The following is a 56,164-nucleotide window of genomic DNA, read 5'->3' as shown; positions in this document are numbered from 1 at the left end:
GCCGAGGCGGTCGCCACCGCGCTCGACGCCGACCAGCAGAGCCTCTATGACGAGGCCCTGGAGCGTCGCGAGGCGCTGACCGCCGACGTCTCTACCGTGGCCGAGGCGATCGAGGTCGGCCAGACCGGCGTCGCCAGGATCCCGTGGGAGGCCTGCGGCCTCGACGGCGAGGCCGAGGCCGCCGAATCGGGCGTCACCGTCCGGGTCCTGCAGCGACCCGACGGCACCGTCCCGGACGGCCTGGATGAGGCCGGTCTCATCGCCTACCTGTCGCGGGCGTACTGATCGGCCAGGTGCGCTACACTTCGACGCTGTACATGAGCTTTGGGACGGGTGCCCTCTCAACAACCGTGACGCAAAGCCAGGTCCTAGTGCCGCCGCGATCCAGCACATCTCCACTCTGGCAAGCGGCTGCGCTGACGTGATCCTTACTACAGGAGTTACAGGAACGTGGCAGTAAAGATTCGCCTCACGCGACTGGGGAAGATCAGAAGTCCTCAGTACCGCATCGTCGTGGCCGATTCCCGCACCAAGCGGGACGGCAAGGTTATCGAGAACCTCGGTATCTATCACCCGAAGGAGAGCCCGTCCCGCATCAACATCGATTCGGAGCGGGTCCAGTACTGGCTCGGGGTGGGCGCCCAGCCGTCGGAGCCGGTCAAGAAGCTGTTGTGCAAGACCGGCGACTGGCAGCATTTCAAGGGCCTGCCGGCCCCGGCCCCGCTCGAGGAGGCGGAGCCGAAGCCCGACAAGGACGCGCTCTACGCCGCCGCCCTCAAGGAGGTCGGCATCGACCCGGCCAAGGCGGCCGAGGCCGCCGAGGCGGAGAAGGCCAAGAAGTCCGCGAAGAAGTCGACTTCGAAGTCCAAGAAGAGCGCCGAGAAGCAGGACGAGTCGGCCAAGTCCGAGCCGAAGGCGAAGACCGACGAGAAGTCCGAGACCAAGTCCGAGCCGAAGGCGAAGGCCGAGGCCGAGTCCGAGGGCGAAGCCGAGACTGAGGCCAATGCCGAGTCCAAGTCGGCCGCGCCCGCTGAAGACAAAGGGGAGTAATCGTGTTGCGGCCAGCGCTTGAACACCTCGTCAAAGGCATCGTCGACCACCCCGACGATGTCAGGGTCCGTCTGGTCGACTCCCGTCGCGGCAAACGCCTCGAGGTCCGGGTCAACCCGGACGACCTCGGGACCGTCATCGGCCGGGGTGGTCGGACCGTCAACGCCTTGCGTCAGGTCATCGGCTCGATCGGAGGCCGCGGCATCCGAGTCGAGGTCGTAGATTCCTACTGAGTCTCGCCGCACGGCCCCGGAGTCCGCCTCCGGGGCCGTGTTCGTGTTGGGAGAGGTTGCACCGTTGACACAGGTCGTGGTGGGCAGGATCGTCCGCCCGCACGGGGTGCGCGGCGAGGTCGTCGTCGAGGTCCGCACCGATGAGCCCGAACGCCGCTTCCGGCCCGGCGCCGAGTTCCGGACCGGCTCCGGGACGCTGCGGGCCGAGAGCGTGCGCTGGCATCAGGGGCGCCCGATGCTGGTGCTCGAGGGCGTCCGCGGCCGCGACGCCGCCGAGGCCCTGCGCGGCACGGAGTTGAGCGTCGAGATCGATCCCGCCGAGGAGATCGAGGACGACGAACTGCACGACGTCCAGCTCATCGGTCTCACCGTCGTCGAGGCCGACGGAACCGAGATCGGGACGGTCTCCAGGGTCGACCACGGCCCGGCCCACGACACGCTGGTGGTAAGGCGCCGCGGCGAGCGTCCGGCGCTCATCCCGTTCGTCGAGGAGATGATCCGCGAGATCGACCTCGACGCCGAGACCGTCGCCGTGGACCTGCCTCCCGGCCTGCTGGAGCTGTGATGCGAGTCGACGTGGTCTCGGTCTTCCCCGAATACCTCGCACCGCTGGAGCTGTCGCTCATCGGCCGCGCCCGCGAGCGGGGCCTGCTCGATCTGAACGTCCACGACCTCCGGCGCTGGACCCACGATGTCCACCACTCGGTGGACGGCCCGCCCGCCGGCGGCGGCGCGGGCATGGTGATGAAGCCGCAGCCGTGGGGCGAGTGCTTCGACGAGCTGATCCCGGGGGAGGAGCGGCCGCATCTGCTGGTGACGAGCCCGGCCGGGCGGCCGTTCACCCAGGCGATGGCGCGCGAGCTCGCGGGCGAGCCCTGGCTGATGTTCGCCTGTGGACGGTACGAGGGCATCGACCAGCGGGTGGTCGACCACGCCGCCGAGCGCATGACCGTCACCGAGGTGTCGATAGGGGACTACGTCCTGTTCGGCGGCGAGGTCGCCGTCCTGGCCATCGTCGAGGCCGTGGCCCGGCTGCTGCCGGGCGTGCTCGGCAACGCCGCGTCCCTGGCCGACGAGTCCCACAACGACGGTCTGCTGGAGGCGCCCGCCTACACCCGCCCGGCCTCGTGGCGGGGCCACGACGTTCCGCCGGTGCTGCTGTCGGGCGACCACGGCAGGGTGGAGCGGTGGCGCCGCGACCGGGCGCTGCTGCGCACCGCCGCCGCCCGCCCCGACTTGCTCGCCGGTCCGGCCCGCGCTAGCCTCGACGAACGTGACCGGCGCCTACTCCGAGGGGCCGGCTTCGATCTGCCCGACGACTATGTGGCAGAGTAGTGAAGTTGCCGTGATGTGCGGATCGTTCAGGCCGGACCACTCGCGGCGAATGACTGAGCATCTTTTCTGAATCAACGAGGGTTGAGATCAATGAACGTTCTGGATGAGCTGAACGCTGCTTCCATGCGGGCCGACCTGCCGGACTTCCGTCCCGGTGACACCGTCCGAGTGCACGTCCGAGTGCAGGAGGGTGCGCGGTCCCGTGTCCAGGTGTTCCAGGGCGTCGTCATCCGCCGCCACGGCGCCGGCATCGGTGAGACCTTCACCGTCCGCAAGCTGAGCTACGGCATCGGCGTCGAGCGCACCTTCCCGGTCCACGGACCGATGATCGACAAGATCGAGATCGCCCAGCGGGGCAAGGTCCGCCGCGCCAAGCTCTACTACCTGCGCGGACGCAAGGGCAAGGCGGCGACCAAGATCAAGGAGAAGCGCGAAGCCTAGCCCGCGCCATACGCTTTCGGCCCCGGACCCGAGCGTCCGGGGTTTTCTCTTTGTCGGCGTTTTCCGTTAGGCTCGTCCGCATGAGACCCGGCCCCCCCGACGACGGCGCGCCCCCGGAGCGTCCGCGCCGCCGCATCGACTGGGGCCGGCTACCCGGACCCGGCGACCCGTCCGCGGGCGCCCCGCCTCCGCCTCCACCCGGCCGGCGTCCCGTGCGGCGCGGCGCCCCACCGCCCGGACGCGGACCCGCCGGGCCCCGGGCGGGCTCCCCCTCCGAGCGCGCCCCGCGCGTCGGCGACGGACGCACCGGCTCCCGGCCGCAGGTCACGGGATCCTACGACCGCGTCACCGGAACCCACCGGCAGTTCGCGGGCCGCCGACCGGCCCCGGCGGGCGGAGAACCGCCGAAGAAGGGGCCCGAGAGCCGCCTGTCGCAGCCTCACAAGCGCCATTACCTGTCGCTGTGGGTCGAGCTGCCGCTGCTGCTGGTGGTGGCGTTCTCGGCGGCGGTGCTGCTGCGGACGTTCGCCGTCCAGCCGTTCTACATCCCCTCCGGTTCCATGGAGCAGACCCTCCAGGAGGGCGACAAGGTCCTGGTCCTCAAGCTCACCTCCGTGCTGCGCTCCCCGCAGCGCGGCGAGGTCGTGGTCTTCCGCGGCACCGACCGGTGGGACCCGGAGTACCGGCCCACCGGTGGCGGCAGCCTCGTCTCCGACTTCACCACCGCCGTGCTCGACCTGGTCGGTCTGGCCGAGCCCGACGAGAAGGACTTCATCAAGCGGGTGATCGCGGTCGGCGGCGATTCGGTCGCCTGCTGCGACGACGACGGCAACGTGGTGGTCAACGGGATCTCGCTCCACGAGGACGAGTACGTCTACGACAACGCCCCAATGGACGTCGAGCCGGGCTCGTGCCACGCGCGACGGTTCGAGGAGGTGGCCGTGCCCGAGGGGCACGTGTGGGTCATGGGCGACCACCGCGGCAACTCCCAGGACTCGCGCTGCCAGGGCCCGGTGCCGGTCGAGAACATCATCGGCAGGGCCATCAGCCTGGTGTGGCCGACCGACCGCGCCCGGAACCTGGAGATCCCCGACTCCTTCGACGTCCTGGAGGACCCCGCGGACGGGAGGACCGAGGCGCTCCCCGCTCCGGGGAGCCATGCCCCGTTCCACGGCCAACTTCCGCCCGCCTTGCCCGCCACGGTGATGGGCGCCCCAGCGGTCGCGGCGCGACCGCGTAGACTCGCACCGTGATCGAAGAAGGGCAGACGCCGGGCGCCGACGGCGGTGGCGGCGCCGAGGAATCCTCCGATAAGCAACCCCGGAAGAAGAAGGGGTCGTTCTGGAAGGAACTGCCCATCCTGCTCGGGGTGGCCATCCTCGTAGCCGTGCTGGTGCGCTCGTTCGTCATCCAGACCTATTACATCCCTTCCGGTTCGATGGAGACGACGCTCGAGCTCAACGACCGGGTGCTGGTCAACAAGCTCGTCTACGACTTCTCCGAGCCCGAGCGGGGCGACATCGTCGTGTTCACCGCCCCCGAGTCGTGGCGGTCGAACTTCGACGAGGACGAGTTCATCAAGCGGGTGATCGCCGTCGGCGGCGACCACGTGGTGTGCTGCGACGACGACGGACGGATCACCGTCAACGGGCATCCGCTCGAGGAGGGCGACTACCTGTACGCCGACCCGCTGACCGGCGAGCGGGACGCGCCGAGCCCCGACGCCTTCGACGTCGTGGTCCCCGACGGCCGGGTGTGGGTGATGGGCGACCACCGAGAGGCCTCGGGCGACTCGCGCGAGCGCTACGTCCGCACCGGCGGCGACGTGGTCTCCTCGACAGTCGACGCCGACGACGTCATCGGCAAGGCGTTCGTGCTGTTCTGGCCCTTCGACAACGCGACCTGGTTCTCCGCCCCGGAGACGTTCGAGGGCGTCCCCGAACCGTCCTGACCGTGCTGCGTCCAGTTCAGTCCCGGATGCGCCGCGAGGGCGACCTGTACGCGTTGGAGGCGGCACTGCAGCGGCGGGGCCTCGGCCCGGTGGCCGGGGTCGACGAGGCCGGCCGGGGCGCCTGCGCCGGGCCGCTGGTGGTGGCGGCCGTGATCCTGCCGCCGCGCGCCCGCCTCGACGAGCTCGACGATTCCAAGCTGATGACGGCCGCCTCCCGCGAGCGCGTCTTCGAGCGGCTCGGGCGCGGCCGGGCCCACCTGGCGGTGGCCGCCTACGAGCCGGCCGAGATCGACGAGCGCGGGCTCGGGGCGTGCAACCTGGAGGGCATGCGGCTGGCGGTGGCGCGCCTGGCGGTGCGCCCCGGCTACGTCCTCACCGACGGCTTCCGGGTGCCGGGGATGCCGGTCCCCTCCTTGGGCGTGGTCAAGGGCGACCGGACCGCGGCGTGCGTGGCCGCCGCCGGCGTGGTCGCCAAGGTCACCCGCGACAGGCTGATGGAGGAGCTGGACGGCCGCCACCCCCGCTACGGCTTCTCCGGTCACAAGGGGTACGGGACGCGCGCCCACTCGGCGGCGCTGGAGCGGTGGGGTCCGTGCGAGGCGCACCGGCTGTCGTACGCGAATGTGGCCGTCCACCTGGACCGCGGCGCCGGCGGGCCAGCCGCGGGGCGCGCGGGGTCGGCGCGCACTATCGTGGGAACGGCCGTTGAGAAGGAGGAGCGTTGAGCGCCGAGGACCTCGAAAAGTACGAGACCGACATGGAGCTGCGGCTGTACCGGGAGTACCGGGACATCGTGCAGCAGTTCACCTACGTCGTCGAGACCGAGCGGCGGTTCTACCTGGCCAACGCGGTGGAGGTCCACGTGCGCGGCGCCGACGCCGAGACCTACTTCGAGGTCGAGATGCACGACGCCTGGGTGTGGGACATGTACCGGCCGGCCCGCTTCGTCAAGCACGTCCGGGTCCTGAGCTTCAAGGACGTCAACGTCGAAGAGCTGGACAAACCAGATATGACGCTGCCTTAGCCGGGAATCGGGACCGCGGCGGCGGGCGGGTTCGCCGCTAGGATGGTCGCGTGTCAACACTGCGCGACGTGATCAGCTCCCACACCTCCCTGTCGTCGAACTCCGCCGCCCATCTGCAGCGGCTGGTCGCCGAGTGGCAGCTCCTGGCCGACCTGTCCTTCGCCGACTTCCTGCTGTGGGGCGTGGTCGAGGACCGCCCGGGCCGGTTCGTCTGCCTCGCCCAGGTCCGGCCCACCACCGGGCCGACGGCCTACGAGGAGGACCAGGTGGGGCGCATCGTCGACGGCGAGGACGCCCGTCACCTGGGCATCGCCTTCGCCGAGGGCCGGATCCACCGCGAGGGCGACCCGGTCTGGCGCGGCGACGTCGCCGCCCGCCACGAGGCCATCCCGGTCCGGCGCCGCGACCGGAGCCAGGTGATCGCCGTAGCCGCCCGCGACACCAACCTCTCCGACACCCGCAGCCCCTCCCACCTGGAGCTCAACTACCTCAAGACCGCCGACTACCTGGTCCAGATGCTCACCGACGGCGGATTCCCGCCGCCGCTGCTGCCCGGCGAGCCGACCACCGCCCCGCGGATCGGCGACGGCCTGGTCCGGATCGGCGCCGACGGTCTGGTCCGCTACTCCTCGCCCAACGCCCTGTCGGCCTACCGGCGCATGGGCGTGACCGGGCACCTGCGCGACCGCGACCTGGCCGAGCTGACCCGCAGCCTGCCCGGCGACGGCCAGGCCGGCGCCGACATCGCCCGCCGCATCACCGAGGCGCTGGCCGGCGGCACCCCCCGCCGCAAGGAGATCGAGGCGCGCGGCGCCACGGTCCTGATGAGGGCGCTGCCGCTGCGGCCCGGCGGCAAGGCGGCCGGCGCCCTGGTGCTGGTCCGCGATGTCACCGAGGTGCGGCGCCTCGACCGGGAGCTGGTCACCAAGGACGCCACGATCCGGGAGATCCACCACCGCGTCAAGAACAACCTCCAGACCGTGGCCGCGCTGCTGCGGCTCCAGGCCCGCCGCGTCGGCTCCCCGCAGGCGCGAGTCTCGCTGGAGGAGTCGGTGACGCGGGTGGCCTCGATCGCGCTGGTCCACGAGACGCTGGCGCAGTCGTCGGACGAGTCGGTCGGCTTCGACCACATCGTCGACCGCGTGGCCTCGATGGCCGTGGAGGTCTCGGTGGCCGAATCGAAGGTGAAGCTCCGCCGCGAGGGCACTTTCGGGGTGCTGCCCAGCGAGTACGCGACCCCGCTGGTGATGGTCGTCAACGAGCTGATCCAGAACGCGGTCGAACACGCCTACCCGCCCGGACAGGAGGGCGAGGTCGTCATCGGCGTCGAGCGGGACGGCGACCGGTTCCGCGTCACGGTCAGCGACCAGGGCAAGGGCCTGCCGGAGGGCTTCCGGATCGCCGCCTCCAACCGGCTCGGACTGCAGATCGTCCACACGCTCGTCACCGGGGAGCTGCGCGGCACCATCGACATGCGGCCCCTCGGCGACGGCGGCACCGAGGCCGTGGTCGACTTCACCCTGCAATGACCGCCCGGTTCCAGGTACCGGGACGAGACTGTCGTTTCCCCGCCAGGTATGGCATGCTTGCTGGCATGTCTTCTGCGCACGGACTCCGACTCGTGGCACGCCGCCACGTGGATTTCTGCCGTGTGTCCAGCGCCGCTTGTCTGATGCGCGCTTAATCTCCGGCTCGCCGAGCCGTCGAATCGTGCCACACCCGTGTCTGCATCCAGGAGAACTGTGCCAACGCCAACGCGCAAACCCAGCCGCCCGAAGGGCCAAGGCCAATGGGCCCTGGGCCACCGGGAGCCGCTGAACAAGAACGAGCAGTCCAAAAAGGACGACAATCCGCTCAATGTGCGGCAGCGCATCGAGAACGTCTACGCGCACGCCGGCTTCGACTCGATCGACCCGGCCGACCTGCGCGGCCGCTTCCGCTGGTGGGGCCTGTACACGCAGCGCCGGCCCGGCATCGAGGGCGGTCGGACCGCCGTCCTGGAGGACGAGGACCTCGACGACCGCTACTTCATGATGCGCGTCCGCATGGACGGCGGCCAGCTCAGCCGCGAGCAGCTCCGCACCGTCGCCGGCATCTCCAAGGAGTTCGCCCGCGACACCGCCGACGTCACCGACCGCGAGAACGTCCAGTACCACTGGATCGAGATCGAGGACGTCCCCGAGATCTGGCGCCGCCTCGAGGCGGTCGGCCTCGACAGCCAGGAGGCCTGCGGCGACTGCCCGCGGGTCATCCTCGGCTCGCCGGTCGCCGGGGTCGCCGACGAGGAGGCCATCGACCCCACACCGCAGATCCGGGAGATCAACGACCGGTTCATCGGTGACCGGAGCCTGTCGAACCTGCCGCGCAAGTACAAGACCTCCATCGGCTGGCTCCCCGACACCCCGTACGACGCCAACGACTTCTCCCTGATCGGCGCCCACCACCCCGTGCACGGGCCCGGCTTCGACCTGTGGGTCGGCGGCGGCCTGTCCACCAACCCGATGTTCGCCAAGCGGCTCGGCGTGTGGGTGGCCCAGGAGGACCTGGTCGACGTCTGGCTCGGGGTCACGCGGATCTTCCGCGACTGGGGCTACCGGCGCCTGCGCACCCGCGCCCGCCTGAAGTTCCTGATCAAGGACTGGGGCCCCGAGAAGTTCCGGGAGGTCCTGGAGTCCGACGCCTACCTGGGCCGGAAGCTCCCCGACCTCGAGGCGCCGCCCGCGGCCGAGAAGCTCATCGACCACGTCGGCGTCCACCGGCAGCGCGACGGCAACTACTACATCGGCGTCGCGCCGGTCGCCGGCCGCGTCTCCGGCACACTGCTCGACCAGCTCGCCGACGTCGCCGAGAAGTACGGCTCGGACCGCATCCGCACCACGCCGCTGCAGAAGCTGCTGGTGCTCGACGTCCCCGGCGACCGCGTCGAGGCGGCCAAGGCCGACCTCGAGGCGATCGGCCTCACCGCCGAACCCTCGCCGTGGCGCCGCTCCACCATGGCCTGCACCGGCATCGAGTTCTGCAAGCTCGCCATCGTCGACACCAAGGACCGCGCCCGCGACCTCATCGCCGAGCTCGAGAAGCGCGTCCCCGAACTCGACGTGCCGATCTCGGTCCACGTCAACGGCTGCCCCAACGCCTGCGCCCGCACCCAGACCGCCGACATCGGCCTCAAAGGCCAGCTCATGATGGTCGACGGGGAGCAGGTCGAGGGCTTCCAGGTCCACCTCGGCGGCGGCCACGCCGGCGCGGCGAGCCTGGGCCGCAAGGCCCGCGGACTCAAGGTCGCCTCCGCCGACCTCGGCGACTACGTCGAGCGCATCACCCGGCGCTACCTCGACGGCAGGTCCGACGCCGGGGAGTCGTTCGCCCAGTGGGTCCACCGCGCCGACGAAGAGGACCTGAAGTGAGCGGCCGCGTCGTCCCCTACCACTGCCCGTACTGCGGGGAGGAGGACCTGCGCCCCTACGAGCCCGACAGCGACAACGACGTCGAGACACGAGGCGGATGGCACTGCAGCGACTGCACCCGGGTGTTCACCTTGAAATACCACGGGATGGCGACCCCCGCCGTCATCGCGCCCCCCGACACCGCGGGCGCCGCGCGCCCGAAGCTTTCAGGCGGACTGACTCCGCCGGACCCCGAATCGGAGTAATCGCATGAGCACCACGACGAACCGGGACCCCTTCGAACTCCGGGACCTCGCCGTCGAAGCGGGAGAGCGGCTCGAAGACGCCACGGCCACCGAGATCATCGAGTGGGCCGTCGGCGAGTTCGGCGAGCGCTTCTGCGTGACCTCCTCGATGGCCGACGCCGCCGTGATCCACCTCGCCGCCCAGGTCGCCCCCGGCCTCGACGTGGTCTTCCTCGACACCGGTCTCCACTTCCCCGAGACCCTCGAGGTCCGCGACTTCGTGGCCTCCACCATGGATGTCAACGTCCGATCCATCCAGCCCGACCAGTCGGTGCTGGAGCAGGACGCCGAGTTCGGCCCCCGGCTGTTCGACCGCGCGCCCGACGAGTGCTGCGCCCTGCGCAAGGTCCTGCCGCTGAACCGGGCGCTGGCCGACTACGACGCCTGGGCCACCGGCCTGCGGCGCGACGAGAGCGCCACCCGCGCGAACACCCGCGTGGCCGACTTCGACGTCAGCCGCAGGAAGGTCAAGATCTCCCCGATCGCGAAGTGGACCGAGGCCGACCAGCTCTCCTACATCGAGCGCCACAACATCCCGGTCAACCCGCTGCTGAGCGACGGCTTCCGGTCCATCGGCTGCTGGCCGTGCACCCGCCGCACCGAGCCGGGGGAGGACCCGCGCGCCGGCCGCTGGGCGGCCTTCGACAAGTCCGAGTGCGGTCTGCACGTCTGACCATGCGCGCCGCCCCGACTCCGGTCGTGCTCGTCGCGCACGGCAGCCCCGACCCGAGGTCGCCGGCGGTCGTGCGCGCCATCGCCGCGGAAGCCGGCGCGAAGGCCGGGTTCCTGGAGTTCAACGAGCCCGACCCGGTGGACGTGCTGTGCGCGCTGGCCGACGAGGGCGCCGAGCGCGCCGTGGCGGTTCCGCTGCTGCTGACCGACGCCTACCACTCCCGGACCGACCTGCCGCGGGTGGCGCGGCGGGCCGAGGAGGAGCGCACCGGCCTGACGGTGACCGCCACCGACCCGGTCGGGGATGCCTCCCTCGCCGCGGCCCTGGTCCGGGGTCTGCCCGAGGACGCCGACGGACTGGCGGTGCTCGCCGCAGGCACCCGCGTCGACGCCGGGCGGGCCCACGTCGGGGCCGTCGCCGCCGCGGCCGGCCGGAGGCTCGGGGTCCCGGCCGCGGCCGGGTTCGCCTCGGGCCCGGGGCCCGACGGTGCCGGAGCGGTGGAGCAACTGCGGGTGCAGGGGTGCGAACGGATCGCCGCGGTCTGCTACTTCATCGCCCCCGGCAAGCTCTGCGACACGGCCGTGGCCTCGGCCCGCTCGGCGGGGGCGTTCTGGGCCGGCGAGCCGCTCGGGCCGGCCCCGGAGCTGCTGGCGCTCATCGCCGCCCGGGCGGCGATGAACTTAGTCGTCCGCGGCGAACGGCGGGCGGCCGTCGCCGAATCCGACCGCCCGGCGCGTCGGAGGCGCCAACAGGAGTGCGGCCATCGCCGCCGCCAGGCCCCACGCGGCGAGGCCGTAGCCGTCCTGCGCGGCCTCGCGGAGGTAGTAGCCCACCGGCAGCCACAGCAGGGCCTGGAACAGCCCCTGAGCGATGATGTCGCGCGCCTGCATCAGCCGCCGGCCGATGAACCAGTAGTAGGCCGCCAGCAGCCAGGCGAGCACCGAGACTCCCGCGGCCCCGCCGACCGAATCGACCTCGCCGGCGATGATCCGAGTGACGCCCCACACGCCGGAGGCGGCCAGTCCGGCCGCGACGAGCCGGAACATGCCCGCAGCCACGATCACGGTCCAAGGGCGGCCCGCGTCACCGGGCGATTCGGTGACGGCGCCCATGTCGGCGTCGGTTTCGTTCACACCGCCACCGTATCCCGGGCTACGCTGCGCTTATGCACGCCCTGCAAGCAGCGCCTCGGCGCGGTCTGCTCATCGCCAATCCGAGAGCGTCGTCCACCTCCCGGCGCCGCCTCCGGCGCGTGGTCAAGAGGCTGGAGGAGGTGCTCGACCTGAACGTCGTGCACACCCGGCACCGCGGCCACGCCGAGCAGCTCGCCAGGCGCGGCGCCGAGAAGCGCTTCGACGTGGTCCTCAGCCTCGGCGGCGACGGCACGGTCAACGAGGTCGTCAACGGCATCCTCGCCGACGGCCGCACCGCCGGCGAGGCCCCGGTGTTCGCCCCCATCCCCGGCGGGTCCACCAATGTGTTCGCGCGGGCCCTCGGGCTGCCCTGGGACCGCCGCAAGGCGGTGGGAGCGATCGCCGAGGCCCTGGCGGAGGGTCGGACCCGCACGGTCAGCCTCGGCCGGGCCGTCGACGAGAAGGAGGACCGCCTGTTCACCTTCTGCGCCGGACTCGGCTGGGACGCGTCGGTCATCCGGCGTGTCGAGACCTATCGGCGCAACGGCCGCAACTTCGGGGCCCATTACGCGCGTGCGGTCATGGCGGAGCTGAACGAGCACGGGGTCGAGGGCGAATCGGTGGAGATCGGGCTGCCGTCGGGGGAGACCGACTCCTCGACCGGGATGGTGGTGGTCCAGAACTGCGCGCCCTGGACCTACTTGGGCACCCTTCCGGTGAATCTCAACGCGCGGGCGTCGTTTAATGCTGGACTTGACGTGTTGATTCTGCGTAAACTTGGGCTGACGGCTGCAGCCCGCACCGCAGCCTCGCTCTTGGTGGGTCGCGAGGGCCCTGACGGTAAGCATGCGGTCACGCATCACGACCTGTCCGGGATTGTGTTGCGTGCGTCGCTTCCGCAGGCCTTCCAGCTCGACGGGGACTATCTCGGAGAGCGCACGGAACTGGAACTCACTTCGGTTCCCGGGGCATTGCGGGTGGCCCGCTAACAACTTGGGAAAACCTGAGCGTGGGTGTTGACAAGTCGAACGGGAGCGGGCAAGGTTGATTTCGCCGCCTTGCTGGGCCAATTCAAGGCCCGCGGACGTCGCCGAGGAAGCCAATTCTTGGCTTGCAAGGCTACGCCTCGTAGGGCGGCGTTGAGACTTCACAAACGAATATCGTATTTTCGGTGCGTTTTGACCGGGCATTTGGAAGAGCATTGTGCCGCGTACTCAGTCTTGGCGACGCTTGCGGAGCCTTAACTTAGTCCAGTCTGAGTACCAGTGTGTCAAACCGGTTCGACTCGCTGTCAGCGCCCCCTCCGGGGGCCGTGTGGGAGCCGCCTCCGTGGGCCCGCGGTAGGGGTCCCGGCGGCGTCCGGAAGGCAGGCCCGTGAGTCTTTGTCGAGGTAGCGCGGTGAGTTCACTCACTTCATGCTGATTTCCGGGTCGAACCTCTTGACAAATGCAGTCCTTGTGAAAGTATTCACAAGGTGGTCGGGTCCAGGTGCGGGCCGTCGCAAGTCGAACGGCCGACCCGCGGCGAAGGCGGATGCTCTCGCTTGTGCCCAGGCGTTCAGCAATGACGCTGATGCGGTGGCGAGTGTCCCTCGTGCTCACGCCGACGACGGTTTCCGCGGTCGGAGACCGCTCACGGATCGTGAGCGCCCCGGGGCATCCCCGCATCTCGGCAACCGTCCTCAAAGCACTACTGGACGTGATTGCGCGACTAAGGAACCGAACCGCGAAACGCCCGAACCGCAAGCTAGTCACAACACCGTGTCAGCGAACTTCTGAAATTAAGCAAGGAGATGTTTGATGGATTGGCGCCACGAGGCCATTTGCCGTGACGAGGACCCCGAGCTGTTCTTCCCCATCGGGGACACCGGCCCGGCCTTGACGCAGATTGAGCAGGCCAAGAGCGTCTGCAGGCGCTGCCCTGTCACCGAGGAGTGCCTGCGGTGGGCTCTCGAGACCGGCCAGGACGCCGGCGTATGGGGTGGCATGAGCGAAATGGAGCGCCGCGAGCTCAAGCGTCGTTCCGGTGCCCTGCGCCCGCTGGCCGCGCAGGCCGGTTGAGCGCCGACGCTCGTTGGCAGTCCCCTTGAAGCCCCATCCCTAACATTTGAGACAGACGCTTGGACGGCCCGGCCCAGTGCCGGGCCTTCAAGCTGTCCGGGCCCGGAAACGCTCAGATCCGGTGCGCCTGCGTGTCGGCGTCGGCCTCGGTCGACGGCCGCTGCTGCCGGATGGTGATCGTGGACGCCGAGCCCTCCCGCTCGGAGGCGACCTCGTCGGTCAGCGCCCGCAGCACCTGCCACTGATAGGTGTTCGAGTCCGGCAGGTCCTCGCCGCCGAGGCGGCTCAGCACGATCCGCAGGTCCTCGGCCCCCACCTCCAGCCGGCAGCTCAACGGGTCCTCGGCGCCGCCGCGCCGCCGGAACGGCCGCGGACGGCCCGACTCGGGCGGGATCAGCAGCGTCACCGCCGCGTTCACCGCCGCCCGCAGGTCCTCGATCTCGTCCAGCGAGAAGCCCAGCCTCGTCGCCACCGCGGCGGTCGCCGTCGGAAGCACGGACAGGTAGTCGCCTGCCGTGGGAACGTCGAGCAGCAGCACGTCGTCGCGTTCGTCGCTCACCGGCATCGCCGCTCCTTGTACCGTTGTGTCCAGCTCCCGGACAAAGAATAGTGGGAGGCTCCCATGAAGGGGGACCGCCCCATAGGGTGAATCCCGATTCAACACGAAGCGCCCGGCGGCACCCCGCGGTTCCGGGGGCCGGCCGAGCGCCTCGCGGTGGTCGTCGCGCGCCGAACCCTATTTCTTGGTCTCCCAGAAGATCTCCGCGATCTGGTCGATCTTCGCCAGCAGCTCGTCGGCGACCTGCGGGTCGGCCGAGCCCTTGGAGCCGGTCGCGCCGGCGAGCTTCGTCGCCTCGTTGACCAGCACGTGAAGCTGCGGGTACTTCTCGAAGTGCGGCGGCTTGAAGTAGTCGGTCCACAGCACCCACAGGTGCTCCTTGACCAACTGCGACCGCTGCTCCTTGATCATCAGAGCACGAGTGCGGAACTCGGGGTCCTCGTTGGCCTGGTACTTCTCGCAGATCCCTTTGACCGACTCCGCTTCGATGCGGGCCTGCGCCGGGTCGTAGACCCCGCACGGCAGGTCGCAGTGAGCCGAAGCCGAGATCTGCGGCAGCAGCCGCCTGAACAGAGGCTTGAACATTGCCCCTCCAGCTTCTTTCCAGTGGGTGTGATTCCAACGCCGACCCTACCTCTCGCAGGGCCGATTCGGTGGGTACCCCTACAGTTAGAGACGCAACACCGGACCTCGGAAAGAACTCATTGGACAGTATGTTCTCCGCCGGGCCGGTTGCCCGCCTCGAAGACTCGCCCGACCGGAGGTCGATCACCGATGCTAGCCGCCTACGCCCGCAACGTGAACCCCGACGACCGCTTCTCGGCGCTCTCGGTGGGGGAGATCGATCCGCCCGAAACGCCTCCGGAGTGGACGCGCCTCCGTCTGGCGGCAGCCGCGGTCAACCACCACGACCTGTGGTCCCTCTCCGGCGTGGGCCTGCGGCAGGAGCAGTGCCCCATGATCCTGGGCACCGACGCCGTCGGCCTGACCGACGACGGCGAGGAGGTCGTGGTCCACTCCGTCATCGCCGACCCCTCGATCGAGGACGAGACCCTGGACCCGAAGCGGAGCCTGCTGTCGGAGCTCTACCCGGGCACGCTCGCCGAGAGCGTCGCCGTCCCCGCCCGCAATCTCCTGCCCAAGCCGGCCGGCTGGAGCGCCGCCGAGGCCGCCTGCCTGCCCACCGCCTACCTGACCGCTTGGCGGATGCTCACCACCCGCGGGCGCCTCCCGAAGGACGGCGCGGTCCTGGTGCAGGGCACCGGCGGCGGCGTCGCCAGCGCCGCGATCGTCCTGGCCCGGGCCCTGGGCGCCCGGGTCTACGCCGCCGGCCGCGCGCCCGAGCGCCGCGCCCGGGCCGCCGACCTCGGCGCCGAGGCCGTCGAACCGGGCGAGCGGCTGCCCGAGCGCGTCGACGTGGTCGTCGACTCGGTCGGCGAGCCGGTCGTGGAGCACTCGATCAAGTCGCTCAAGCCCGGCGGCCGCCTGGTCACCTGCGGTGTCACCGGTGGCCACGCGGCCCGGGTGGACCTGCGGCACGTGTTCTTCAAGCAGCTCGAGATCGTCGGCTCGACGATGGGCACCCGGGACGAACTCGCCGGACTCATCGCATTCTGCGAGGAACTGGACGTCAGGCCCGTGATCGACTCGACCCACGCATTGACGGACGCCGAGGCGGCCCTGCGTCGGCTGGATTCGGGCGAGGCGTTCGGCAAGGTGGTGCTCACTGTGTCGTAACTACGACTCTGGGGCGGGTTTCTGGGCCGTTCCGCCGCCGCCCGGGCCCGCGGGCCCCCACCCTGTTAGGTGACATCGAGCCGATGGGGGGCGACCATGTCAGTCGTAGACGGGATCAAGGACGGTCTGAAGTCCGCGCTCGGCACCGGGTGGGCCGTCGCCAAGAAGCTTGCGGTGAAGCTCGCGATCGCCGCGCTCATCGTGGCGGTGGTGGTCGTGATCGTGGAGCGGGGCGAGGGCTCGGCCGCGGAGCCCGTCGACGACTCGGGGTCCCACTCGGCGTCGGTGCGGCCGGCGATCCTGTCGACCGAGGCGGCGGGGGAGCAGCTCCTGCTGTGCCGCTACGAGGTGGACGCGATCTTCGGCGTCTCGGTCTTCACCGAGAAGGAGTGGACCTCGGGGCGCCTGGTCCGGCTTTACCACGATGAAGAGGTCCGCGGCTCCTGCTTTGCGCGCGAGGGCGGCAAGGCGCTGAGCTGCGAGGGCCTGGCCTGGGATTACGAGTGGATCAGGGTCCGGTCCGGCACGACGGTGGGCTGGAGCCCGGCCTCGTGCTTCGAGCGGATCGGTTTCCTGTGAGGAGGGAGCAGGTCCGGGGCGGGGCGACGGCCCCGCCCCGGACGTCCGCGGTCAGCGGCTGAGGCCGACTCCCGCGACACCCCTGACGATCTGCTTCTGGAAGATCAGGAACACGATCAGCAGCGGCAGCGCGCCGAGGACGGCGGCGGCCATGTTCTGGGCGTAGAACAGGCCGTAGCCGCCGGCGACGACGCCGAGACCGACCGGCAGGGTCATGATCGAGGGGTCGTTGGCGACCAGCAGCGGCCACAGGAAGTTGTTCCAGGAGAGGATGAAGGTGAAGATGCCGACCGCGGCCAGGATCGGCCCCGACAGCGGCAGGATGACGCTCCGCAGGATCCGGAGGTGCCCGGCGCCGTCGAGCGTCGCGGCCTCCTCGTAGTCCCGCGGGATGCCGTCGAAGAACCGCTTGAGGATGAAGATCATCACCGGGGCGACCACCTGCGGGAGCGCCAGGCCCCAGTAGGTGTCGACCATCTTCAGGGAGCTGACGACGTCGAACAGCGGGATGATGATCGCCTGCGGAGGGATCATGATCCCGGCGAGGATGACGCCGTAGATGGTCCTCTTGAACGGGAACTCGAGCCGGGAGAACGCGTAGGCGGCGAGCACGCAGAGCACCAGCGTCAGCACCGTGACGATGGTGGACACGACCGTGGAGTTGATCATCCAGGTCACGTGGTCGCCGCGTTCGAGCACGGTCCGGTAGCCCTCGACGGACCACTCGGGCGGCAGCCACCGGATGGGCTGCCCGAGACTGGCGTCGGTCTCGGTCTTGAATGAGGTGGACAGCGCCCACAGGAACGGCACCAGCCACAGCAGGGCCAGGAAGAAGGCGCTGATGTAGACCAGGGCGCTCCCGGCGGTGATGCGTTTGCGCTTTCTGGGCAGTGGTCGGGGCTTGGCCTTGGAGGTACGCGGCCTCGTGTCTACGGCGGTCACGTCAGTCCTCCTTCCTGGACAGCAGCCGGAGCTGCACGATGGCGACGATCAAGATGAAGACGAACAGGATGTAGGAGAGGGCCGAGGCGTATCCGACGCGCAGGCCGGTGAAGCCCATCTCGTATATGTGCTGGATGGCGACCTTCTCGGGCGAGAGGTTCGTGCCGCCGCCCGCCATGAGGTAGTACTGGTCGAAGATGCGCAGCGAGTTGATGAGCTGCAGCACGATGACGAGCGCCGTGATGCGTTTGAGCAGCGGGATGGTGATCCGCACGGTCTTCTGCCACCAGTTGGCGCCGTCGATGTCGGCCGCCTCGTAGACCTCGTTGGGGATGGCCTGCAGGGCCGCGAGGTACAGCAGGAAGTTGAACCCGAGCGTCCACCACACGGTGGTGATCACGACCGAGCCCATGGCGTGCTCCTGGAACACCCAGAGGTGGTCGCCGCCGAGGCCCCAGGCTCCCAGGTAGTGGTTGATGAGGCCGCCGTCGGGCTGGTACAGCCACATCCAGAGCATCGTCACCACCGAGACCGGGACGACGAACGGGGCGAAGAACGACAGGCGCAGGAACCAGCCCAGCTTGCGGGCCCGGTGGGTCAGCAGCGCCAGCGCCAGAGCGAGGATCACCAGCGGCGGGGTGCTGTAGAGGGTGAACTCGGCGGTGTTGAGCAGCGACTGCCAGGCCCGCTCGTCGCCGAAGGCCTCGGTCCAGTTGTCGAGCCCGATCCAGGAGACCGGGCGGCCGGTGAGGCTCTTGTCGGTGAAGGAGTAGTAGAGGCCGAGGATCATCGGCCACAGCAGGAACACCACGTACACCGCCGCGAACGGCAGCACGAACCAGAGGCCGGTCCAGGAACGCCGTTTCACCGCGGTCGGGGTGGGCGACGGGGGCTTGTCCGCCGTCGGCGCCGCATCGGGCGCCTGAGTGTCGGTTGTCATCATTGACGTCCTATGAATCGTTCTAGTCGACGGGATTCGGCTGTTCGACCAGCGTCTGCGCCTCGGCCTTGACGGCGTCGAGCGCCTGTTCCGGGGTCGTGTTCCCGGCGTACACGCCGGCCAGGACCTGCGCCACGCGGTCGGCCAGCGGTGCGGCCGAGCCGGAGAACCAGACGTCCGGGTCGTACTGGACGTTCTCGCTGACGCCGGCGTACTCGGCGTTGGGCTCGAGCGCCTGGTACTCGGCGCTCTCGGTGACCGGCAGATAGGCGGGGGTGTGCCCGGCGCCGGCGCCCCATTGGAGGCTGTGCTGGAGCATCCAGGAGATGTAGTCCAGCGTGGCCCGCCGGCCCTCGTCGCTCCAGAGGTTGTGGCGGGGGATGATGTAGGAGTGACTGTCGCCCTGGGTGCGGCGGTTGCCGAAGAAGTCCGGCATCTCGGTCATGGAGAAGTCCAGGCCCTGGGTCTCGTCGAACTGGCGGAACCGGGTGATCTCCCAGTTGCCGACCTGGACCAGTCCGCCGGCGCCGTTCTCGAAGTTGGCCGCGGTCTGGCCGCCGTCGGAGACGCGCGGACACAGGCCCTCTTCGGCCATGTCCCACATGACCTGGATGGCCGCGAGCGCCTTGTCGTCGTCGAGCTCGTGGCCGTCCTCGTGGAAGGCCCACTCGCCGTCCTGCTGGCGGTACCAGGCCCAGAACTGGCGCCACCCGGCGTTGGTGTCCAAGGAGGTCCCGTATTCGCCGGTGACGTCCTTGACCGCGCGCAGGAGGTCGAAGTACTCGTCCACGCCGTGGGTCTCCAGCAGGGTGCCGTCGTCGTTCAGTACGCCGGCCTGGTCGCATATGGTTCGGTTGTAGTAGTTGACCAGGGCGTGCGTGTCGATCGGGACCGCGTAGAGCTCGCCGTCGGAGAAGCAGCGGTCCCACATCGCCGGCGGGAAGTCCTCGGGGCGGAGTCCGGCCTCCTCCAGCTCGCCGAGGTCGATCGGGTCCATCAGCGTTGTCGGGGACAGGCTCTCGAGCCGCGAGAGGTGGATGGTGGCCACGTCGGCCGCGTTCCCGCCGGCGGCTCCCATGGTCAGCTTGGTGTAGAAGGGCGTGCCCCAGGCGAAGGTGGTGGCCTTCAGATCTATGCCGGTCTCGTCCATGAACTGCTGGTGCATGTCGGTCATGATCGCGCCGTCGGAGCCGGCCAGGAGGTTCCACTGGCGTACGACCGTCTGGTCCGACAGGCTGGTGGCCAGCGAGCCGCACCCCGACAGGCCGAGCCCAGCGGCGGCTGCGCCGCCGGCCAGGAGCGACCGCCGGGAGAGCGCGCCCGGCGGCGAGGGATGGTTTCGCATGTGTGCATCACTCCTATGTGACTGTTGCTGGGGTCGGTCAGCAGGCACGTGACCGTGACAACAGTTTTATCGATAAAGCGCAGCGCCGTCAAGAGTGAAGGGCGTGCCGAGCGCCGAATGGTGGCCCAATTGTTATCGATCTCATCAGCCACCGGGCGCGAAAGAGGGGGAGGCCCTCGGCCTCCCCCTCTTCAGATTGCTATGGATTCGACAGGCGCGCAACCCGATCGGCCGCTCACGGCTCCGGGACGGCGACGTCGATCAGCGCCTCCTGCTCCACGTCGTGGACCTTCGGCGACCCGGTCGCCGGCGCGGCGGCCGCGGGCCGGGAGATGCGCCGCAGATGGACCCCGTCGAGTTTCTCCAGCAGGTTGAGCGCGATATGCGACCAGGCGCCCTGATTGGCCGGCTCCTCCTGCACCCAGGCCACGTCGTCGGCGTTGCCGAACGCCGCGAGCTCGTGCTGGAGATCCTCGGACGGGATCGGGTAGAGCTGCTCGACGCGCAGGATCGCGGTGTCGGAGACCCCGCGCCGGCTGCGCGCGGCGGCCAGGTCGTAGTAGACCTTGCCCGAGCACAGCAGCACCTTCCTGACCTCCTCGGGCCGGATCTCGCCGGCGTCGACGGCGGGGTCGGCCAGGACCGGTCTGAACCGTCCGCTCGTGAACTCCTCGACCTGGCTGACCGCGGACTTGTGGCGCAGCAGCGACTTCGGTGTGAACACGACCAGCGGCTTCTTCACCGGGTCCAGCCCCTGGCGGCGCAGCAGGTGGAAGTAGTTGGCCGGGCTGGAGCAGCCGGCGATGCGCATGTTGTCGTCGGCGCACTGCTGCAGGAACCGCTCGATGCGGCCCGAGGTGTGGTCGGGGCCGGCGCCCTCGTGCCCGTGCGGCAGGAGCAGCGTGACGCCCGAGTGCTGGCCCCACTTGGCCTCGCCCGAGGTGATGAACTCGTCGGTGATGGTCTGGCCGCCGTTGACGAAGTCGCCGAACTGCGCCTCCCAGGCCACCAGCATCTCCGGGTTCTCGACCGAGTAGCCGTACTCGAAGCCCATCGCGGCGAACTCGCTGAGCAGCGAGTCGTAGACGAAGTACTTCCCGGTGTTCTCGCCCAGGTGCGCCAGCGGGGTGTACTCCGCGCCGGTCTCCTGGTCGATGACCACCGCGTGGCGCTGCACGAAGGTGCCGCGCCGCGAGTCCTGGCCGGCCAGGCGCACGGCCTTGCCCTGCATCAGCAGCGACCCGAACGCGAGCGTCTCGGCGAAGGACCAGTCGATGCTGCCGGAGGTCGACATCTCGCTGCGCTTCTCGAGGACCTTGCGGACGGCCTTGTGCGGCCTGAAGCCCTCCGGCAGCGTGGTGTGGGCCTTGCCGATCATGGCGACCGTCTCGGCGTCGACGGCGGTGTCGATGTCGGCCACCGGTTCGGGCTGGTGCCGCCACGGCACCGGTCCGGTCCGGCCCGCCAGGGCCTCCTTGGTCTCGCGGAAGACCCGCTCGAGCTGCGCCTGGTAGTCGTTCAGGGCCTCCTCGGCGTCCTCCATGGTGATGTCGCCGCGGCCGATCAGGGCCCGCGTGTACAGCTTGCGGACCGACTGCTTGGCGTCGATGACCTGGTACATCTGCGGGTTGGTCATCTTCGGGTCGTCGCCCTCGTTGTGGCCGCGGCGCCGGTAGCAGACCATGTCGATGACGACGTCCTTGCGGAACTGCTGCCGGTAGGCGAAGGCCAGCTTGGCGACCTCGCAGACCGCCTCGGGGTCGTCGCCGTTGACGTGGAAGATCGGCGCCTGGATCATGCGGGCCACGTCGGTGCAGTACAGGCTCGAGCGCGAGTAGGCCGGCGCGGTCGTGAAGCCGACCTGGTTGTTGACCACGGCGTGCACGGTCCCGCCGGTGCGGTAGCCGCGCAACTGCGACAGGTTCAGCGTCTCGGCCACGACGCCCTGGCCGGCGAACGCGGCGTCGCCGTGGATGGCCACCGGCAGGACGGTGAAGCCGTCCTCGCCGAGGTTGATCCGGTCCTGCTTGGCCCGGACGATGCCCTCGAGCACCGGGTTGACCGCCTCCAGGTGCGACGGGTTCGCGGTGACCGACACGGTGGTCCGGGCCTTGCCGTCGGGGGCGGTGAACTCGCCGGTCATGCCCAGGTGGTACTTGACGTCGCCGGATCCGCCGATGCTCTTGGGGTCGATGTGGCCCTCGAACTCGGTGAAGATTCGCGACAGCTTCTTGCCGACGATGTTCGCCAGCACGTTCAGGCGGCCCCGGTGCGGCATGCCGATGACGACCTCGTCGAGCTCCTCGTCGGCCGCCTGGTTCAGCACCTGGTCCAGCAGCGGGATGAGCGACTCGCCGCCTTCGAGGCTGAAGCGCTTCTGGCCGACGAACTTGGTCTGCAGGAACGTCTCGAACGCCTCGGCGGCGTTGAGGCGGCCGAGGATGTGCTTCTGGGCCTCCACCTTCGGCTTCTCGAACGGCACCTCGATGCGCCGCTGGAGCCACTCCCGCTCCTCGGGGTCCTGGATGTGCATGTACTCCACGCCGACGCGGCGGCAGTAGGAGTCGCGCAGCACGCCCAGGATGTCGCGCAGCTTCATCCGCTGCTGGCCGGCGAAGCCGCCGACCGGGAAGGTCCGGTCCAGGTCCCACAGGGTCAGCCCGTGCGAAAGGATGTCCAGGTCGGGGTGGTGCCGGATCTCGTAGTGCAGCGGGTTGGTGTCGGCCATGAGGTGGCCGCGGACCCGGTAGGCGTGGATCAGCTCGATGACGCGGGCGTTCTTGTCGATCTGGCCCTCGTGGGTCTTGGCCACGTCGCGCACCCACCGCACCGGCTCGTACGGGATCAGCAGGCTGCGGAAGATCCGGTCCCAGAAGTCGTCGCCGAGCAGGTACCGGTGCAGCGTCTTGAGGAACTCGCCCGACTCGGCGCCCTGGATGACGCGGTGGTCGTAGGTCGAGGTCACCGTCATGATCTTGGAGACGCCCAGGTCGGCGAGGGTCTCGTCGCTGGCCCCGGCGAACTCGGCGGGCACCTCCATGGCGCCGACGGCGACGATGAGCCCCTGGCCCTTCATCAGGCGCGGCACCGAGTGGACGGTGCCGATTCCGCCCGGATTGGTCAGCGTCAGGGTCGCCCCCGCGTGGTCCTCCATCGTGAGCTTGTTGTTGCGGGCCTTGCGGACCAGGTCCTCGTAGGCCTGCCAGAACTCGCGGAAGTCCATCGACTCGCAGCCCTTGATGGACGGCACCGCCAGGGTCCGGGAGCCGTCGGGCCCGGGCAGGTCGATCGCCAGGCCGAGGTTGATGTGCTCGGGGGTGACCAGCGTCGGTTTGCCGTCGACCCGCTTGTACGAGGCGTTCATGCCCGGATGGGCCTTCATCGCCTGCACCAGCGCGTAACCGATCAGGTGCGTGAAGGAGACCTTGCCGCCCTGACTGCGCTTGAGGTGGTTGTTGATCACGACGCGGTTGTCGAACAGGAGCTTTGCGGGCACGGCCCGGACCGACGTCGCGGTCGGGACCTCCAGCGAGGCGTCCATGTTCTGCGCGACCTTGGCCGCGACGCCCTTCAGCGGTTTGGTCACGGCCGAGCCGTGCTTGGCGGTGGGCTCCTTCGCGGTGGGGGCCGCCTCCCCGGGGGCCGCGGGCTCGGGGCCGGCGGTCTTGGGGACCACCTTCGGCTTCTGGCTCTGGGGGGAGGGTTCGCCGCCCCCCACGGTCTCGGCCTCGATATCGATCTCGGCCTGCTGGGACGCGTCGGCCTGGGGCTCGGGCCCGCCCTCGTCGGTGTCCTCGGCGCTCAACGCGTCCTCACCGAAGAACTCCCGCCAGCCGGGGCTGACGCTCTGGGGATCGGCGCGGTAGCGCTCGTACATCTCGTTGACCAACCACTCGTTGGCCCCGAAATCGGTCGACAGGTTGCCCGGAGTCGAACTCGACACAGCTCAATCGCCTCTTCTTTGCAGACGCTGCGTGGACGGGGGACAGGCAGTCCCCCGAACAAGGGTAACCGCGAGGCGGGAGAAATGTAGGGTCGGCAGCGCCCTTGCGGAACCGGTCACCCCGGGCTTCACCTCACGTTTCGTCACGCCGTCTGTGAGGCGCTCCGCTCCTTGGCCGCGCTGAGCTCGTGCCTTCTCTCCTGCGTCGAGAAGGTCTCGGTGGGCTCCTCGAGCAGCTCCTCGGCGCCGACGACGGTGAAGAGTCTGGTGATGAAGCGATTGGGGTTCACCACCGCCAAGTCCACGCCCATCTCGCGGGCGATCCGGTAGGCCACCACGATCGTGCCGATCCCGGTCGAGTCCAGCACCGTCACTTTGGCGACGTCGACTCGGATGGACGTGACGCCGCCCGCCTCCAGGGCGCCGGTGATCGTCTCTCGGATCTGGGGAGCGGTCGCGTAGTCGACCTCGCCGGCCAACTCGACGGTCACCACCCCGTTCTCGGTCGTGCCGGTCTCGATTGACAGCGTCATGAACTCACCTAACAAACTGGTAGGGCGTCACGGCCCGAGCACCGCAGGTGCTCGGGTGCGACACAAAGTCTATCCGACACCGTCGACCGAAGACAGTCCGCTGACACGACCGTCTGCCTCCGGCGCACCGGTGACCGGGATGACAACCGCCCGCGTCCCAGCGGCGGCTCGACGCCCCACCTCCCCCGACGTATGCTCAGAACCACCCTGTCCCGCGCCGTTCGAGCATGTGAAGAATGAGGTCCATGCCCCAGTCGACGAACACCGAGACCGAGGCCACCCTCCTGGTCGTAGAGGACGAGGAGAACATCTGCGAGCTGCTCGCCACCTCGCTGCGCTACGCCGGGTTCGCCGTCCACGCCGTCGCCACCGGCGACGAGGCGCTGCGCTCGATCGCCCGGCACCGGCCCGACCTGGTGGTGCTCGACATCAACCTTCCCGACATCGACGGCTTCGAAGTGGTCCGCCGCATGCGCTCGGGCTCGGACCGCACCCCGGTGCTGTTCCTGACCGCTCGGGACGACACCGCCGACACCGTCACCGGCCTGTCGGTGGGCGGCGACGACTACATCACCAAGCCCTTCGCGCTCGAAGAGGTCGTCGCCCGCATCCGCGCGGTGCTCCGCCGCAGCGTCGGCGAGCTGCCCCGGCCCGCGCGCCTCAAGTACGCCGACCTCGAACTCGACGAGGAGACCCACGAGGTCTGGCGCTCCGGCGAGGCCGTGCAGCTCTCACCGACCGAGTTCAAGCTGCTGCGCTACTTCATGATCAACGCCGGCCGGGTGCTGTCGAAGGCCCAGATCCTCGACCACGTGTGGCGCTACGACTTCCGCGGCGACGACGGCATCGTGGAATCCTACGTCTCCTACCTGCGCCGCAAGATCGACACCGGCGAGCCCAAACTCATCCAGACCCTGCGCGGCATCGGGTACGTCCTGCGGGAGCAGAGTCGTTGAACGTGCGCGATTTCGCCGACGCCCTCGGCAACCGGTGGGAGCGGGTGCCGCTGCGGGTCCGGCTCACCGCCGCGGTCCTGGCCCTGGTCGCCGGCTCGCTGCTGATCATCAGCGTCTCGACGATCCTGGCCCTCCACTCCACGTTCCTCGGCACCATCGACCAGGAGCTCAAGGACAAGTTCGAGACCCTCGGCCTGGACGAGGTCGCGGCGCTGAGCGACTCCGAGGGCTCCTCGCAGCTCGGCATCCGGCCCAATCAGTACATCTTCTCGATGCTCAACTACCCGGACCGCCGCCACGACCTGCCGCAGAGCCAGACCGACGCCCCGAACTTCACCCTGGCCGACATCGAGGCGCACCCGGAGGACGCGTTCACCGCGCTCGCCGCGGACGGCTCGGTCCGCTGGCGCGTGTACGCCGTCTCCGGCGAGCACCTGCGGCAGACGATCCAGGAGAACCAGGAGGGCCTCGACCCGGCACAGCAGATCGACTCCGCGCCCTCGTTCTCCGACTACTACGCCCTCTCCTACAACCTCAAGCACTTCGACCGCACCGTCGCCGGCCTGGTGTGGGTCGACGTGCTCATCGGCGTGGGCGTCCTGGCGGGCCTGGCCGCGCTCGGCTTCGGCCTGGTCCGCGCCAGCCTGGCCCCGCTGCGGCAGATCGAGAACACCGCCGCGATGATCGCCGCCGGCAACTACTCCCAGCGCGTGCCGCCCCGGGACCCCGAGACCGAGGTCGGCCGGGTGTCGATGGCCATCAACTCGATGCTCGGCAAGATCGAGAGCTCCATCAGGGCACGCGAATACTCCGAGGGACGGGCCCACGACTCCGAGCGGCGGATGCGCGAATTCATCGCCGACGCCTCCCACGAGCTGCGCACGCCGCTGACCAACGTCCGCGGCTACTCCGAGCTGGTGCGGGCCAATCCCGGCATGCCCGAGAACGAGCGCCAGCACTACATCGGGCAGATCGAGGAGGCCGCCAAGCGCATGGGCCTGCTGGTCGGGGACCTGCTGCACCTGGCCCGGCTCGACCAGGAGCGGCCGGTGGAGACCGAGCCGGTCGACCTGGCGCTGCTCGGCCACGAGGCCGTCTCCTCCCATTCCGTGGTCGCCGAGGACTACCGCTTCGAGTTCGAGTCGGTGCCCGGAGCGCCGACCGTGGTCGTGGCCGACCGCGCCCGGATGCGGCAGGTGATCGACAACCTCCTGTCGAACGCCGTCCGCCACACGCCGCCGGGCACGACCGTCACCGTCGCGGTCGCCGCCGAGGACGACGAGGTGGTGCTGCGGGTGGCCGACGACGGCCCCGGCATGGAGTCCGAGGTGGCCGACCGGGTCTTCGAGCGCTTCTTCCGCTCCGACGGGGTCACCCACCCCGGTTCCGGCCTCGGCCTGGCCATCGTCGCGGCCATAGTGCGCTCCCACGGCGGATCGGTCTCGGTCCGGTCCGAGCCCGGCGGCGGCACCGAGTTCACGGTGAGGCTGGACGCCGAATCGCAGGAAGATTAAAGCCGTTTAAGGCGTTTTTGCAGCGGACCGAAAGCCTCGGGACGCATGCTGCAATTCATGAGCAACGCCGACAGTGTCCCGGACCCCGAGCGGAACCGGGAACCAGAGAACACCGAAGGGGCCGCCGAGCCCCCGACCACCGCACACCCCGGGCCTCCACCCGCCCCGCCTCCCGGACCGCACTGGGGGCCGGCCGGGCCGCCGCCGTACGGTCCGCCCGCGGCCCCGCAGCGCGGCCGGGGCCGCCTCGTCGCCGGCGCGCTGGCGCTGGCCCTGATCGCCGGCGGCGCCGGAGGTGCGGTCGGATGGGCCCTGTCCGACCGCGAGAGCGCCGGGAGCACCAACGTGCAGTCGGTGTCGATGGACGCCGGATCCGGCATGACCTACACCGAGATCGTCGAGGAGGTCAGGACCTCGGTGGTCACCATCGTCACCGAGTCCGCCGAGGGCTCGGGGGTGGTCTACTCCGAGGACGGATACGTCGTCACCAACAACCACGTCGTCGCCGGCACCGAGCGCGCCGAGGTCCGGTTCGCCGACGGCGAGGTGGCCGAGGCCGAGGTCGTGGCCACCGACGCCACCCAGGACCTGGCCGTCCTCAAGGCCGACGGCGTCGACGGGCTGACCCCGATCGCCTTCGGCGACTCCGACGCGGTGCAGGTCGGGGACGTCGCCGTGGCGATCGGTTCGCCGCTCGGCCTGGAGGGGACCGTGACCACCGGCATCGTCTCGGCGCGCGACCGCTCCATGGCCCTGCCGGGAGAGGAGCCCCGCGGACTCGGGCGGCAGACGGGCCAGACCCTGACCGGGCTGATCCAGACCGACGCGGCGATCAACATGGGCAACTCCGGCGGCCCGCTGGTCAACGGCGACGCCGAGCTCATCGGCATCAACACCGCCATCACCTCCACCGAGTCCGGCAGCATCGGCCTGGGATTCGCGATCCCGTCCAACGTCGTGGCGGACGCGGCCGAGCAGTTGATCGAGAACGGCTCGGTCGAGCGGGGGTACCTGGGCGTGTCGCTGGCGGACACGCAGGGCAACGGGGCCATGGTCCGCGAGGTCGAGCCCGACTCGCCGGCCGAGGAGGCCGGGCTCGAGGCCGGCGACGTCATCGTCTCGGTCGACGGCACCGAGGTGGCCGGGGCCTCCGAGGTCGCCTCGCTGGTGCAGAGCATCGCCAGCGGCACCGAGGTCACCGTCGGCTACATCAGGGACCAGCAGGAGCACACCGTGGAGGTCACGCTCGGATCCCGGTGAGCGCGCCCCGGGGCGGCCGCCCCGGGGCGCGACTCGCGCCATCACGATCGGGCGGGCGACAGCTCCTTGGTGGCCGGGAGCAGCGCTGCGGGCGGCTCGCCGGTGTCGAGCCACTCGGCGAGCCGCCGGCGGTCGATCACGAAGACCCCGAGCTGGGCGGCGGTGGCCTGGTTGCGGGCCGCGTGGCGGATCCCGTGGAGGTTGGCGTTGGTGATGAGCACACCGGCGTCGCACGACCAGCGCGGCTGGATCTCGCCGCCGAGCAACTGGATGTGCCGGGCGCCCTCGCGCTTGACGGTGCGGTCGTCCTTCTTGGCGCGCACCACGATGCGGCGGCCTCCGTGGAGGGTGACCACGAAGTTGCAGCCGAGGGTGTTGCTGCGGTGCCCGAACTTTTTGACGCGCTTGGCGTCGAGGCCGACCAGCAGGCGGCCGATCATCGCGTCGAACATCGGGACCTGCATGTCGTCGACGCTCTTCATCAGCGCCTCGCGTTCGGCGTGGAGGGCGCGTTCTGTCGCGTCGCGGCTCCTGCCGCGGCTGCGCAGCAGCACCCATGTTGCGACCGCCGTGCCGCACAACAGGATCGTTCCGGCAACGAACCAGGCCCAGTGCTCGGCTATGAAGCCGATGGCGAAGTAACCGAGGATGAGAGCGGCGAGAACCGCTCCCGCTCTTGCGATCACGGACATGGCGGCCTCCACTGTGTGCATGACGGCGGGCTGCTGCGTTATGTCGCCTATGGTGTCACTACGAGTATCCGTTACTGTTCGCTCGTATGTAAGGTCACTGTCGGGTTCCGGACAGCCTGGATCCGCAGTCTGCATGTGCGCCGTGTCGCCGCATCGTGACCGGCGCGAATTTCCCCGCAAGAGGATAGTGGATACTGGCCGGGTGTCAACCACTTCGACGGGCGCTCTGGTGCTTCTCGGTGCGCCGCTGGGAAACCCCGAGGACGCCTCGCCTCGGGTGGCGGCCGAGCTGGCCCGGGCCGACGTCATCGCGGCCGAGGACACCCGGCGCCTCCGGCGGCTGCTGACCGAGCTCGGGGTGGCCACCCGGGCCGCGATCACGTCCTACTTCGAAGGCAATGAGGCCCCGAAGAGCGGCACCCTTCTGGAACAATTGTACGAAGGAAGGCGGATCGCCGTCATCACCGACGGCGGCATGCCGTCGGTCTCCGACCCCGGCTACCGCCTGGTGCGCGTCGCGATCGACGCGGGGATCGCGGTGACGGCCGCTCCCGGCGCGAGCGCGGTGACCACCGCGCTGGCGCTCTCGGGCCTGCCGTGCGACCGCTTCTGCTTCGAGGGCTTCGCCCCCCGCAAGCCGGGCGAGCGGCGCCGCGCCTTCGCCGCGCTGGCCGAGGAGCGCCGGACCATGGTCTACTTCGACTCCCCGCGCCGGACCGCCGGTACCCTGCGCGCCATGGCCGAGGCCTTCGGCGCGGACCGCCCGGCGGCGCTGTGCCGCGAGCTGACCAAGACCCACGAGGAGATCCGCCGCGGGACCCTCGCCGAGCTCGCCGACGGCGCCGAGGCCGACCCGCCGCGCGGGGAGGTCACCCTGGTGGTCCAGGGCTGGCCGGGGCCGGACGCGGCCGAGGCGACCCCCGAGGCGCTCGCGGGGGCGGTGGCCGACCTGGAGGCGGCCGGGGAGGACCGCAAGGCGGCCATGAAGCGGGTGGCCGCCCGCTTCGGCGTCCCGCGCCGGACCGTCTACGACGCGGTCGTCAAGTCGCGTTCTCGGCAATGACGCGGCGGACCTCGTCTCCGGGCGCGCCGAAGTTGCGCAGGGCCGCGACCAGGGCAGAGGTGTCGATGACGATCATGCTGCGCCGAGGTCCCGGGAGTCCTTGGCGGCCAGGATGTCGTCCATCGAGATCGGTTCGGCGCCTTCCTCTCTCAGCCGCTCGGGGAGCTCTGAGAGCGTCTGCCGCCTCCGGGCCGCGCCGGCCTTCTCGCGGATCAGTCGCAGCATGTACGCCTCGACGGACAGACCCCGGGCCTCGGCCTCGGACTCGATCTGTTCGAGGTCTCCTTCGGGAACCGAGTGGATCACCAGGTCGGACATGGAACGTTTGTACCTACCGGCGCCGCTCGGCGGCTTCTGCGACACGCTCACAGCTCGTCGAACCTGAAGGTCCTCCAGGCGATCAGCGCCACCGCCGCGGCGAAGGCGGCCAGGATCCCGACCTGGGGGAGCACCGCGGCGGGCGAATCGCCGTAGACCACCACCTGCTGCAGCGCCTCGTTGAGGTACCGCATCGGCGAGAGGTACGACATCGCCTGCACCCAGTCCGGCGACAGCGCCAGCGGCCAGAACGCGCCCGAGACGAATGCCATCGGCATCGTCACCAGGTTGCTCAGGCCCGCCGCGCCCGGTCCGGTCTTGGCGATGCCGCCGATCACGACGCCGATCGCCAGGAACGCCAGCGTGCCGGTCAGCACCAGCGGCGCCGCGAACCAGGTCCAGGACGACAGCTCCAGGCCGAACAGCAGCGCCGCCACCGCCAGGAAGACAGCCGTCTGCACCAGCGCCACGGCCAGGTTCACCGAGATCTTGGCGCCGACGAAGTTCCCCACCGAGGCCGGCGTCAGCCGCAGCCGCCGCATCAGCTTGTCGCGCTTCCAGTCGACGATCGTGCCAGCGGCGCCGAACACGCCCGAGATCGCGATGCCCCAGGCCAGGATCCCCGGCGCCAGGTACTGGATGGGCCGGGTCTCGGTGCCTTCGGCCGCGGCGGTGTCGATCTCCAGCACCGGCTCCCCGGGAGCCGCCGCCGACAGCCGGTCCACGTTCGCCCGGTCGACCAGCGCCGACAGCTTGCCCAGCGCGATCGCCCCGGCGGTCGAGTTCGCCTGCGAGTGGTGGATGGTCACCGATTGCCCGTCCTGGACCACGGCCGCGTCGGCCTCGCCGTCCTCCAAACGCGTCAGCGCCTCGTCCAGGCTCGCGGCCGGCTCGATCTCGAACTCGCCGGCCTCGGCCCGGTCCAGGACCGGGGCCTCGCCGACCTCCAGGACCCGCGGCACCGTCGAATCGGTCGAGCCGAACACGCTCGACAGCAGCACCATGAACATCAGCGGCAGCAGGATGGTGAAGAACACCTGGCTGCGGTCGCGCAGCCACCCCAGGCCGGTCGCCTTGAACAGGGCCAGATACGCCCGGGCGCCGCCGGGGCGCGCCCGCTCCGGACGCGCGGTCTCCACGGTCATTCCCGCCACTCCCGTCCGGTGACGTGCAGGAACACGTCCTCGAGGCTCGCCGTCCGCACCGCCAGGCCCTCCAGGGCACCTTCGGAGGCCAGGGCCGTCAGCAGCTTCCGGGCGTCGCGGGTCTCGAAGACCACCTCGTCGCCGTCGAGGACGAACTCATCCCCGGCGGCGAGTTCACAGACCCGGTCCTCGTCGAGCTGCCCGGCCGCGACCGTCACCCGGGTCGGCGCGTCGAGTTCGCGGATCAGCTCGGCAGGGGAGTCCACCGCGAGGATCCGGCCCGAGTCCATGATCGCGACCCGGTCGCACAGCGCCTCGGCCTCCTCCATGTAGTGCGTCGTGAGCACCACGGTGCGGCCGTCGGCGTTGATCGCGCGCATCAGGTCCCACAGGTTCCGCCGGGCCTGCGGGTCCAGCGCCGCCGTCGGCTCGTCCAGGAACACCAGCTCCGGATCGCCCACCAGGGCGCACGCGATCGAGAGGCGCTGCTGCTGGCCGCCGGAGAGCTTCTCGCACCGCACGCCCGCCTTCTCGGCCAGGCCGACCTGCTCGAGCATCTCGGCCGCCCGCTCCCGGCTCGCGCCGTAGAGCCGGGCGAACGTCTCGATCTGCTCGGTGACGGTGAGGAACTCGAAGAACGACGACGCCTGGAGCTGCACCCCGATGCGGGCGGTCAGCTCGGCCGAGTGCGGCCAGGGGCGCCGCCCGAGCAGCCGCACCTCGCCCGAGTCGGGCTTGCGGAGGCCCTCCACGATCTCCAGCGTGGTCGTCTTCCCCGCCCCGTTCGGCCCCAGGATGCCGAAGAACTCGCCCGCCTCGACGCGGAACCCCACCCCGTCGACGGCGCGGACCTCGCCGGTCCTGCGCCCGCGGTAGGTTTTGCGGAGGTCGGCGACCTCGATGGCGGCGTCCATAGCCACCAAAGGTATGCCATCCACCGGTGTGACGGGGTTCTCGCCTTTCATGCCCGTCGCGACCTGCGGTTTCGCCGCCTTCACGCCGCCCGCGGCCCGAGGGTGCGGCGAACTTCACGGCAGCGGCACCGCTCTCGCACGAGCGGGCAATCCTGCCGGTCGACAGTATCGGGCATGACAGCGACAATGCCTGACACCAAGACCGCGGCCCGCACCGGGTGGATCACCGACTGGCGCCCCGATGACGAAGCCTTCTGGCAGTCGACCGGGAAGAAGGTCGCCCGACGCAACCTCCTGTGGTCGGTGGTGGCCGAGCACCTCGGCTTCTCGGTATGGGTGATGTTCAGCATCGTGGCCCCGTACCTCGCGGCCGCAGGCTTCGACTTCACCACCGGCCAGTTGTTCTGGCTCACCGCCGTGCCGAACCTGGTGGGCTCGTTCCTGCGGATCCCCTACACGGCCGCCGTCGCGGTCTTCGGGGGCCGGAACTGGACGGTCATCTCCGCGTGCCTGCTGGCCGTCCCCACCGCCCTCCTCGCCTACTGCGTCATGACGCCGGGAACCCCGTTCTGGCTGTTCATCGTCGCGGGTGTCACCGCCGGTTTCGGCGGCGGCAACTTCGCCTCCTCGATGGCGAACATCTCCTATTTCTATCCCGAGCGCCACCGCGGTGCCGCGCTCGGCGTGAACGCCGCCGGCGGCAACATCGGGGTCTCGGCCGTCCAGTTCATCGGCCCGTTCGTGCTGGCCTTCGGCCTCTTCGGGGCCGCACAGGGCGCCACCGAGGACGGCACCGAGGTCTTCCTCCACAACGTGCCCCTGCTGTGGCTGGTCCTGGCGCTGTTCGCGGCGCTCATGGCCTGGAGGTTCATGGACAACCTGGCCGTCTCGCGCACTCCGCTGCGCCGGCAGGTGCCGGCGCTGGCGCGCAAGCACACCTGGATCATGAGCGTGCTCTACATCGGCACCTTCGGGTCCTTCATCGGCTACTCCTTCGCGTTCCCGCTGGTCATCCAGATCGAATTCCCCGAGTTCAGCTCGCTGTGGATCGCGGCACTCGGCCCGCTGGTCGGCTCCCTCTCCCGCCCGTTCGGGGGCTGGCTGGCCGACAGGTGGGCGGGCGCCCCGGTCACGAGCGCGTCGTTCATCCTCATGGGCGCCGGGGTCCTGGGCGCGGTGCAGGGCGTCGACGCGGGGTCGTTCGCCCTGTTCTTCACCTCGTTCATGCTGCTGTTCACCATGAGCGGCGTCGCCAACGGCTCGACCTACCGGTCGATCCCGGCGATCTTCCAGGCCGAGGCCGGCGCCGAGGCGGGCGGCAGGCCCACCGAGGAGGCCGTGGTGCGGGCCAAGCGGCTCACCGCCGCCGCGCTCGGCTGGATCTCCGCCATCGGAGCCTTCGGCGGGTTCCTCATCAACCAGGCCTTCCGCATCGCCAACGAGCAGACGGGCTCGGTCATCCCTGCCATGTACGGCTTCCTCGCCGCCTACGCGGTCTTCCTGATGCTGAATTGGTGGTTCTACCAGCGCCGGGTCCTGGCCGACCGGGTCCCGAGCCTCGCCCACGCCAAGGTCTAGCCGATCCCCGGCGGCTGCGGCCGCCCCGGAGGGGGCGGCCGCAGCCGCGCCGCGGTGAGGCAGTGCACAAAGACGCCCTCCCGCCCCTCCTCTCACGCTGCGGTTAACAACCTTGTGCGCCGATCGCAACGGCACCGCCACGGACGGCGCACGACCCTGCAACCGGGCCGCGCCACCGTTGCGTCCATGACCGCGACACTGATCAGAGAGACAGCGCCGCCGACGCCCACCGAGCCTCGCAAGGGGTGGATCACCGACTGGCGTCCCGACGACGAGGAGTTCTGGCGGTCCACCGGCAGGAAGGTCGCCAGGCGGAACCTCGTCTTCTCCGTCATCACCGAGCACCTGGGCTTCTCGGTGTGGACGATGTTCTCGATCATCGTCCCCTACCTGGCCGCCGCCGGGTTCGGCTTCACCACCGGCCAACTGTTCGGCCTGGTCGCCGTCCCCAACCTGGTGGGGGCGTTCCTGCGGATCCCCTACACCTTCGCCGTCGGCGTCTTCGGCGGCCGCAACTGGACCATCGTGTCCGCCGGACTCCTGGTCCTGCCCACCGGCCTGCTGGCCTGGGCGGTCCAGAACCCCGGCACCCCGTACTGGGTGTTCGTGCTGTGCGGCGTCCTCGCCGGTTTCGGCGGCGGCAACTTCGCCTCCTCGATGGCGAACATCTCCTACTTCTATCCCGAGCGCCACCGCGGCGCCGCCCTCGGCGTGAACGCCGCCGGCGGCAACATCGGCGTCGCGGTGGTCCAGCTCGCCGGCCCGTTCGTGATCGCGGTCGGCCTCATCGGCGCCTCCCAGGGCGCCGCGGTCGACGGCTCGGCCTTCTACCTGCACAACGTGCCGCTGCTGTGGATGGCGCTGGCGATCGCCGCCGCGTTCCTCGCCCGGCGCTACATGAACAACCTCTCGGTCGCCAAGACCACCGTGAAAGGCCAGCTCCCGGCCCTGAAGCGCAAGCACACCTGGATCATGAGCGTGCTCTACATCGGCACCTTCGGGTCCTTCATCGGGTTCTCCTTCGCGTTCCCGCTGATGATCAGCATCGAGTTCCCCGCGTTCGCCTCGATCTGGCTGGCCGCGCTGGGGCCGCTCATCGGATCGCTGGCGCGGCCGTTCGGGGGCTGGCTCTCCGACCGCACCGGCGGCGGCGCACCGATCACCGGCACCTGCTTCGTGCTGATGAGCGCCGGCGTCCTCGGGGCGGTGTCGGGCGTGGAACTGGGCAGCTTCTGGCTGTTCTTCGCCTCGTTCATGGCCCTGTTCGTCCTCGCCGGGCTCGCGAACGGCTCCGCCTACCGGTCGATCCCGGCGATCTTCCAGGCCGAGGCCGGCGCCGAGGCGGGCGGCAGGCCCACCGAGGAGGCCGTGGTGCGGGCCAAGCGGCTCACCGCCGCCGCGCTCGGCTGGATCTCCTTCATCGGTGCGCTCGGCGGCTTCGCGGTCAACCAGGTGCTGCGCGTCAGCAACGACCAGACCGGCTCGATGATCGGCGCGATGTACGTCTTCGCCGGCTCCTACCTGGTCTTCTTCGCCATCAACTGGTGGTTCTACCAGCGCAGGGTCTTCGTCCTGCGGGCGCCGAGCCTCGCGTACGCGAACGTCTGAGCCCCGGACCGGTCCCGGCCCGTCGCCTCACCCCCGAGGCGGCGGGCCTTTCCGCTGCCGCCGAACGGCAGACCTGGCCTTTAGCATCCCCGAAACATTCGCCACGTAACCCTGTAATCGCCCGCGGGCATACTCGCCGCATGACCGTGCGAACCACCCTGCCGATCGTCCGGACCGCCGACACGCACTGCCCCTACTGCGCCCTGCAGTGCGGCATGCGGCTCGAGGAGAACGAGGCGGGAACGGTCACCGCCTCCCCCCGAGGCGGCGGCATGTGCAAGAAGGGCTGGACCGCGCCCGAACTGCTCGACCACCCCGAGCGCATCACCACCCCGCTCCTGCGCGGGGAACCGGTCTCCTGGGACACCGCGCTCGACCACGTCGCCGACAGGATCCGCACCCTCCAGGCCGACCACGGCAAGGACGCCGTCGGCGTCTTCGGCGGCGGCGGGCTCACCAACGAGAAGGTCTACCAGCTCGGCAAGTGGACCAGACTCGCGCTGGGCAGCAAACACATCGACTACAACGGCCGGTTCTGCATGTCCTCGGCCGCCGGCGCCCTCAACCGGTCCTTCGGGGTCGACCGCGGCCTGCCGTTCCCCGCCGAGGACCTCACCGGATCCGACGTGGTCATGCTCGTGGGCGCCAACCCGGCCGAGACCATGCCGCCGTTCATGCGGCACCTGGCCCAGAGCGAGCTCATCGTCGTCGACCCCCGCCGCACCGCCACCGCCGAGGCCGCCCAGTTGCACCTGCAGCCGCAGCCCGGCAGCGACCTGGCGCTCGCCAACGGCCTGCTCCACATCTGCATCGAGCAGGGCTACCTCGACCACGACTACATCGACGCCCACACCACCGGCTTCGACGAGGTCCGCCAGACCGCCGCCGGCTACTGGCCGGCCTTCGTGGAGCGGACCACCGGCGTCAGCGTCCCCGACCTCTACGCCACCGCCCGGCTCCTCTCGCAGGGGAAGGTCGCGATCCTCACCGCCCGCGGCTCCGAGCAGCACGCCAAGGGCGTCGACACCGTCACCGCCTGGATCAACCTCGCGCTCGCGCTGGGGCTGCCCGGCAGGCCGTCGTCCGGCTACGGGTGCATCACCGGCCAGGGCAACGGCCAGGGCGGCCGCGAGCACGGCCAGAAGGCCGACCAGTTGCCCGGCTACCGCATGATCGCCGACCCCGAGGCCCGCGAGCACGTGGCCGGGGTCTGGGGCGTCGACCCCGATTCGATTCCCGGGCCCGGCGTCTCGGCGGTCGAACTGCTCCGCAAGTGCGGCGACGAGGTCAAGATGCTGTTCGTGCTCGGGTCCAACCCGGTCGTCTCGGCCCCGCGCGCCGCCCGCGTCTCCGACCGGCTGCGGTCCCTCGACAGCCTGGTCGCGTTCGACTTCGTGATGTCCGAGACCGCCCGGCTGGCCGAGGTCGTCCTCCCGGTCACCCAGTGGGCCGAAGAGGACGGCACCATGACCAATCTGGAGGGGCGCATCATCCGCCGCCGCTCCCTGCGCCCGGCGCCCGACGGCGCGCGCTCCGACCTGTGGGTCATCGCCGAGCTCGCCGACCGGCTCGGGGCCGCCGGCACCTACCCGACCGACCCCGAGGCCGTCTTCGAGGAGCTCGGCCGCGCCTCGGCGGGCGGCAGGTCCGACTACTCCGGGGCCACCTACGAGAGCCTGGGGGAGGAGGGGCTCCAGTGGCCGGTGCCGGAGGCCGAACCCGCCGGGACGCCGCGCATGTTCACCGACTTCGAGTTCGGCACCCCCGACGGCAGGGCCAGGTTCGTCGCCGTCGACTACCGGCACCCGGCCGAGCGGCGCGACGGCGTCTACCCGCTCTACCTGACCACCGGCCGGGTCCTCACCCAGTACCAGTCCGGTGCCCAGACCCGCCTGATCGGCTCGCTCGAAGGCGAGCAGTACCTCCAGATCCACCCGGACACGGCCGTCCGCAACGGCATCAACGAGGGCGACCGGGTGCGGGTCACCTCCAGGCGCGGCTCCTACACCGCCCCGGCCCGGCTGAGCGCCGACATCCGGCCCGACACCGTGTTCTCCCCGTTCCACTTCCCGGGCGCGGCGAACGCCAACGCCGCGGTGTCCGACGTCCTGGACCCGATCAGCCGCATGCCCGAGTTCAAGGTCTGCGCGGTCAAGATCGCCCCCGCCCCCGAGCGGTGACCGCGTCCGCTTGACGGCGGCGAGCGGCCCGGCAGCGCTGCGCGCCGCCGGGCCGCTCGCGTCTCACCTGAGCCGCTGGGGGAGCAGGAACTCCAGATGCTCGTCGGCGATCCTCCGCTCCTCGACCTCGACCGTGCCGTAGCGCGCCAGCTCGCCGACCACCTCGTCGGCGAGCTGCGGCGGGGCCGAGGCCCCGGCGGTGACGGCCACCGCCTCGGTACCCTCGAGCCACGCCGCGTCGATGTCGGTCGGCCGGTCGATCAGCCGCGCCGGCGTGCCGGCTGCCGAGGCCAGCTCCACCAGCCGGTTCGAGTTCGACGAGTTCGGCGAGCCGATCACCAGCACCAGGTCCGCCTCGTCCACCACCGCCGCCAGGGCGGCCTGCCGGTTGGTGGTGGCGTAGCAGACGTCGTCCTTGGCGGGCCCCTTGACCTCGGGGAACCGCCGCTTCAGCGCCGCCGCGATCCGTTCGACCTCGCTGACCGACAGCGTCGTCTGGGCCAGAAACGTGAGCCGCGAGGCGTCCTCGACCTCCAGTCGCTCGACGTCCTCGGCCCGCTCGACCAGGACCGTCCGCTCCGGCGCCACCCCCTTGGTGCCGACCACCTCCTCGTGGCCCTCGTGCCCGATCAGGATGATCGTGTCGCCGCCCTCGGCGGCCCGCCTGGCCTCGCTGTGGACCTTCGTCACCAGCGGGCAGGTGGCGTCAACCGCGTCCAGGCCGCGGTCGGACGCCTCGGCCTCCACCGCCGGGGCGACCCCGTGCGCGGAGAACACCACCAGCGCTCCTTCGGGCACCTCCTCCAGTTCGGAAACGAACACCGCCCCGCGCGACTCCAGATCACCGACGACATGGGCGTTGTGGACGATCTGGTTGCGCACGTACACCGGCGGCCCGTACCGTTCGAGCAGCCGCTCGACGATGTCGATCGCCCGCTCCACCCCCGCGCAGAAGGACCGCGGGGCCGGCAGCAGCACCCGCATCAGCATGCCCTCCCCACCGTGGTCGCGGCCAGTCCGTGCAGGGCGGCCACCGCCTCCGCGGACAGGTCGGCCGACTCCAACCGCGCCGCGGCCGAGGCGGTGAGCACGTCGGCCGACTCCCGGCTGGACCGGCGGCCGCCGCACGCCTCGACCAGTTCGGCCGCGCGATGGACCTGCGCGTCGTCGAGCGGGCCGGTTCCGGCGTAGAGGCGGGTCAGCTCTGCGGCCTCCGGCCGGCCCGAGCCGAGCGCGGCGGTCACCGGCAGCGATTTCTTGCGGAGTCGCAGGTCGGAGAAGGCCGGTTTCCCGGTCACCTCCGGATCGCCCCAGATGCCCAGCAGGTCGTCCACGTGCTGGAAGGCCAGCCCGAGGCGGAACCCGAAGTCGCGCAGCGCCGCGGCCTGCTCGGCGCTGCCGCCCCCGAACAGCCCGCCGAGCTCGGTCGCGCAGGCCATGAGCGAGGCCGTCTTCGCCTCCGACATCGCCGTGCATTCGGCGATGCCGACCCGTTCTCGCCGCTCGAAGCGGGTATCGGACAACTGGCCGTCGATGAGCGCGCGGACGGTCGCGGCCAGTGTCCCCGCCCCGGCGGCCACCCGCGACGGATCGGCCTCGCCGAGGACCTCGAACGCCAAGGCGTGCAAGGCGTCACCGACCAGCAGGGCCTCGGTGGACCCGAAGACCTTCCAGACGGTGGCGCGGTGGCGCCGCACGGTGTCGCGGTCGATGATGTCGTCGTGGATCAGCGAGAAGTTGTGTACCAGCTCCACGGCCACCGCGGCCGGCACGGCCGGCCGCCAGGCCTCGCGGTCGCCGGAGGCGACCGCCCCGGCGGCCAGCAGCGTCAGCAGCGGGCGCAGCGCCTTGCCGGAGCTGCCTTCGATTGGTGCTCCCTCGGGGTCGGTCCAGCCGAAGTGGTAGGACGCGACCCGGGAGGCCGGGGCGGGAAGCCGATCGACCGCGGACCGCAGTCCGAGGTCGATGGCCTCCCGCTCGGCGGTGAACTCGTCGGTCAAGACCGCCATCGGCAGCCCTAACGCCCCAGCTCGACGTTCTCGAGCACGCCCAGTGCGTCCGGAACCAGGACCGCCGCAGAGAAGTAGGCGCTGACCAGGTAGGACATGATCGCCTTCTCGTCGATGCCCATGAACCGCACCGACAGGCCCGGTTCGAACTCGTCGGGCAGGCCGGTCTGATGCAGCCCGATCACCCCCTGGTCGTCCTCGCCGGTGCGCATGCACAGGATCGAGGTGGTCTGCTCCGCGGAGATGGGGAGCTTGTTGCACGGCAGGATCGGCACGCCCCGCCAGGCCGGGATGTGGTGCCCGTGGAACTCTACCGTGGACGGGTAGAGGCCCCGCTTGGAGCACTCGCGGCCGATCGCGGCGATCGCCTTGGGGTGCGCCAGGAGGTACTCGGGCTTGCGCCGTCTGCTGAGCAGCTCGTCCAGGTCGTCGGGGGTCGGCGGCCCCGAGCGGGTCGGGATGCGCTGCTCGAACGCGGCGTTGTGGAGCAGCCCGAAGTCGCGGCTGTTCACCATCTGGTCCTCCTGCTGCTCGCGCAGGGCCTCGACGGTGAGCCGGAGCTGCTGCTCCATCTGGTTCATCGGCTTGTTGTAGAGGTCGGCCACACGGGTGTGCACCCGCAGTACGGTCTGGGCCACCGACAGCTCGTACTCGCGCGGGCGCAGCTCGTAGTCGACGAAGGTCTTCGGCAGGTCCGGTTCGCCGATGTGCCCGGAGGCGATGTCGATCGGGGCCTCGCCGTACTTGTTGGCCCTGGCCGAGGACCCGGTGCGGAACCGCTCGAAGTGCGCCGCCAGCGACGGGACGCGCTCGGACAGCTCGGCGACGGCCGCGGCCGGAAGGAACATCACCGTCGAGGGCACGGTGGCGCTGATGTCGCCGGTCCACTCCGGCTCGTGCTCGGTCAGCGCCCGCTGCCCGAAATGGTCGCCGTCGATCAGCACCCGCAGGGTCGACCGGTCGCCGTAGGGCCCGACCGCGGTCTTCTCCAGGCGGCCGTGGGCGATCAGGTAGAGCCCGTCGACGGGCTCGCCGGCCCGCGCCACCGGTTCGCCCGGTTCGAGCTCCCGCTGCTCGAAGCGCGCGGCCATCGCCGCGAGCGCCTCCTCGTCCTCGTAGCCGCGCAGCGCGGCGATCTCGGCGAGTTCGCCGGGGATGACGCGGACGGCCGCGCCTTCCTGGATGAACTCGACCTTCCCGTCGCCGACCGTGTAGGTCAGGCGGCGGTTGAGGCGGTAGGACCCGCCGTCGGTCTGGACCCAGGGGAGGATCCGCAGCAGCCACCGGGAGGTGATCTCCTGCATCTGGGGGACGGACTTGGTGGTGGTGGCCAGGTTGCGGGCCGCGGTGGTGCTGAGGCTGCTCTGCTCGGATCCGTTGTCGGAGTAAGGCGGCGGAGTCGTGGTGTCGATTGCCGAGTCGGTCATGGGATGCATTCCTCCCGTTAGGGCGTACGGATCGCTGTGCGGTTGTTATGGGTTGTGGTTGGACGGCGGGTCAGCGCCCGCCGTGGTCCGAGTCGATCGCGTCGAAGCGCTCGATCGCGGTCTGGTAGGCGGTCGGTTCGATGGCGCCGCCGCGGCTGAAGGGGAATTCGAGTTGGTAGGTCGCGAACAGCATCAGCGCGACCATTCCCGAGATCAAACCGACGACGATGAACTGGTAGAGGCGTGTGGGGGTGCCGAGGGTCAGCATCACCGCGAACACCAGGAGCGAGCCCGGCACGAGAACCGTCCACATCGCTCCCGACAGGCCCTGCCCGGCGTTGAAGAGGCGTTCGTATCTGGCCTCGGACACGGCGCGGACGCGGTCGCGGACGTCGCCGAGCCGGGCCTGCCGGGCCTCGTCGGCGGGCTCCTGGGCGGACACCGGCGCGTGCATCGCGTCCAGCAGCATCAGGCCCTCGGCGTCGACCGGTTCGATGCGCCGCATCTGGTCCCATTCGGTATCGACGACGTGCTCGGTGTAGGCGCGGACGGCCTCGCGGACCTCGTCGCGGTCGTCGTCGGGCAAGGTGTCGGCGGCCCAGTAGACCTCGACCAGGTCCCCGGCCTCCCGGTAGGTGATGTGGCCGGCTTCGTTCCGGTTCTCCCAGGCGGTGACGAGGACGAATGCCAGCACGATCGCGTAGAGGACGGTGATCAGCTCGAACAGGGTCGTGCCGATCTGGTTGTGCCCCTCGCGTCGGCTCGGCGGCTGCACCCTCTGGACCACCCACACGATCACGCAGGCCGCGGCCACGACGATCAGGGCGAAGGTCAGACCCTGCCACCAAATGGTCATTGACACCTCGGAATTCTCGATAAAGAATATTTGTCATGAACAGTGATATTCAGGGACGTAGCACTCGAATACGGCCGCTGCGGCGAGGGCTGGCCCTCGCTTCGGCGGTCCTGTTGACCTCGGCCGCCGCCGTGGCCTTCGCCCCGGCCGACCGTGCCGACGCGATCGACGTGGAACTGCGCCTCTGCCTCGACCTGCCGTTGCTGCCGCCGCTCCTGCCGTGCCCGGAGCCACCGCCGGAGCCGCCGTCTCCGCCGACGCCGCCCGAATCTCCCGCGCCCCCGAGCCCGCCGGAGCCGCCGTCGAGCCACCCCGAACCGCCGAGCCCGCCGGAGCCGCCGTCGCCGACATCCGTGCCTCCTTCTCCTTCGCCGTCGTCCTCGTCGCCGAGCCCTTCCAGTGCCCCGAGCCCTTCCACTGCGCCGAGTCCCGCCCCGAGCGAGACGCCCTCCCCCGAGCCGGAATCGAACTCCCCGTCCCCGCCCGCTCCGTCCCCGTCCGAGCCGCCCCCGAGCGACCCGGTCCCCCTGCCACCGGGTCTGGCGGTCAACGACCCGGATCCGGTGGCCGAGCTCGAATCGGAGGAGTCGACCGAGACCAAGCGCCGCATGATGGCCGTCCTGCTCGCCTTCGGCGTAACGACAGGTGCGGCCGCGGCAGTCGGAGGCCGGGAGAGGTGAGGCTCGGCCGCCGCAACTCGCTCTCGCGATAGCGGCCGCATTCGATGTGCCAGTTGAGGATCGCCGAGACCCAGTGCCGCAGATCCTCCACATAGGCGTCCAGTGAGGCTCGGGCGGCGTCATCGAGATCGAACCGTTCGACCACCTCGGGCAGTTCCTCGCCCGCGATGAGCTCGAACTGCTCGATCCGGGCCGAGATGAGGTCGGCGACCACCCGCATCGCCTCCTCCTCGGAGCAGCCGAGGAACTCCTCGGCCACCACCACGCCGTTGATGAACTCGCCCTCGAACTCGACCTCTTTCCGGTGGGAGAACAGGTCGTTGACGAAGCAGGCGGCGTTGACCGCGCAGGACTCCAGTTCCCGCACGGGCCGGGAGTCGTACACTTCCTGGGGCACCATCCTCCCGGTCGTCAGCCGCGCCAGGCTCATCGTCATGTCCGCGCCGAAGGTGTGCCGGCGCATCTCGATGTAGTCGACCGGATCGGGCACCCGGTTCTGGGCCTGCTGGTGCAGCTCCCACAGCCAGGACTCGAGCATCTTCTCGACGGCCCGCTTGAATTCCGCGCGCCCCGCTGGATGCAGCCCTGGGGCCGTGCGGGCCCACAGATCGGCCAGCCCCGCTTCGAGCGGGTTGCCGAGCGCGGGGACTTCCCCCGGTTCCAGCGGCATGCAAGCGGACAGCCGCCGGTTCTGCTCCACGGCCGCGGCGAACGAGCGGCCCCGGCCGAACACCGCCGGGTAGTAGTCGTCGCCGTAGGTGCCCCACGCCAGCCAGTCGGAGGACGTCTCCAACTCCTCCGGCGTTGCGTCCGGATCGATCCCGGCCGCGCACAGCGCCAGGTCGAAGATCTCGATCTGGTGGGGCGTCCACAGGCCCGAGCCGGGGCGCAGCGGATCCGGCACGGTCATCCCGACCGCGGCGGCCCACTCGATGTTGTGCCGCCGGGCGTGCTCCAGGTGCGGGTTCAGCCGCAGCTCGAACGGCATGTGGAACTCGGGCAGGGGGGAGGGGCCCACCGGCCGGAACGGCTCGCGGGCGTGCTGCCGGAGCGCCGAGGAGGCGACCCTCGCGGCCGAGGTGCCCAGGCCGTTCGGGCCGCCGAGGACCCGCTCGGCCGGGTCGTTCATGTAGCGGCTCGACCGCATGTGCCACTCGTGGCCGCCCGCCTGCCAGTCCTGGAGGCCCTTGGCGTACAACGCGATCGCGGTCTGCTCGTCGGGACGCAGGCCCCGATCGGCGCACAGGACCGGCATCTCGGTGAGCGCGGTGTTCTCGAACTGGTGCAGCCGGCTGGTCAGCACGTCGTTGACCAGGTCGGCCGCTCGCCGGGTCTCGCACCCGAGGAAGCGCTCGAAGACCAGGACCGCGTTGGCGTTCTCGCCCTCCTCGGTGACCTCCCGCTGGTAGGAGAACAGGTCGTTGCGCAGGTGGACGGCGTCGCTGAAGGTGTCGCGCAGGACCAGCAGCGGGCGCTCTCCGGCGATCCGGGACGGGACCTCGGCGCCGACGGCGTACTCGACCAGGTTGGCCGACCACGGCGCCCCGCCGACCATGCGGCGCATGGCGATGTACTCGATCGGGTTGGCCACCCGGTCGGAGGTGATGTTCGCCAGCTCCCAGAGCGACTCGAACAGGAGGTTCACGGTGCTAACGGTGAAGCGCCGCCGCCAGTCCTCGTTCATGTGCGGCGCAGTGCGCCGCCACAGGTCGTCCAGGCCGCGCTCGACCGGGTTCGCCGGTTCGGGCGTCTGTCCGATGTCGATCGGCATGAACAGCGGGATGCGGTCCAGGTAGGCTCGCGCGCCCACGGTGTCGCGGGTGCGCTTGAATGCCTCCAGGAAGTGGTCGTCGAAGAAGAACACCCACACGTACCAGTCGGTGATCAGCTCGAGCGCCTCGGCCGGGCAGTCCGGGTGCGTGTAGGCGCACAGCAGGCCGTAGTCGTGGCGCTCGAGATCGGCCTCGTCCCAGACGACCCCGCCGCCGGCGGCGGGGGAGTCGAGCATGCCCATCTCCTTGGCCCAGATGCGGGCGTGGGTGCGGGCCTGCTCCAAATGAGGGTTGAGGCGCGGCGGATACGGGAGGTAGAAAACGGGGAGATCGAACGGACGGTTTCGAGTCATGGGACTCCTCGGGCTCGAACAACCGGATCGCGTGCCCGTTCAATGTACGATCCGTTCAAACGATCTTGTATCCCCCGATTCAGTGACAAAAGTCCGATCTAGGCATGAGATGTCACCAATCCGACAGCGAATGAGATAGGGAAAGCTGTCGAGGTCGGGCTCCGAGGGCGTGAGGACTACTTAGCACGCGCGAAACATTCGCCGCGCGACTGTGTAACAGCGTCAAGCCACCCTGGAGGTCCGTCGAGGTCAGACAGCGCTGTCGCCGCGACTGCGCGGAGATCCGGACCCGAACCCGGTCCGCCGCGCCGCCAGCCGTCCCCAGCATCCGGGAGGTCCAGCGCGTGAAGGTCGCCATCGTCGGCTACGGCATGGCCGGCGCCCGCATCGCCCGCGAACTCGGCCGCCGCGGAGTCGAGGTCACCGTCTTCGGAGCCGAGCCCAGCGCCGCATACAACCGCATCCTGCTGTCCAGCATGATCGCCGGGAAGCAGTCCGAGGCCGAGATCGCCCTGCCCACCCCGCCCGATCACGTCGAACTCCGGCTCGGGCACGAGGTCAAGGAGGTCGACCTCGAGGCCAAGACCATCGACGGGACCGGCTTCGACAAGCTGGTCCTGGCCACCGGAGCCGACTCCTTCGTCCCGCCGATCCAAGGGCTGTCCCCGCTCCCGACCGGCGCCTACGTGCTGCGGACGATCGAGGACGCCCGCCGCATCCTCACCGAGACCGAGAACCGCGCCAACGCCGTCGTCCTCGGCGGAGGCCTGCTCGGCCTGGAGGCCGCCCGCGGGCTGGCCGGCCGCGGCCTCGACGTCACCGTCGTCCACGCCGCCGGCCACCTGATGGACCGCCAGCTCGATCCGCTCGGCGCGCAGGTCCTCGCCGACACCTACGACGACCTCGGCGTCCGGTCGATCACCGACGCCCAGACCACCCGCGTCATCCACGGCGACGACGGCCTGACCCTGGTCCTGGCCGACGGCCGCACCGTCACCGGGCAGCTCATGGTCGTCTCCTGCGGCGTGCGGCCCAACCTCGACCTGGCCCACTCCATGGGCCTGGAGACCGGCCGCGGCGTGGTCATCGACGACCAGTGCCGCACCTCCCACCCGGACGTGTTCGCCGTCGGCGACTGCGCCGAGCACCGCGGCATCCCCTACGGCCTGGTCGGCCCCGCCTGGGAGCAGGCCGACGTGGTGGCCGACCTGCTCTCGGGCGTGAACGAGGACGCCAACTACGCCGGGTCGCGCCTGGTGACCCGCCTCAAGGCCACCGGGATCGACCTGGCCGCGATGGGCCGGACCGACGGCGACGAGGTCGTCTCCTTCGCCGACCCCACCCGGGGCACTTACGCCCGCCTGGTCATCGACGAGGACGGGCGCCTCGCCGGAGCGGTCATGCTCGGCGACAACCCCATGGTCGGCCAGGTGGTGCAACTGTTCGACACCGGTGATCCGGTGCCGCACGACCGCCGCACCCTCCTGATGGGCCGGCCCGGCGAGTCGGTGTCGGTCGCCCCCGACTCGCCCGCGTCGATGGCCGACGAGGTCGTGGTGTGCCGGTGCAACAACGTGACCAAGAAGCAACTGACCGAGGCGTTCCACGGCGGCGCGCGGACGCCGGAGGCGCTGTCGGACGCCACCCAGGCTTCGACCGGCTGCGGCACCTGCGCCGACGATGTCGCGGGACTGTGCAAGTGGCTCAACGGAACCGTCGAAGGCATCGGCGAGGCCGCGGCGAGATTGAATGAGGTATCAGCATGAGCGACAAGCGATTGGTAGTAATCGGCGACGGCATGGTGGGCCGCCGCTTCCTGGAGGCGGTCGTCGAGCGCGACCCGTCCTGGCAGGTCACGGTCCTGGCCGAGGAACCGCGCCCGGCCTACGACCGGGTGCGCCTGTCGGCGTTCTTCGACGGCGTCAGCGCCGAGGAGCTCTCACTGGCCTCCGACCTGCCCGGCGTGGACGTGCGCCTCGGCGAACCGGCCCTCGCGATCGACCGCGAGGCCCGCCGGGTCGCCACCGCCGGAGGCGACTACGCCTACGACAAGCTGGTCCTGGCCACCGGCTCCTACCCGTTCGTGCCTCCGGTCGAGGGCAGCGACCTCGACGGCGTCCACGTCTACCGCACCATCGAGGACCTGGAGGCCATCAGGTCCCGCGCCGAAGGCCGCCGGCACGGCGTCGTCGTCGGCGGCGGCCTGCTCGGCCTCGAAGCGGCCAACGCCCTCCGCCTCCTGGGCCTCGAGACCCAGATCGTCGAATTCGCGCCCTGGCTCATGGCCCGCCAGCTCGACGAGGCCGGCGGCGGGGTCCTCAAGCAGCACATCGAGCGGCTCGGCATCGACGTCGCCTGCTCCACCGGCGGCACCAGGATCGAGCCGTCCGGCGACCGGCTGCGCATGGAGACCAATCAGGAGGGCCTCGCCTTCGACACCGACATGATCGTCTTCGCGGCGGGCGTCCGCCCTGCCGACGCGCTGGCCCGCGAGGCCGGCCTGGCGGTCGGCGAGCGCGGCGGCGTCGTCGTCGACCCCTCCTGCCGGTCCTCCGATCCCGACGTCTACGCCATCGGCGAGGTCGCCGCCATGGAGGGCGTCTGCTACGGCCTGGTCGCCCCCGGCTACGCGATGGCCGAGGTCGCCGCCGACCGGCTCGCCGGCGGCGAGGCCACCTTCCCCGGCGCCGACCTGTCCACCAAGCTCAAGCTGCTCGGGGTCGACGTCGCCCAGTTCGGCGAGATGGACGGCCCGCTCGCCACCACCTACCTGGACCCGGCCGAGGGCGTCTACGCCAAACTGGTGCTGTCCGACGACGCGCAGACCCTCCTGGGCGGCATGCTCGTCGGCAACGCCGAGCCCTACCCGCTGCTGCGCGCCAGCGTGGGCGGGAAGGTCCCCGGGCAACTGGCCGACCTGCTCTCCTCGGGCGAGGTCGAGGGGGCCCTGCCCGACGGCGCCCAGGTGTGCTCGTGCAACTCGGTCACCAAGGGCGAGATCATGGGCGCGGTCGCCGACGGCTGCCACGACGTGGGCGCGATCAAGTCCTGCACCAAGGCCGGCACGAGCTGCGGGTCCTGCGTGCCGATGCTCAAGCAGTTGCTCGCCGAGGGCGGGGTCGAGGTCTCCAAGTCCATCTGCGAGCACTTCGCCCAGTCCCGGGCCGAACTGTTCGACATCGTCAAGGTCACCGGCATCTCGAGCTTCAGCGAACTGATCGCCCGCCACGGCTCCGGCTCCGGCTGCGACCTGTGCAAGCCCGCGGTCGCCTCGATCCTGGCGAGCCTGGCGAACGGCCACATCCTCGACGGCGAGCAGGCCGCCCTGCAGGACACCAACGACCACTTCCTGGCCAACCTGCAGCGCAACGGCACCTACTCGGTCGTGCCGCGCATCCCCGGCGGCGAGGTCACGCCCGACAAACTCATCGTCCTCGGGGAGGTCGCCAAGGAGTTCGGGCTCTACACCAAGATCACCGGCGGCCAGCGCGTCGACCTGTTCGGCGCCCGCGTGGAGGACCTGCCGAAGATCTGGCGGCGCCTGGTCGACGCCGGTTTCGAGTCCGGCCACGCCTACGGCAAGGCGCTGCGCACCATCAAGTCCTGCGTCGGCACCGACTGGTGCCGCTACGGGGTGCAGGACTCGGTGAAGATGGCCATCGACCTGGAGCTGCGCTACCGGGGCCTGCGGAGCCCCCACAAGGTCAAGTCGGCCGTCTCCGGCTGCGCCCGCGAGTGCGCCGAGGCCCGGAGCAAGGACTTCGGCGTGATCGCCACCGAGGACGGCTGGAACCTGTACGTGGGCGGCAACGGCGGCTTCACGCCCCGCCACGCCGACCTGCTGGTGTCCGACGTGGACTCTGAGACGCTGGTCCGGACCATCGACCGGTTCCTGATGTTCTACATCTCGACCGCCGACCGCCTCCAGCGCACCTCGAAGTGGCTGGAGTCCCTCGACGGCGGCGTGGACTACGTCCGCGAGGTCGTGGTCGACGACCGGCTCGGCATCTGCGAGGACCTCGACGCCATGATGGCCAAGCACGTCGAGTCCTACACCGACGAGTGGAAGGGCGTCCTGGACGACCCCGAGAAGCTCGAGCGGTTCGTCTCCTTCGTGAACGCGCCCGACACGCCCGACCCTTCGATCGAGTTCGAGACCGTCCGCGGTCAGAGCTTCCCGGCGGGCACCACCGAACGTTCGCACGCCCGGCCGGTGCCGCTCGGCACTCCGGAACGACTCGGCTCGGAAAGGAGCTGACCCAGATGGAATCGATCTGCGCCTTCGACCGGCTCGTCCCCGGAAGGGGAGCCGCGGCCCTGCTTGCCGACGGCACCCAGGTGGCGGTGTTCCGGCTCGCCGACGGCGGCCTCTACGCGGTGTCCAATCGCGACCCGTTCACCGGTGCGTACGTGATGAGCCGCGGCATCGTCGGCGACCGCAGCGGCGAGCCCACAGTGGCCTCCCCGCTGCACAAGCAGGTGTTCTCCCTCAAGACCGGCCAGTGCCTCGACGACGGGGACCAGTCCCTGGAGGCCTTCGCCGTGGAGGTCGTCGGCGGCGAGGTCCGCGTCGGCGCGGCCTCGGATGTGAAAGCGAGCGCCTTATGGCCACCGCCCCAGCCCCGCCGAAGTCCGCCCCCGGAGAGCGCGCGCCGCTGGCACCGCTCACCGGCTACACCGTGGCGGTGACCGCCCAGCGCCGGGCCGAGGAGCTCTCGGCGCTGCTGGAGCGCCGCGGCGCGCGCACCGTCATCGCGCCCACGCTCCGGATCGTGCCGCTGCCCGACGACGAGGCGCTGCGCGCCGCCACCGTGGAGCTGATCCGGGAGGCGCCCGACGTGATCGTGGCGACCACCGGGATCGGCTTCCGCGGTTGGCTGGAGGCGGCCGAGGGCTGGGGCATGGGCGGGGACCTGCTGGAGGCGATGCGCCGCGCCGAGATCCTGTGCCGCGGACCGAAGGCCCTCGGTGCGGTCCGGGCCGCCGGGCTCACCGAGCGCTGGACCGCCCCCTCCGAGACCGGCGACGAGGTAGTCGAGTACCTCAGAGAACGCGGCGTGGCCGGTCAGCGGGTGGCGATCCAGTTGCACGGCGACCCGGCCGAGGACTTCATCCGCACCGTCCGCAGCGGCGGCGGAGCGGCGGTGCCCGTCCCGGTCTACCGGTGGACCCTGCCGACCGACATCACCCCCGTCCAGCGCCTGGTCGACGCCGTCTGCGCCCGCCGGATCGACGCGGTGACCTTCACTTCCGCTCCCGCCGCGAACGCCTTGCTGCGCATAGCCGGCGACCAAGCGGCGGACCTGATGGAGGCCCTGCGCGCACCGGCCGAGGACAGCGGCGTCCTCCCGGTCGCGGTGGGGCCGGTGACGGCGGCGCCGCTGACCCGGCTCGGCGTCGACGCGGTCCAGCCCGAGCGGGCGCGTCTGGGTTCCCTGGTCCGCACCGTGGCCGCGGACCTGCCCAAGCGGTCCCGCCGCGTCCGGCTGGCGACCGGCCACCGGATGGAACTGCGCGGACACATGGTCCTGCTCGACGACGAGCCCTACCAGCTCCCGCCCGCGCCGATGGCGGTCATCCGGGCGCTGGCCGTCGCCGAGGGGAAGGTCCTGTCGCGGGCCGAGCTGCTCCGGCACCTCCCCAGGGGCGCCGACGGCCACGCCGTGGAGATGGCGGTGACGCGGCTGCGGGACGCGGTGAATCTGCGCTCCTGCGTCGAGACGGTCATCAAGCGCGGCTACCGGTTGAACCTGGACACCTAGCGGCTCCGCGTCGTGCGCTCACGGCCGGTCGCACCAGGCCGCCGACGAGGGCAGTAGCAGCAGGACCACGATCACCAGGTTGAGGGCGATCCTGGTGTACGACGGGGTGTCCCCGCCGACCAGGGCGAAGGATGCGGTCGCGGTGCGGAAGAGGCACAGGCCGATGGCGGTCGAGCGGGCCCAGCGGAGGCGGAGCTGGATGCCCAGGCCCAGCAGGGCGTTGGCGAAGTGGGCGAAGGCCAGGATGAACAGGAGGACCGCGGTGACGGTGTTCCCGTCGGGCCGGGCGGTGTAGTCGACCCACTCGGGTCCGGAGTCGATCAGGCCGTGGGCGGCGGTGATCCACAGGATCGCCACCGTGGCGAGGATGGGGAACGGGATGCCTCGCAGCAGCGTGCCGGGTTTCTCCCGAGTGGCCATGGGGATCTCACTTCCGCGACCGGGTCCACCGCCAACAGTAGTGGGAAGCGACCGGCGCGGAGGCCGCGGGCGACCGGTCTCCACTGGGGAAACGTGCCCCAACCGGTGGCGCGGCCGCGGCCGGAACCGTACGATGGGCGCAGTCGACGAGAAAGACGGAGACCACCATGGCATATGGACAGCCGCCGCAATACCCGCCCGCGCCTCCACCGCCGCCGCCGCCGGGACCCAAGCCGCGGCCCGCGCCGGTCACCGCCGCCGTGTGGACGCAGTTCCTCACGGCGCTCGTACTGGTGCTGACCGCGGTCTCCATGTTCGCCGTCCAGGGCGCGGTCCAGGAGGAGATGGAGGAGCAGCTTCTCGACGATCCGGAGCTCTCCGGCATCACCTCCGACGACATCGGCATGCTCGTGACGGTGTCCTTCGCGGTGGTCGCCGCGGTCTACATCCTGTTCGCCGTCTTCTATGTGGTGCTGGGCCTGCTCAACAACCGCGGGAACCGACCGGCGCGGATCCTCAGTTGGGTCCTCTCGGGCATCGCCCTGGCCTGCTGCGGCCTCGGCGGCCTGATCGGCCAGCTCGGTTCCACCACCATGTCGATGGGCGACACCGAATTCGAGGACGAGACCACCCAGGTGGCCCAGGACGTCACGCCCGCCTGGGTGAGCACACTGGAGTGGATCACGCTGCTGTTCCTGATCGTCGGGTCGCTGCTGATCATCATCATGCTGGCGCTGCCGGCCTCGAACGACTACTTCCGCAAGGAGCAGCCGCAGCAGTTCCCGGGGCAGCCGCCCTACGGGCAGCAGCCCCCGTACGGGCAGCAACCGCCCTACGGCCAGCAGCCGCCGCCCCCGGGCCAGCAACCCCCGGACGAGCCGCCGCCCGGACCCGGCCGGCCTCCGCAACCGCCGCAGCAGTAACCGGACCGCGCCGACGGCCCCGCCGAACGGCGGGGCCGTCGGCCTGCACCGGCCCGACGCCGACGCCCGGGTTGGCACGGATGCGGGATACGACCGGGGCTCCGGCGGCCTACGTTGGAGTCACGCGACCCGCCGGACGGAGGACACCATGAGCGACTACGGCGAATTCGACGACAACATCGACTACGGCGACGAGATCGACGGTGCCGAGGCCGTCGAGGACTACGGGGACTCGGTCCTCGCCGACACCGACGGCGACGGCCGCGCGGACGTCGCCGGCTACGACACCTCCGGTGACGGGCAGACCGACACCTACGCAGCCGACACCACGGGGGACGGTCAGAGCGACCACTTCCAGATGGACCTCAGCGGCGACGGCGAGACCGACACCTCCGCGCGCGACACCACCGGCGACGGCCGGATCGACTACCTCCGCACCGACACCACCGGCGACGGCTACATGGAGACCCTCATGGCCGACACCGACGGCGACGGCGTCTACGACGTGGCGATGGCCAACACCGACGACGACACCGACTTCGACGAGGTCACCGTCGACGGCGAGACCGTGAGCATCGACGACGAAGGCGCGCTCGTCGCCGAGGAGGACCAGAGCGGCGACGGCAGCGCCGACGCGCGGGCCTACGACGTCGACGGCGACGGCGACGCCGAGTACTTCCGCTACGACACCGACGGCGACGGCGACTTCGAGACCCAGGTGGTCGACCGGGACGGCGACGGCGAGGACCCCGACGCGGTATTCGTCCACAATGACAACACCGAGACGTACGTCGACGAGGTGCGGTTCGGAGGCGACGAACCGGAGGACGGCCAGGGCCCGCTCACCGGCCTCCGCGGCCCGAGGGCCTGACGCGCCGTCCGGCCTTCGTTAGGCTGGCGGCGTGAGCGCTGACGAACCCCGCCTCGCCCAGCGGTACGCCCGGCAGCCGGCGAACGCGGCCGAAGCGGTGGCGATGCAGGCCGAACTGGCCGGCTGCGTCGTCGTCGCCGACAACGCCCGCGCGGTCGAGACCGTCGCGGGGCTCGACATCGCCTACGACAAGCACAGCGACGAGGCGGTGGCCACGGCGGTGGTCCTGCGGCGCGGGGACCTGGCCGAGCTCGACCGGGCGGTGGTGCGCGGCAGGTCCGAATTCCCGTACGTCCCCGGTCTGCTGGCCTTCCGCGAACTGCCGATGCTCCTGCGGGCGGTCGAAGCGCTCACCGCCGACCCCGACCTGTACGTCTGCGACGGCTTCGGCCTGACCCATCCGCGGCGCTTCGGACTGGCCTGCCACCTCGGGGTGGTGCTCGACGCCCCGGCGATCGGCGTGGCCAAGAACCCGCCGCACCTGCCGGTCGACGAACCGGGGCGAGCGCGGGGCGAGTGGACCTCGATCCGCGGCGGCGACGAGGTCATCGGCTGCGCCCTGCGCACCCGCGGCGGCGTCAGACCCGTCTACGTCTCGGTCGGCCACCGCTGCACCCTCGGCACCGCCCGCGAGCTCATCCTCGAACTGGCCCCCGGGTACCGCCTCCCCGAGCCGATCCGCGCCGCCGACCGCCTGGGCCGCAGCCACCTGACCCGGTCCTGAACCTACCTGCCGTCGGTTGCGATCGGAGTGACGTACTATCGTGTACGTACATTGCGGCCGGGGCCTGGGGGTGGCACTGATGAGTGAGGTGACGGTACGTGAGTTCTCACGCAATCCGAGCGCGTTCTTCGCGCTGGCGGAACGAGGTGAGTCGGTGACGGTGACCAAGCACGGCCAGGCCGTCGCGATGGTGGTGCCCGCGGCGGGCGCTCTGGGCAAGTACGCGCCCCTGGTGGCCGAGGGACGAATCAAGCTCAAGTCGTTCACCACCGACGACATCGACCAGATTTCACGCTTCGAACCCGAAGGGCCGGGAGATCCGGTAGAGACCCTTCTCAAGATGCGAGAAGAGGATTCGGATCTTGCTTTACATGGATGCCTCGGCATTGGTCGCGCTGTACATGGGGCGGGACAACGTGAAGGACTTGCGGAGTTTCCTCAAGGAGGGCCAGAGCGTCCCGATGGCGACGAGCACTGTCGGGTTCGTCGAGACGGTCCGGACCTCGAGCCGGCATGGACAGTTCCCGAGGCTGATGTCCGAGCTCGATTCCGCCGTGACCGAGATCCACTTGACCGACGAGGTCCGGGATACGGCGATGTACCTTCCCGGCAGGCTTCGTGCGTTGGACGCCATACACGTCGCCAGCGCGCTGAGCATTCAGGAGTATCTGACCGCCTTGGTCAGCTACGACCGCCGGATGATCGAGATCGCCCGCGAGCAGGGCCTCCCGGTCGCGTCTCCCGGAATGGACTGAACACCACCGGCCCCGAAGCGGAGCTTCGGGGCCGCACGCCTACCGGCACCCGGTTCAGTCCAGGCCGTGGGCCTTCCGCAGGTCTGCGGCCTCCGATTCGTCCAGGTGCGGGGACCGCAGCAGCTCCAGCGCCGCGTCCCGGTCGCCCATGTTCGCCCGGAACAGCGCCTCCACGGTGATCTTGTGCTCGGGCCGGTCGACCACCTCGAGTTCGGCGCCCGCAGCGACCTCGCCGGGCGCGGCCACCCGCAGGTACGCGCCGGGGCGGGCCTCGGCGGTGAACGTCTTCAGCCAGCCCCGCTCGCCGATCCAGCCGCGGAAGGTCCCGCACGGGATGCGCGGACCGGTGACCTCCAGGACCAGCCCGCCGGGTCCGCTCCAGCGCTCGCCGATCCGGGCCGCGCTCAGGTCGTGCCCGGTGACGGTGAGGTTCTCGCCGAAGCCGCCGTCGGGCAGCTTGCGGCCGAGAACCGACTCGAACCGGTCGTAGTCCTCGCGGGCGTAGGCGTAGACCGCCTGGTCGGTTCCGCCGTGATGCTTCAGGTCGCCGACCCGGTCGCCCGCGAGCCCGACCTCGCCGGACGGCTTCGGTCCGGCCGCGCGGACCGCGACCGGCCCGGCCACCGGCCGCTTGTCGATGCCGGTGAACTCGACGTCCTGTTTCCACTCGTTGGCCCGGGGATGGGCGATGTTGACCGAGATGATGCGCACGGAGGTAAACCTATGCCGCGACCGGTGGCGATCGCAATCGGATATGTCCGCCGCTCGGGTTAGGCTGTCACCGTGGGGGTCGGCACCAGGAAACTGTTCCGCGACGACGCGGTGGTGCTTCGCACCTTCAAGCTCGGCGAGGCCGACACGATCGTGTCCTGCCTGGGCCGCGGCCACGGCCGGTTCCGCGCCGTCGCCAAGGGCCTGCGCCGGACCTCCTCCAAGTTCGGGGCGCGGCTGGCCCCGTTCGGCCACGTCGACCTCCAGCTCATCGAGGGCCGCGGCGAGCTCCACACCGTCACCCAGGCGGTCGGCGTGCACCTGTCGGGCGGGAAGATCAGCGCCGACTGGCCCACTTACACCGCCGCCTGCGTCGTCGCCGAGGCCGCCGAGCGGCTCGTGCCCGAGGACCACCAGCCCGACCTCGGGGTCTTCCAGCTCACGCTCGGTGCGTTCCGGGCCCTGGCCGAGACCGGCCTGCCGCCGCTGCTGATCATGGACTCCTACCTGCTGCGCGGGATGAAGACCGCCGGCTGGGCGCCGTCGCTCAGCGAATGCGCCGCCTGCGGCAGGGGCGGCGAGCACCGGGCCTTCGCCGTCGCCGCCGGCGGAGCGGTCTGCCGCGACTGCCGCCCCGGCGGGGCTGCGGTCCCGACCCCGGCCTCGATGGAGCTCATGCGGGCCCTGGAGGCCGGCGACTGGCCCCACGCCACCGCCGCCGACGGCCGCGAGCGCACCGAGGCTGCCGGCCTGATCGCCGCCCATTTCCAGTGGCATTCCGAACGCCCGCTGCGCACCCTCAAGTACGTGCCGCACTGAGGTCGCTATACCGGCGGCACCCCATGCACCGTCATCGGACGGAAGTCTCGACGGTGATCATCGGGACTCCCTCAGCTCCCGCAGCGTCTCGACGATCTCCTCGGTCGAGATGGTGTCAGTGGCCGTCCGGTCGATCTCCGCGAAGATCTCCCCGTTCGTCGGCTGCGGGGCGTCGTGGGGCATCTTTCGGAGCAGGTATTCGTCGAGGGGCAGTCCCGCTGCCTGCACCCGCCGTTCCCAGTGGCGTCGAACCTCGACCGGGACCGACTCATCCCGCATGTCGTCCATGTCGTCATCGTGGTTCTCGAGCATCCGAGAAGTTGACTTCCTCCCTGGCCTGAGGGCCGAGGATTCCTACCACCCGCGAGGCTGCGGGTCTCGGTGGGTTCCCGCTTCGACCCGCTGTGCCCGGCCTCCCGGGTCTTATCAGCGGTCCACGGGCGTTTTACCTGTCCGCCTGCCCGGCGGCCAGAATGTTCCTTGCGGCGTTGACGTCTCTGTCGTGGGCGGCCCCGCAGGCGGTGCAGGTCCATTCGCGGACGCTGAGCGGCTTGGGGCCGTCCTTCGCCCCGCAGGCCGAGCACGTCTGGCTGGTCGGCAGCCACCGGTCGACCTTCGCGAAGGCGCGTCCGTACCGGGCGGCCTTGTACTCGAGCATATGCACGAACGCCGACCATCCGGCATC

General features: G+C 70.5%; 56 protein-coding genes and 1 pseudogene (1 of these 57 cut by a window edge). 36 read left to right on the top strand and 21 right to left on the bottom strand.

The window, feature by feature from the left end:
- The 17 genes from proS to CUT39_RS16000 all read left to right on the top strand — a co-directional run.
- Positions 1-285, top strand: the end of a protein-coding gene (proS, locus tag CUT39_RS16080; protein WP_100448406.1) for a proline--tRNA ligase. It extends 1,122 nt beyond the left edge of the window; the window shows 285 of its 1,407 coding nt (coding positions 1,123-1,407); the start codon falls outside the window, past its left edge; it ends in the stop codon at positions 283-285.
- A 165-nt stretch (positions 286-450) separates the two neighbouring features.
- Positions 451-1,050 carry a 30S ribosomal protein S16 gene (rpsP, locus tag CUT39_RS16075; protein WP_100448404.1) on the top strand — a complete coding sequence of 200 codons (600 nt, stop codon included), beginning with the start codon at positions 451-453 and terminating at the stop codon, positions 1,048-1,050.
- Positions 1,050-1,283: an RNA-binding protein gene (locus CUT39_RS16070; RefSeq protein WP_100448402.1), complete on the top strand. Its 234-nt coding sequence runs from the start codon at positions 1,050-1,052 to the stop codon at positions 1,281-1,283. Before rpsP ends, CUT39_RS16070 begins: the two co-directional genes overlap by 1 nt.
- 64 nt (positions 1,284-1,347) lie before the next feature.
- Positions 1,348-1,848, top strand: coding sequence for a ribosome maturation factor RimM (gene rimM, locus CUT39_RS16065; protein ID WP_100448400.1), 501 nt, complete (start codon positions 1,348-1,350; stop codon positions 1,846-1,848).
- Positions 1,848-2,618, top strand: a complete 771-nt coding sequence (trmD, locus tag CUT39_RS16060) for a tRNA (guanosine(37)-N1)-methyltransferase TrmD (protein WP_100448398.1) — start codon at positions 1,848-1,850, stop codon at positions 2,616-2,618. The genes rimM and trmD overlap by 1 nt, the downstream gene beginning before the upstream one ends.
- A 90-nt stretch (positions 2,619-2,708) precedes the next feature.
- Positions 2,709-3,059, top strand: a complete 351-nt coding sequence (gene rplS, locus CUT39_RS16055; protein ID WP_100448396.1) for a 50S ribosomal protein L19 — start codon at positions 2,709-2,711, stop codon at positions 3,057-3,059.
- 80 nt (positions 3,060-3,139) lie between these two features.
- Positions 3,140-4,312 carry a signal peptidase I gene (gene lepB, locus CUT39_RS16050; RefSeq protein ID WP_157930746.1) on the top strand — a complete coding sequence of 391 codons (1,173 nt, stop codon included), beginning with the start codon at positions 3,140-3,142 and terminating at the stop codon, positions 4,310-4,312.
- Complete coding sequence (lepB, locus tag CUT39_RS16045; RefSeq protein ID WP_232805785.1) at positions 4,309-5,010, top strand: signal peptidase I; 702 nt, start codon at positions 4,309-4,311, stop codon at positions 5,008-5,010. The genes lepB (CUT39_RS16050) and lepB (CUT39_RS16045) overlap by 4 nt, the downstream gene beginning before the upstream one ends.
- Before the next feature lie 2 nt (positions 5,011-5,012).
- Positions 5,013-5,735, top strand: coding sequence for a ribonuclease HII (locus CUT39_RS16040; RefSeq protein WP_232805784.1), 723 nt, complete (start codon positions 5,013-5,015; stop codon positions 5,733-5,735).
- Positions 5,732-6,034, top strand: coding sequence for a DUF2469 domain-containing protein (locus CUT39_RS16035; protein WP_100448390.1), 303 nt, complete (start codon positions 5,732-5,734; stop codon positions 6,032-6,034). Before CUT39_RS16040 ends, CUT39_RS16035 begins: the two co-directional genes overlap by 4 nt.
- Before the next feature lie 50 nt (positions 6,035-6,084).
- The gene (locus tag CUT39_RS16030; RefSeq protein WP_100448388.1) at positions 6,085-7,563 is read left to right on the top strand and encodes a sensor histidine kinase; all 1,479 of its coding nucleotides are present in this window, start codon (positions 6,085-6,087) and stop codon (positions 7,561-7,563) included.
- A 213-nt stretch (positions 7,564-7,776) separates the two neighbouring features.
- On the top strand, positions 7,777-9,441 hold the full coding sequence (locus tag CUT39_RS16025; RefSeq protein ID WP_232805783.1) for a nitrite/sulfite reductase: 1,665 nt from the start codon (positions 7,777-7,779) through the stop codon (positions 9,439-9,441).
- A complete protein-coding gene (locus CUT39_RS16020; protein ID WP_100448384.1) occupies positions 9,438-9,686 on the top strand; it encodes a hypothetical protein in 249 nt (82 codons plus the stop codon). The genes CUT39_RS16025 and CUT39_RS16020 overlap by 4 nt, the downstream gene beginning before the upstream one ends.
- A 4-nt stretch (positions 9,687-9,690) precedes the next feature.
- Positions 9,691-10,398, top strand: coding sequence for a phosphoadenylyl-sulfate reductase (locus CUT39_RS16015; RefSeq protein ID WP_100448382.1), 708 nt, complete (start codon positions 9,691-9,693; stop codon positions 10,396-10,398).
- Complete coding sequence (locus CUT39_RS16010) at positions 10,380-11,684, top strand: CbiX/SirB N-terminal domain-containing protein (RefSeq protein ID WP_198587190.1); 1,305 nt, start codon at positions 10,380-10,382, stop codon at positions 11,682-11,684. The genes CUT39_RS16015 and CUT39_RS16010 overlap by 19 nt, the downstream gene beginning before the upstream one ends.
- On the top strand, positions 11,573-12,520 hold the full coding sequence (locus CUT39_RS16005) for a diacylglycerol/lipid kinase family protein (RefSeq protein ID WP_232805789.1): 948 nt from the start codon (positions 11,573-11,575) through the stop codon (positions 12,518-12,520). The genes CUT39_RS16010 and CUT39_RS16005 overlap by 112 nt, the downstream gene beginning before the upstream one ends.
- Positions 12,521-13,330: 810 nt before the next feature.
- Positions 13,331-13,591, top strand: coding sequence for a WhiB family transcriptional regulator (locus CUT39_RS16000; RefSeq protein WP_100448376.1), 261 nt, complete (start codon positions 13,331-13,333; stop codon positions 13,589-13,591).
- Positions 13,592-13,703: 112 nt separating this feature from the next.
- On the opposite strand, the gene CUT39_RS15995 is transcribed toward CUT39_RS16000, so the two are convergent.
- Both CUT39_RS15995 and sodN read right to left on the bottom strand, forming a co-directional pair.
- Positions 13,704-14,150, bottom strand: a complete 447-nt coding sequence (locus CUT39_RS15995; protein ID WP_157930745.1) for an ATP-binding protein — start codon at positions 14,148-14,150, stop codon at positions 13,704-13,706.
- 177 nt (positions 14,151-14,327) lie between these two features.
- Positions 14,328-14,735, bottom strand: coding sequence for a superoxide dismutase, Ni (gene sodN / locus CUT39_RS15990; protein ID WP_100448372.1), 408 nt, complete (start codon positions 14,733-14,735; stop codon positions 14,328-14,330).
- Positions 14,736-14,924: 189 nt separating this feature from the next.
- On the opposite strand from sodN, the gene CUT39_RS15985 reads away from it, so the two are divergent.
- Together CUT39_RS15985 and CUT39_RS15980 are read left to right on the top strand one after the other, a co-directional pair.
- Positions 14,925-15,887: a zinc-binding dehydrogenase gene (locus CUT39_RS15985; protein WP_100448370.1), complete on the top strand. Its 963-nt coding sequence runs from the start codon at positions 14,925-14,927 to the stop codon at positions 15,885-15,887.
- A 96-nt stretch (positions 15,888-15,983) separates the two neighbouring features.
- On the top strand, positions 15,984-16,466 hold the full coding sequence (locus CUT39_RS15980; protein WP_100448368.1) for a hypothetical protein: 483 nt from the start codon (positions 15,984-15,986) through the stop codon (positions 16,464-16,466).
- A 51-nt stretch (positions 16,467-16,517) separates the two neighbouring features.
- Here the strand turns inward: CUT39_RS15980 and CUT39_RS15975 are convergent, their stop codons facing one another.
- From CUT39_RS15975 to CUT39_RS15955, 5 genes are all read right to left on the bottom strand, one after another.
- Positions 16,518-17,408: a carbohydrate ABC transporter permease gene (locus tag CUT39_RS15975; protein WP_100448366.1), complete on the bottom strand. Its 891-nt coding sequence runs from the start codon at positions 17,406-17,408 to the stop codon at positions 16,518-16,520.
- A 1-nt stretch (position 17,409) separates the two neighbouring features.
- The gene (locus CUT39_RS15970) at positions 17,410-18,348 is read right to left on the bottom strand and encodes a carbohydrate ABC transporter permease (protein ID WP_100448467.1); all 939 of its coding nucleotides are present in this window, start codon (positions 18,346-18,348) and stop codon (positions 17,410-17,412) included.
- Positions 18,349-18,370: 22 nt separating this feature from the next.
- On the bottom strand, positions 18,371-19,693 hold the full coding sequence (locus CUT39_RS15965) for an extracellular solute-binding protein (protein WP_100448364.1): 1,323 nt from the start codon (positions 19,691-19,693) through the stop codon (positions 18,371-18,373).
- A 235-nt stretch (positions 19,694-19,928) separates the two neighbouring features.
- Entirely contained in the window at positions 19,929-23,636 is a 3,708-nt protein-coding gene (locus CUT39_RS15960; RefSeq protein WP_198587189.1) for a multifunctional oxoglutarate decarboxylase/oxoglutarate dehydrogenase thiamine pyrophosphate-binding subunit/dihydrolipoyllysine-residue succinyltransferase subunit, read from the bottom strand.
- Positions 23,637-23,779: 143 nt separating this feature from the next.
- Positions 23,780-24,169, bottom strand: coding sequence for an STAS domain-containing protein (locus CUT39_RS15955; RefSeq protein ID WP_100448362.1), 390 nt, complete (start codon positions 24,167-24,169; stop codon positions 23,780-23,782).
- A gap of 245 nt (positions 24,170-24,414) precedes the next feature.
- Between CUT39_RS15955 and CUT39_RS15950 the strand changes: the two genes are divergently transcribed.
- Genes CUT39_RS15950 through CUT39_RS15940 form a run of 3 tightly spaced genes read left to right on the top strand, consistent with a single transcriptional unit; the run spans position 24,415 to position 27,899 of the window.
- Positions 24,415-25,125, top strand: a complete 711-nt coding sequence (locus CUT39_RS15950) for a response regulator transcription factor (RefSeq protein WP_100448360.1) — start codon at positions 24,415-24,417, stop codon at positions 25,123-25,125.
- Positions 25,126-25,127: 2 nt separating this feature from the next.
- On the top strand, positions 25,128-26,639 hold the full coding sequence (locus tag CUT39_RS15945; RefSeq protein WP_100448358.1) for a sensor histidine kinase: 1,512 nt from the start codon (positions 25,128-25,130) through the stop codon (positions 26,637-26,639).
- 57 nt (positions 26,640-26,696) lie between these two features.
- Entirely contained in the window at positions 26,697-27,899 is a 1,203-nt protein-coding gene (locus tag CUT39_RS15940; protein WP_157930744.1) for a S1C family serine protease, read from the top strand.
- A gap of 41 nt (positions 27,900-27,940) precedes the next feature.
- Here CUT39_RS15940 and CUT39_RS15935 read toward each other — a convergent pair whose 3' ends face one another.
- A complete protein-coding gene (locus tag CUT39_RS15935; protein ID WP_157930743.1) occupies positions 27,941-28,591 on the bottom strand; it encodes a restriction endonuclease in 651 nt (216 codons plus the stop codon).
- A gap of 202 nt (positions 28,592-28,793) precedes the next feature.
- Here CUT39_RS15935 and rsmI point away from each other — a divergent pair, with 202 nt between their 5' ends.
- A complete protein-coding gene (gene rsmI, locus CUT39_RS15930; RefSeq protein ID WP_232805782.1) occupies positions 28,794-29,654 on the top strand; it encodes a 16S rRNA (cytidine(1402)-2'-O)-methyltransferase in 861 nt (286 codons plus the stop codon).
- A 72-nt stretch (positions 29,655-29,726) separates the two neighbouring features.
- Here the strand turns inward: rsmI and CUT39_RS15925 are convergent, their stop codons facing one another.
- Genes CUT39_RS15925 through CUT39_RS15915 form a run of 3 tightly spaced genes read right to left on the bottom strand, consistent with a single transcriptional unit; the run spans position 29,727 to position 32,031 of the window.
- Complete coding sequence (locus tag CUT39_RS15925; protein ID WP_100448350.1) at positions 29,727-29,972, bottom strand: hypothetical protein; 246 nt, start codon at positions 29,970-29,972, stop codon at positions 29,727-29,729.
- Positions 29,973-30,019: 47 nt separating this feature from the next.
- Positions 30,020-31,117, bottom strand: coding sequence for an ABC transporter permease (locus CUT39_RS15920; RefSeq protein WP_100448348.1), 1,098 nt, complete (start codon positions 31,115-31,117; stop codon positions 30,020-30,022).
- Positions 31,114-32,031, bottom strand: a complete 918-nt coding sequence (locus CUT39_RS15915) for an ABC transporter ATP-binding protein (protein WP_100448346.1) — start codon at positions 32,029-32,031, stop codon at positions 31,114-31,116. Before CUT39_RS15915 ends, CUT39_RS15920 begins: the two co-directional genes overlap by 4 nt.
- Before the next feature lie 186 nt (positions 32,032-32,217).
- On the opposite strand from CUT39_RS15915, the gene CUT39_RS15910 reads away from it, so the two are divergent.
- The 3 genes from CUT39_RS15910 (at position 32,218) to CUT39_RS15900 (ending at position 37,397) form a co-directional block, all read left to right on the top strand.
- Positions 32,218-33,609, top strand: coding sequence for an MFS transporter (locus tag CUT39_RS15910; protein WP_100448344.1), 1,392 nt, complete (start codon positions 32,218-32,220; stop codon positions 33,607-33,609).
- Positions 33,610-33,795: 186 nt separating this feature from the next.
- Positions 33,796-35,217, top strand: coding sequence for an MFS transporter (locus CUT39_RS15905; RefSeq protein WP_100448342.1), 1,422 nt, complete (start codon positions 33,796-33,798; stop codon positions 35,215-35,217).
- A 140-nt stretch (positions 35,218-35,357) separates the two neighbouring features.
- Positions 35,358-37,397, top strand: coding sequence for a molybdopterin oxidoreductase family protein (locus CUT39_RS15900; RefSeq protein WP_100448340.1), 2,040 nt, complete (start codon positions 35,358-35,360; stop codon positions 37,395-37,397).
- A gap of 63 nt (positions 37,398-37,460) precedes the next feature.
- On the opposite strand, the gene ispH is transcribed toward CUT39_RS15900, so the two are convergent.
- From ispH to CUT39_RS15875, 6 genes are all read right to left on the bottom strand, one after another.
- Positions 37,461-38,387: a 4-hydroxy-3-methylbut-2-enyl diphosphate reductase gene (gene ispH, locus CUT39_RS15895; protein WP_232805781.1), complete on the bottom strand. Its 927-nt coding sequence runs from the start codon at positions 38,385-38,387 to the stop codon at positions 37,461-37,463.
- Positions 38,381-39,406, bottom strand: coding sequence for a polyprenyl synthetase family protein (locus CUT39_RS20880; RefSeq protein ID WP_198587187.1), 1,026 nt, complete (start codon positions 39,404-39,406; stop codon positions 38,381-38,383). Before CUT39_RS20880 ends, ispH begins: the two co-directional genes overlap by 7 nt.
- An 8-nt stretch (positions 39,407-39,414) precedes the next feature.
- Entirely contained in the window at positions 39,415-40,833 is a 1,419-nt protein-coding gene (locus CUT39_RS15885) for a family 2B encapsulin nanocompartment shell protein (protein ID WP_100448334.1), read from the bottom strand.
- A gap of 70 nt (positions 40,834-40,903) precedes the next feature.
- Positions 40,904-41,689: a bestrophin-like domain gene (locus CUT39_RS15880; RefSeq protein WP_100448332.1), complete on the bottom strand. Its 786-nt coding sequence runs from the start codon at positions 41,687-41,689 to the stop codon at positions 40,904-40,906.
- Positions 41,690-41,738: 49 nt separating this feature from the next.
- A complete protein-coding gene (locus tag CUT39_RS20475; RefSeq protein ID WP_157930741.1) occupies positions 41,739-42,239 on the bottom strand; it encodes a hypothetical protein in 501 nt (166 codons plus the stop codon).
- Positions 42,236-44,494, bottom strand: coding sequence for a terpene synthase family protein (locus tag CUT39_RS15875; RefSeq protein WP_157930740.1), 2,259 nt, complete (start codon positions 44,492-44,494; stop codon positions 42,236-42,238). Before CUT39_RS15875 ends, CUT39_RS20475 begins: the two co-directional genes overlap by 4 nt.
- A 344-nt stretch (positions 44,495-44,838) precedes the next feature.
- Between CUT39_RS15875 and CUT39_RS15870 the strand changes: the two genes are divergently transcribed.
- Genes CUT39_RS15870 through CUT39_RS15855 form a run of 4 tightly spaced genes read left to right on the top strand, consistent with a single transcriptional unit; the run spans position 44,839 to position 50,256 of the window.
- Entirely contained in the window at positions 44,839-46,260 is a 1,422-nt protein-coding gene (locus tag CUT39_RS15870; protein WP_100448328.1) for an FAD-dependent oxidoreductase, read from the top strand.
- Positions 46,257-48,752 carry a nitrite reductase large subunit NirB gene (gene nirB / locus CUT39_RS15865; RefSeq protein ID WP_100448326.1) on the top strand — a complete coding sequence of 832 codons (2,496 nt, stop codon included), beginning with the start codon at positions 46,257-46,259 and terminating at the stop codon, positions 48,750-48,752. Before CUT39_RS15870 ends, nirB begins: the two co-directional genes overlap by 4 nt.
- Positions 48,753-48,757: 5 nt before the next feature.
- Positions 48,758-49,183, top strand: a complete 426-nt coding sequence (gene nirD / locus CUT39_RS15860) for a nitrite reductase small subunit NirD (protein ID WP_100448324.1) — start codon at positions 48,758-48,760, stop codon at positions 49,181-49,183.
- Positions 49,099-50,256: a uroporphyrinogen-III synthase gene (locus tag CUT39_RS15855; RefSeq protein ID WP_100448322.1), complete on the top strand. Its 1,158-nt coding sequence runs from the start codon at positions 49,099-49,101 to the stop codon at positions 50,254-50,256. Before nirD ends, CUT39_RS15855 begins: the two co-directional genes overlap by 85 nt.
- An 18-nt stretch (positions 50,257-50,274) precedes the next feature.
- Here CUT39_RS15855 and CUT39_RS15850 read toward each other — a convergent pair whose 3' ends face one another.
- A complete protein-coding gene (locus tag CUT39_RS15850; protein WP_100448320.1) occupies positions 50,275-50,676 on the bottom strand; it encodes a hypothetical protein in 402 nt (133 codons plus the stop codon).
- Between the two features lie 167 nt (positions 50,677-50,843).
- Here CUT39_RS15850 and CUT39_RS15845 point away from each other — a divergent pair, with 167 nt between their 5' ends.
- The 5 genes and pseudogenes from CUT39_RS15845 (at position 50,844) to CUT39_RS15825 (ending at position 53,949) form a co-directional block, all read left to right on the top strand.
- Positions 50,844-51,599, top strand: coding sequence for a hypothetical protein (locus tag CUT39_RS15845; protein WP_157930739.1), 756 nt, complete (start codon positions 50,844-50,846; stop codon positions 51,597-51,599).
- A gap of 148 nt (positions 51,600-51,747) precedes the next feature.
- A complete protein-coding gene (locus tag CUT39_RS15840) occupies positions 51,748-52,470 on the top strand; it encodes a hypothetical protein (protein WP_100448316.1) in 723 nt (240 codons plus the stop codon).
- Between the two features lie 31 nt (positions 52,471-52,501).
- Positions 52,502-53,194, top strand: coding sequence for an endonuclease V (locus CUT39_RS15835; protein ID WP_232805780.1), 693 nt, complete (start codon positions 52,502-52,504; stop codon positions 53,192-53,194).
- A gap of 79 nt (positions 53,195-53,273) precedes the next feature.
- Positions 53,274-53,387, top strand: a pseudogene (locus CUT39_RS21870) (type II toxin-antitoxin system Phd/YefM family antitoxin); the annotation flags it as partial.
- Positions 53,388-53,565: 178 nt separating this feature from the next.
- Positions 53,566-53,949 (top strand): type II toxin-antitoxin system VapC family toxin, encoded by a 384-nt coding sequence (locus CUT39_RS15825; protein WP_232805788.1) that lies wholly within the window; start codon positions 53,566-53,568, stop codon positions 53,947-53,949.
- 54 nt (positions 53,950-54,003) lie between these two features.
- Here the strand turns inward: CUT39_RS15825 and CUT39_RS15820 are convergent, their stop codons facing one another.
- Positions 54,004-54,660: an MOSC domain-containing protein gene (locus CUT39_RS15820; RefSeq protein WP_100448312.1), complete on the bottom strand. Its 657-nt coding sequence runs from the start codon at positions 54,658-54,660 to the stop codon at positions 54,004-54,006.
- Between the two features lie 72 nt (positions 54,661-54,732).
- Between CUT39_RS15820 and recO the strand changes: the two genes are divergently transcribed.
- Positions 54,733-55,479 (top strand): DNA repair protein RecO, encoded by a 747-nt coding sequence (gene recO / locus CUT39_RS15815; RefSeq protein WP_100448310.1) that lies wholly within the window; start codon positions 54,733-54,735, stop codon positions 55,477-55,479.
- Positions 55,480-55,536: 57 nt separating this feature from the next.
- Here recO and CUT39_RS15810 read toward each other — a convergent pair whose 3' ends face one another.
- Positions 55,537-55,791, bottom strand: coding sequence for a hypothetical protein (locus tag CUT39_RS15810; RefSeq protein WP_100448308.1), 255 nt, complete (start codon positions 55,789-55,791; stop codon positions 55,537-55,539).
- Positions 55,792-55,924: 133 nt separating this feature from the next.
- Positions 55,925-56,164 (bottom strand): zinc ribbon domain-containing protein (locus tag CUT39_RS15805; protein WP_157930738.1); only part of this gene is annotated, 240 nt, incomplete at its 5' end.

The sequence above is a fragment of the Glycomyces xiaoerkulensis genome, assembly GCF_002798405.1.
GTDB lineage: Bacteria > Actinomycetota > Actinomycetes > Mycobacteriales > Micromonosporaceae > Glycomyces > Glycomyces xiaoerkulensis.
The sequence above is the reverse complement of the archived record's forward strand: the minus strand, read 5'-3'. Positions and strand labels throughout refer to the sequence as shown.

What these genes read in the sequence shown, in the direction of transcription:
- nirD (WP_100448324.1), top strand. Translation starts at nt 48,758, where the DNA reads ATGGAATCGATCTGCGCCTTCGACCGGCTCGTCCCCGGAAGGGGAGCC.
- CUT39_RS16015 (WP_100448382.1), top strand. Translation starts at nt 9,691, where the DNA reads ATGAGCACCACGACGAACCGGGACCCCTTCGAACTCCGGGACCTCGCC.
- CUT39_RS15900 (WP_100448340.1), top strand. Translation starts at nt 35,358, where the DNA reads ATGACCGTGCGAACCACCCTGCCGATCGTCCGGACCGCCGACACGCAC.
- CUT39_RS15845 (WP_157930739.1), top strand. Translation starts at nt 50,844, where the DNA reads ATGGCATATGGACAGCCGCCGCAATACCCGCCCGCGCCTCCACCGCCG.
- CUT39_RS15980 (WP_100448368.1), top strand. Translation starts at nt 15,984, where the DNA reads ATGTCAGTCGTAGACGGGATCAAGGACGGTCTGAAGTCCGCGCTCGGC.
- ispH (WP_232805781.1), bottom strand. Translation starts at nt 38,387, where the DNA reads ATGCTGATGCGGGTGCTGCTGCCGGCCCCGCGGTCCTTCTGCGCGGGG.
- CUT39_RS15940 (WP_157930744.1), top strand. Translation starts at nt 26,697, where the DNA reads ATGAGCAACGCCGACAGTGTCCCGGACCCCGAGCGGAACCGGGAACCA.
- CUT39_RS15970 (WP_100448467.1), bottom strand. Translation starts at nt 18,348, where the DNA reads ATGACAACCGACACTCAGGCGCCCGATGCGGCGCCGACGGCGGACAAG.
- CUT39_RS20880 (WP_198587187.1), bottom strand. Translation starts at nt 39,406, where the DNA reads ATGGCGGTCTTGACCGACGAGTTCACCGCCGAGCGGGAGGCCATCGAC.
- CUT39_RS15885 (WP_100448334.1), bottom strand. Translation starts at nt 40,833, where the DNA reads ATGACCGACTCGGCAATCGACACCACGACTCCGCCGCCTTACTCCGAC.
- CUT39_RS15810 (WP_100448308.1), bottom strand. Translation starts at nt 55,791, where the DNA reads ATGCTCGAGAACCACGATGACGACATGGACGACATGCGGGATGAGTCG.
- CUT39_RS15920 (WP_100448348.1), bottom strand. Translation starts at nt 31,117, where the DNA reads ATGACCGTGGAGACCGCGCGTCCGGAGCGGGCGCGCCCCGGCGGCGCC.
- CUT39_RS15915 (WP_100448346.1), bottom strand. Translation starts at nt 32,031, where the DNA reads ATGGACGCCGCCATCGAGGTCGCCGACCTCCGCAAAACCTACCGCGGG.
- CUT39_RS15855 (WP_100448322.1), top strand. Translation starts at nt 49,099, where the DNA reads ATGGCCACCGCCCCAGCCCCGCCGAAGTCCGCCCCCGGAGAGCGCGCG.
- CUT39_RS15985 (WP_100448370.1), top strand. Translation starts at nt 14,925, where the DNA reads ATGCTAGCCGCCTACGCCCGCAACGTGAACCCCGACGACCGCTTCTCG.
- CUT39_RS15880 (WP_100448332.1), bottom strand. Translation starts at nt 41,689, where the DNA reads ATGACCATTTGGTGGCAGGGTCTGACCTTCGCCCTGATCGTCGTGGCC.
- CUT39_RS16000 (WP_100448376.1), top strand. Translation starts at nt 13,331, where the DNA reads ATGGATTGGCGCCACGAGGCCATTTGCCGTGACGAGGACCCCGAGCTG.
- lepB (WP_157930746.1), top strand. Translation starts at nt 3,140, where the DNA reads ATGAGACCCGGCCCCCCCGACGACGGCGCGCCCCCGGAGCGTCCGCGC.
- CUT39_RS15965 (WP_100448364.1), bottom strand. Translation starts at nt 19,693, where the DNA reads ATGCGAAACCATCCCTCGCCGCCGGGCGCGCTCTCCCGGCGGTCGCTC.
- CUT39_RS15905 (WP_100448342.1), top strand. Translation starts at nt 33,796, where the DNA reads ATGACCGCGACACTGATCAGAGAGACAGCGCCGCCGACGCCCACCGAG.
- CUT39_RS15840 (WP_100448316.1), top strand. Translation starts at nt 51,748, where the DNA reads ATGAGCGACTACGGCGAATTCGACGACAACATCGACTACGGCGACGAG.
- sodN (WP_100448372.1), bottom strand. Translation starts at nt 14,735, where the DNA reads ATGTTCAAGCCTCTGTTCAGGCGGCTGCTGCCGCAGATCTCGGCTTCG.
- CUT39_RS15875 (WP_157930740.1), bottom strand. Translation starts at nt 44,494, where the DNA reads ATGACTCGAAACCGTCCGTTCGATCTCCCCGTTTTCTACCTCCCGTAT.
- rplS (WP_100448396.1), top strand. Translation starts at nt 2,709, where the DNA reads ATGAACGTTCTGGATGAGCTGAACGCTGCTTCCATGCGGGCCGACCTG.
- CUT39_RS15910 (WP_100448344.1), top strand. Translation starts at nt 32,218, where the DNA reads ATGCCTGACACCAAGACCGCGGCCCGCACCGGGTGGATCACCGACTGG.
- CUT39_RS15925 (WP_100448350.1), bottom strand. Translation starts at nt 29,972, where the DNA reads ATGTCCGACCTGGTGATCCACTCGGTTCCCGAAGGAGACCTCGAACAG.
- CUT39_RS15950 (WP_100448360.1), top strand. Translation starts at nt 24,415, where the DNA reads ATGCCCCAGTCGACGAACACCGAGACCGAGGCCACCCTCCTGGTCGTA.
- CUT39_RS15825 (WP_232805788.1), top strand. Translation starts at nt 53,566, where the DNA reads ATGGATGCCTCGGCATTGGTCGCGCTGTACATGGGGCGGGACAACGTG.
- nirB (WP_100448326.1), top strand. Translation starts at nt 46,257, where the DNA reads ATGAGCGACAAGCGATTGGTAGTAATCGGCGACGGCATGGTGGGCCGC.
- CUT39_RS15935 (WP_157930743.1), bottom strand. Translation starts at nt 28,591, where the DNA reads ATGTCCGTGATCGCAAGAGCGGGAGCGGTTCTCGCCGCTCTCATCCTC.
- trmD (WP_100448398.1), top strand. Translation starts at nt 1,848, where the DNA reads ATGCGAGTCGACGTGGTCTCGGTCTTCCCCGAATACCTCGCACCGCTG.
- CUT39_RS15955 (WP_100448362.1), bottom strand. Translation starts at nt 24,169, where the DNA reads ATGACGCTGTCAATCGAGACCGGCACGACCGAGAACGGGGTGGTGACC.
- CUT39_RS15850 (WP_100448320.1), bottom strand. Translation starts at nt 50,676, where the DNA reads ATGGCCACTCGGGAGAAACCCGGCACGCTGCTGCGAGGCATCCCGTTC.